The following is a 54168-nucleotide window of genomic DNA, read 5'->3' on the forward strand; positions in this document are numbered from 1 at the left end:
GCTTCTCGACTTCACGCACCGACATCTGCTTGCCGATAGCGGCATCGGCGATTTCCTCGGCATCATCGCAGCCGATCAGCGCGCGGGCATGGCCCATCGACAGGCTGCCATTCTCGACCATCGCGATAACGCCATCGGGCAGTGCCAACAGGCGCTGGAAGTTCGCGATATGGCTGCGGCTCTTGTCGACCATGCGGGCGATCTCGGCCTGAGTCATGCCCTCGAATTCGGCAAGGCGATTGTATGCGCGCGCCTCTTCGATGGGATTGAGATCCTCACGCTGGAGGTTCTCGATCAGGGCCAGCGCCATGACCTCACGCTCGGTGAGGTCGCGGACCAGTGCCGGGATCTCATGGAGCTGCGCCTTCTGCGCCGCACGCCAGCGGCGTTCACCGGCAACCAGCTGATAGCCGCCGCTGCTCATCGGGCGAACAATGATCGGCTGAATGACACCCCGGTGGGCGATCGACGCGGCCAGTTCCTCCAGCGCTTCCTCATCGAAGATGCGGCGCGGCTGATCGGGATGCGGGGTGATGTCGGAGATGGCGAGCACCGCCAGCCCTCCCCCACCGCGCAGCGGCGTTACTACGCCCTCGCCGCCCGACGGCAGCGGTTCCTCACGGCGCGTCTCGCCCAGCAGCGCGCCGAGACCGCGACCCAGCCCCTTGGGCTTCTGTTTCGCCGGGGCAGGCTTTTCGGCTTGGGGTACGCTGATGCGGACAATCGAATCGTCGCTCATGCCGCTTTCCTCTTCTCGGGCAGTCGGGTGATCAGTTCGCGCGCGAGTGCCATGTACGCGCGGCTGCCGGCGCATGCATGGTCGTAGATCAGCGCCGGCACGCCGTGACTCGGCGCTTCGGACAAGCGCACGTTGCGCGGAATGGTGGTTTCGAACACGAGCTGACCAAGGCACGAACGCACGTCTTCGGACACCTGATCGGTCAGGCGGTTCCGGCGATCGAACATGGTGAGCGCAATGCCGATGATACCGAGGTCGGGATTGAAGCGCTGTTGCACCCGCTCAACCGTCTGGAGAAGCTGGCTCAGCCCTTCCAGCGCGAAGAACTCGCACTGAAGCGGCACCAGCAGCGTATCCGCAGCGGTCAGGGCATTGAGCGTCAGCAGCCCAAGCGACGGCGGGCAATCGATCAGGCAGACGTCGTAGCCCAGGTCTCCCCGCAGCGCGCTGCGCAGGCGGTGGGCACGGTCATCGACGCTGACCAGTTCGACTTCGGCCCCCGAAAGGTCGACCGTAGCCGGCAGCAGATCAAGGCCGGGAATACGGGTGGGCATGACACAGTCGATCACCGGAACCCGGTCGACCAGAACCTCGTAGGAGGAACGGTCGCGGTCGGTCGCGGAAATGCCGATGCCGGTTGATGCATTGCCCTGCGGATCGAGGTCGATCAGCAGCGTCTTCCAGCCGGTGGCGGCGAGCGCGGTTGCGACGTTAATCGCGGTCGTGGTCTTTCCGACACCGCCCTTCTGGTTGGCAATCGCGATACGGATCACTTGGTCTTACCCTTCCTGTCGGTCAGCGTGCCGACAATGATGCCCGCTTGCGGGTCCGTCAGGGACTGTTCCACGTGGAACACATGCCGCCACTTGCGAAGGTCTGCCAATTCTTGCTGTGCGGACCGCCCTTTCGGCAACAGCCAGACCGTGTCGCTTGTGGAAAAACGAGAGGATAAAGTCAGGAGCTTGTCGAGCGGCGCAAATGCGCGTGCCGATATGACACGCGCTTCACGGGTTTCTACGAGTTCGAGGCGCTGCCCGATCACCCGCGCCTTATCGAGGCCCATCGCCAGGCGGGCTCGATCGAGCCACTCGATTCGCCGCGCGCGTGATTCGACCATCAGCACTTCGCATTCGGGACGAAGCGCCGCGATCACGAGGCCGGGGAAGCCCGCACCAGTGCCAAGGTCGATCCAAGGCGAAGATGTTCCACGTGGAACATATGGAAGCAGTTGCGCGCTGTCGACGATATGCCGCAGCCAGACCTGATCGAGACTGGCGGCCGAAACGAGGTTCTGCTGCGTGTTCTCCTCCGCCAGCATGCGGACCAGAATCTCCAGCCGGGCCTCGGCGGCCTCATCGTATTCAGGCAGCGCGCGCAGCCATGCACGGGCTTCATCTTCAGTGGAAATCACGCCGCCTCCTTGCGGGCATGGACAAGCAGCGCCGCCAGCGCCGCAGGAGTAATGCCGGGAATACGGCCAGCGGCCGCAAGTGTTTCGGGCCGGGCCTTGGTCAGTCGCTCAACCATCTCGCGTGAGAGGCCAGGGATCTCGGCATAGGCAAAATCTTCGGGCAGCGGCATCGCCTCGCTGGCACGCAGTTCGCGCAATTCACGCTCCTGACGATCCAGATAAGGCGCGTAGGCCGCGTCTTCCGCCAGCTCTTCGGATAGCGCGTCATCAGCAAGCAGCTCATCCGCGATCCAGGGCGAAAGGCCGCCAAGATCGACGCCGCCAAAGCGCAGCCACTCCCGGATCGGAAGCCGGCCAATATCGGAACGGACCGGAAGACCCGACTGCGCCAGTTCGGCTGAGGCGACCGGGACATCGAACGCCGCTTCCAACCGCGCGCGTGCATCCTGTCTGCGGGCGAACCATTCGAGGCGCGCCGGACCGACCGCACCCGCTTCCATCGCAAGCGGAGTCAGGCGGCTGCTGGCATTGTTCGCCCGCAGTCGCAGCCGATACTCCGCGCGGGCGGTGAGCATGCGGTAAGGCTCGCTCACGCCGTGCAAGGTAAGATCGTCGATCATCACCGCCATGTAGCTGTTGGCGCGATCGAGCGCGGCCGGCTCACGTTCGAGCACGGCTGCAGCAGCATGCATGCCCGCCACCAGCCCCTGCGCGGCCGCTTCCTCGTACCCCGTGGTCCCGTTGATCTGACCGGCACAATAGAGACCGGCAATCTCGCGAAGCTCCAAACTCGTGCGCAAGGCGCGCGGGTCGATGTGGTCGTATTCCACGGCATAGCCCGGCACGACCATCTCGACGCGCTCCAACCCTTCCATCGTGCGCAGCATGTCAAGCTGAACATCGGCTGGCAGCGATGTGCTCACGCCGTTGGGATAGACCAGCGGATTGTCGAGCCCTTCGGGTTCGAGGAAGATCTGATGCCCGTCGCGGTCGGCAAAGCGGTGGATCTTGTCCTCGATCGAAGGGCAATAGCGTGGCCCCTGCGCCCCGATCGCGCCCGTGAACAGGGGCGAGCGATGGAGGTTCGCGCGGATCACATCGTGCGCGCGCGGGTTGCTGCGCGTGATCGCGCAGAAGACCTGCGGCACCTCGCGGCGTTCACCCATCGCCGACATGGTCCAAGGCTCACGATCCGAAGGCTGCTCGCCAAGGCGCGCCCAATCGATCGTACGGCCATCGAGACGCGGAGGGGTCCCCGTCTTGAGACGCGCCATCGGCAGATTCGCCTCTCGCATCTGGGCCGCCAACCGCTGCGCCGAGTCTTCACCAATGCGCCCGCCGACCATCCGCTCCTCGCCCCGGAACAGAGTCCCACCAAGGAAGGTGCCGGTGCACAGCACGACCGCGCGGGCGTCGAGCCGGGTGCCGTCAGCCAGATCGATGCCGGCCACCCTGCCCTGCTCCATCACCAGCGCGGAAGCCTCGCCAGCCACCAGTGTGAGATCGCCCTGCTCTTTCAGCATGCGATGGATCGCCGCCTTGAACAGCTTGCGGTCGGCCTGGACGCGAGGCCCCTGCACGGCGCTGCCCTTCGAGCGGTTGAGCATCCGATAGTGAATCGCGGCTGCGTCAGCGGCGCGGCCGATGAGACCGTCGAAGGCATCGACCTCGCGCACGAGGTGTCCCTTGCCCAATCCGCCAATGGCGGGATTGCAGCTCATCGCGCCCACGGCGTCGAGATCGAAACTGACGAGCGCGACACGCGCACCCATGCGGGCGGCAACGGAAGCCGCTTCACAGCCGGCGTGGCCGCCGCCGATCACGATCACATCGAAGGAATGCATTCGCCGCGCATACGCGAAAGCGTGAATCGCGTCAAAGTTTGTAAAGGACATGTTCCACGTGGAACATGTGGGTCAAGAGGACAAGGGACAGGGCTCCCAACGGCGCCTCACTTCCCGATGCAAAACCGCCCGAACAAGGCGTCGAGCATATCCTCGGTAGTGGCCCGGCCGATCAGCGCATCGAATGCCACCCGGGCCAACCGCAAGGCCTCTGCCACCAGCAGCGGATCGCTTTCCCGATCCGCTGCCGCCAGTGCCCGTTCCGCCTCTGCGACCAGCGCATGCTGGCGAGCGTTGAGCGCGGCATCGCCCGGGCGCGGCATCGCCTTGCGGGCGGTCTCGACCAAGTCGGCCCGGAGCCGATCCATCCCCTCGCCCGTCACGGCGGAAACGGAGTGACGAGCCTGTGCCTTCTGTTCCACGTGGAACACATCGGCCTGTGCCGCGATCTCCCATGCACCCTCCGGGCCCTCCCCTTCCGGGCCCAGCCACAGCACGAGATCGGCCCGGTCCAGGGCATCGCGCGCACGTGAGATTCCGATTGCCTCGATCACATCGCCGGTCTCGTCGCGCAAGCCGGCGGTGTCTCCGAACAGGAAGGGCACGCCCTCGATCGAAACCGCCCGGGTCAGCACGTCGCGCGTGGTCCCCGCGAGTGGTGAGGTGATCGCCGCCTCATCCTCGACCAAGGTATTAAACAGCGTGCTCTTCCCGGCGTTGGGCGGTCCGGCCAGCACGACCCGATAGCCCTCGCGCAGCGCTTCCGCGCGCGGACGCGTGAGCCATTCGGAAAGCTCTCCACGGAGATCGACAAGCCGCTTGCGGAAGTCGGCCGGCAGGTCCGAGACATCGTCCTCGTCTCCGAAGTCCAGCACGGCCTCGACCGATGCCGATGCGGTCAGGACCCGGTCACGCCACTGCTCGACCTGCCGTGAGAATGCCCCTCCCGCCATCGCGATGGCCGAACGACGCTGCAATTCAGTCTCGGCAGAGAGCAGGTCCGCCAGCCCCTCGGCCTCGGCCAGATCGATGCGCCCATTGGCGAAAGCGCGGCGGGTGAATTCACCGGGAGTTGCGCGGCGCAACTTTGGCAGGCGGGCGAGTTCTGCTTCAATGGCGGAAACGACTGCCCTGCCCCCGTGAAGATGAAACTCGGCAAGATCCTCGCCGGTCGCTGTCGCCGGACCGGGGAACCAAAGCACCAGAGCCTGATCGAGCACCGCACCAGCGCCATCGCGCAGAACCCGATAACGCGCACGGCGCGGATCGGGGAGCGAACCGGTAAGGGCGGAAAGTGCAGACCCGGCCTCGGGCCCGCTCACGCGAACGATCGCGATGGCAGCAGGCGGCGCGCCGCTCGAGAGGGCGAAGATCGTGTCGGAAAAGCTGTGGTCGGACATGGCCTCTCGCCTAGCCCGACCGGATCAGCCCGTGAAGACTCAGTTGTCCTTCTTGGGCTTGCCCTGCGGATTGAGCACGCCGCTCAGTGCCATGGCAGCGCCGCTTTCCATGAGCTGCTGAAACAGCTTGAGCCCGAATTCGCCCATCGGGGCGACCTGCTTGCTCATTTCCTGAAGCTGATCGAAACTGCCAACCCCCTGCATCGCCTTGCTAAGGGCATCCACATAGACTTCGTTGGCCTTGGTCACGTCTGGCAGACCCAGGAAACGCCGGGCCTCTTCGGGCGAGCATTCGACCTCGACTTGGACCTTCATCACGGCCTCCTGCTTGGAATTTCTGCATCATAGCTGACACAGGGCGTTGGCAAAGTCCATCACCCGTGCCTAACTCCGAAAAACGGTTAGAAGACCCAGAAGTTCTCAAGGCCAGAGGTTCTCAGGAGACTCCCCATGACAAACACCGAAATCCCCACGCTCGATGGCGACGGCATGATCCCCGCCTACGTCGCCCGTCCCGCAGGTACACCGCGCGGGGCGATCATCGTCCAGCAGGAGATCTTCGGCGTGGACGCCGGTATTCGCCAGAAGGCCGATAGCTGGGCCGCGCGCGGCTACCTCGCCGTCGCGCCCGATACGTTCTGGCGCCAGAAGCCGGGCATCGAACTGAGCCCCTATAACGACGAGGAATTCAAGGAAGCCGTCGGTCACATGATGGCCCACGACTTCGATCTTGGCATTCGCGATCTCGAAGCCGTGATCCACTGGGTTCGCCGTCAGGAGGGCGTCCCCAAGGTCGGCCTCGTCGGATTCTGCATGGGTGGCCGCATCGCCTACATGGTCGCTACCCGCACCGACATCGACGCTTCGGTCGGCTACTACGGCGTGATGATCGACCAGATGCTCAATGAAAAGCACGCGATCGCCCGCCCGCTGATGCTGCACATTCCGACTGCCGACCACTTCGTCGATGCCGCCGCGCAGAAGGCGATCCACGAAGGACTGGACGATCATCCGCGCGTCACGCTCTGGGACTACGAAGGCCTCGACCACGGCTTTGCCGCCGAGATCGGTGCCCGCCGGGACGAAGCCGGGGCAAAGCTGGCGGACAGCCGAACCGAGGCGTTCTTTGCGGAGCATGTCGGCTAAACCACGATGACTATCGCCCCGCGCTACGCCGTGCCGCTTGTGGTCGTGATTCTCACGGCCGCTTGCTGGCTCATTCCCTTGTGGCGCTGGGCGCTGGTACTGATGGTGCCGGTCCTGCTGCTGACGTTTTGGGACTTCTTCCAGAACCGCCACGCTCTCAGACGCAACTATCCCTTCATTGCCCGCGTTCGCTGGCTATTCGAGGACATGCGCCCTTACTTGCGCGCCTATGTCGTCGAGGGCGACCGCGAAGGCCGGCCCTTCACGGTGGAAGAACGCAGCCTCGTCTACGCCCGTGCCAAGGGCGAGATCGATTCGCACCCCATGGGCACCGAACTCGATGTCTATTCGGACGAATACGAATGGCTCGGTCATTCGATCGCCCCGAACGAAAAGGCCTCCAAGAACTGGCGGGTGAAGATCGGCGGCGAGGAATGCACCCAGCCTTACGAAAGCGCGTTGCTCAACATTTCGGCCATGAGCTTCGGTTCGCTTTCCGCCAATGCGATTCAGGCGCTTAACAAGGGTGCGGCCATTGGCGGCTTCGCGCATGACACCGGCGAGGGGTCGATCAGCCCCTACCACCGCATGCATGGCGGCGACCTGATCTGGGAACTGGGCAGCGGCTATTTCGGCTGCCGCCACAAGGATGGCAGCTTCGATCCCGTTCTTTTCGCGGAACAGGCGCAGACCGATCAGGTCAAGATGGTCGAGATCAAGCTGAGTCAGGGCGCCAAGCCGGGACACGGCGGCGTGCTGCCGGGCCCCAAAGTGACTCCCGAGATTGCCGAGACCCGCAAGGTGGAAGTGGGGCAGGACTGCCTTTCCCCCGCTGCCCACTCGGCGTTCTCCACGCCGATCGAATTGCTGGAATGGGTCGCCCAGCTGCGTGAACTTTCGGGCGGCAAGCCTGCGGGCATGAAGCTTTGCGTCGGCCAGCCGCACGAGGTGATGGCATTGGTCAAAGCCATGCTGGAAACCGGGATCACGCCCGACTTCATCGTCGTCGACGGTGCCGAAGGCGGTACCGGCGCCGCGCCGCAGGAATTGACCGACAATGTCGGCATGCCGCTGCGCGAAGGGCTCGCACTCATGCGCAATGCCCTCGTCGGTGCCAATCTGAAGGACCGGATCCGTCTCGGCGCATCGGGCAAGATCCATTCCGGCGCCGGCATGGCGCGTGCCTTCGCGCTGGGTGCAGACTGGTGCAATGCCGCGCGCGGATTCATGTTCGCGCTGGGCTGCGTGCAATCGATGAAGTGCCATACCGGCGCCTGCCCCACCGGTGTCGCCACGCAATCCGAATGGCGCCAGCGCGGGCTCGTGGTCGAGGACAAGGCCGAGCGCGTCGCCCGCTTCCAGAAGGAAACGCTGAAGGCCCTGCGCGAGATCGTTGTCGCCATGGGCTACGACAGCCCCTGGGACCTCAACCAGCACGACATGTACCAGCGGATCGACAGCGCCAAGGCCGGCCCGCTCGACGAAATCTATGAATTCCTGAAACCCGGCGAACTGATCGCCGATCCTGAATCCACTCAATATGCCCGCGCCTGGCGCGTGGCCCGGGCGGAAACCTTCCGCCGCGTGTTCTGAAGGACCCGAATGCCATGACCACCGGATACCGGATGATCGCCCGCCGCCACGGCGGCCCCGAAGTAATCGAGCGGGAGGACTTCTCCGTGCCCTCCCCCGGTGCCGGCGAGATAGTGATCGAGACCGAGGCTGTCGGCCTCAACTTCATCGATACCTATTATCGCAAGGGACTCTATTCCGATCCGCTGCCGATCACACTGGGGTCCGAAAGCGTCGGCAAGGTCACCGCCATCGGAGACGGCGTTTCCGGATTCAACATTGGCGAGCGCGTCGGCACGACCAGCAGCGGCGGCGCCTATGCGACGCACCGACTGCTCAAGGCGGACAAGGCCATGCGCATCCCCGAAGGCATTGCACCGGAGATCGCGGCCGCCGTCATGCTCAAGGGTCTGACCGCCTGCTATCTGGCCGAGGATACGTTCCCAGCCGCAGCCGGCCATGTGGCGCTGGTTCATTCCGCCGCAGGCGGTGTCGGCTCACTGCTGGTGCCCTGGCTGCTCGACAAGGGCGTGACAGTGATCGCCCATTCCGGATCGCCCGAGAAGGCCGCGCAAGTTCCGGGCGAGCATTCGCTTTCGTGCGATCTCGCCGATCTGCCCGGAAAGATCCGGGAGATCACCTCGGGCGCGATGTGCCATGTTGTCTATGACGGGGTCGGTGCGGATTCGTGGGCGGCTTCCATCGCCTCGCTTCGCCGCCGGGGGCTTATGGTCACATACGGCAATGCCTCGGGGCCGGTTCCGCCCGTAGCGCCGCTGGACCTGATGCGTGGCGGTTCGCTCTATCTCACGCGGCCGACTCTGGCCGATTACGTGGCGACGCCGGAAGAACTCGCGGCGAGCGCCAAGAAGCTGTTCGACCGGATCGCCAGCGGCGTGCTGACTCCGCGCGTGGGGCAGACCTTCCGGCTTGAAGATGCGGCTGAGGCTCATCGCGCGCTGGAAAGCCGAGCCACAACAGGTTCCACAGTGCTGGTGCCCTGACCTGCCAGGATCCAGCAAAGAAAAAGGGCTCGGAGGCATAAGCTTCCGAGCCCTTTTCAATTCGTGTTCCCTGCGGATCACATCAGCGTGATGATGCCCAGCTGAGGGTCGGTCCAACCTTCGTAGATCATCTTCACCGCCACATAGAGGATGACGGCAAGGCCGATCCAGGCGATCCACCGGTAACGCTCGATGTACTTGGCAATGAAATTTGCCGCGACACCCATGAGGGCAACTGCAAAGACCAGGCCGACGATCAGAATGCCGGGATGATCGCGCGCCGCGCCGGCCACGCCGAGCACATTGTCGATCGACATCGAAATGTCCGCCACCGCCACCGAGAGCGCCGCGCCGGCGAAGCTCTTGGCCGGGGCCACGCCCGAACGTTCATCACCCTCGATCTCGGGCGAACCCGGAGAATGATGACCGCCAGCGTGAATCTCGCGGTACATCTTCCACGCGACCCACAGCAGCAGCAATCCGCCCGCAAAGACGAGTCCGACGATGCCCAGCAGCCATGTCACCATCAGGGCAAAGGCGATGCGCATCACCAGAGCGGCGAGCACGCCGATGGCGATGACCTTCTTGCGCTGGTCGGCCGGAAGCCCGGCCGCGAGTGCGCCGACGACGATGGCATTGTCCCCCGCCAGCACCACGTCGATCATCAGCACCTGAAGGAACGCCGACATTGCTGCCGGCGATCCCAGGTTCGAGAAGTCGTTGACGATATGCTGCCAGATTTCGGCCGGCCCTCCCACGGCGGAAGTGGCCACTAGCGTATCGAGGATACTCAACCCGATAGCCCCTGCTTACTGGTTCATCGTGGCGAAGAAGTCCTCGTTGGTCTTGGAGTCCTTCATCTTGTCGAGCAGGAATTCCATCGCGTCGACCGTGCCCATCTGCATGAGGATACGGCGCAGGACCCACATCTTGGTGAGCTGGTCCTTCGGAACCAGCAGCTCTTCCTTGCGGGTGCCGGACTTGCCGACGTCCAGCGCCGGGAAGATGCGCTTGTCGGCCACCTTGCGGTCAAGGACGATTTCCGAGTTACCGGTGCCCTTGAACTCTTCGAAGATGACTTCGTCCATGCGGCTGCCGGTATCGATCAGGGCCGTGGCTATGATCGAAAGCGAACCGCCTTCCTCGATGTTGCGCGCGGCGCCGAAGAAGCGCTTGGGGCGCTGCAGGGCGTTGGCGTCGACACCGCCGGTCAGCACCTTGCCCGAAGAGGGAACGACGGTGTTGTAGGCGCGGCCAAGGCGGGTGATCGAGTCCAGCAGGATCACGACGTCGCGCTTGTGCTCGACCAGGCGCTTGGCCTTCTCGATCACCATTTCGGCGACCTGCACGTGGCGCTGGGCGGGTTCGTCGAAGGTGGAGGAGATGACCTCGCCCTTCACCGAACGCTGCATGTCGGTGACTTCTTCAGGGCGCTCGTCGACGAGCAGCACGAGGAGGAAGACTTCCGGATGGTTGTCGGTGATGGCCTTGGCCATGTTCTGCAGCAACACGGTCTTACCGGTGCGCGGCGGCGCCACGATCAGAGCGCGCTGGCCCTTGCCCTGCGGCGAAATGAGATCGATCACGCGCGCCGACTTGTCCTTGACCGTGGGGTCCAAGCTGTCGAGCTTCAGGCGCTGATCGGGATAGAGCGGCGTCAGGTTGTCGAAGTTGACGCGGTGGCGCACCACGTCCGGATCGTCGAAATTGACGCTGATAAGCTTGGTGATGGCGAAGTAGCGCTCACCGTCGCGGGGCGCGCGGATCTCGCCTTCCACGGTATCGCCGGTACGCAGGCCCCACTTACGGACCTGGTTGGGCGAAACGTAGATGTCGTCGGGACCGGCAAGGTAGTTCGCCTCGGGGCTGCGCAGGAAGCCGAAGCCGTCCGGCAGCACTTCGATCGTGCCCTGACCGACGATTTCTTCGCCGTCTTCGGCCACTTCCTTGAGGATGGCGAACATCAGGTCCTGACGACGCATCGTCGAAGCGCCTTCGACGCCCAGTTCCTCTGCCATTTCGACCAGTTCGGCCGACGACTTCTTCTTAAGTTCTTTAAGGTGCATCTTGCTTGAATTCCGGATGGAAAATTTTTGGGAGAAATTTTGGAGAGTCGGCCGGCGGATCGATGGGCTTGGGGAAAGCGGATCCGGGCACGCGAAAGAACTCGCCGCCCTGAGCCGGGACACGGTTCAGATAGGGATTGGGCAGCCTGCGGTCAACGCGTGATCCACAAGCCGGACGCGGCCTGCGCCCAGCCGATGGTACAGTTCAGACTCGCTTCAGAACGGTTTGACGACCACGAGGACGACAATCACCGCCGCGGCAAGGCCCGGAATCTCGTTGAGCAGGCGGAGCTGCTTGCCGGTGAGCGTCCGCTCCCCCTTGGCCAGCTTCTTCGCGTAGCCGACCAACCAACCGTGATAACCCGAAAGACCGAGCACGAAGAGCAGCTTCACATGAAGCCAGGGCTGGCTCCATGCGTCGATCGAAAAGGCCGTGGCAATGCCGAATAGCCAGACCATGACGAGCGAAGGCGTCAGGATGATCTTGCGCAGCTTCGCCTCGCGATCGACCCAGCGCGCCGCTTCGGCCGAGCCCGGTTCTGCTTCCTGATGATAGACGAAATAGCGCGGGAGCATGAATAGCCCCGCCATCCAGAAGATCACGAAAATAACGTGTCCGGCTTTGAGCCAGAGATAGAGCATTGCCAGCGTATCCTGCATCGGCGCACGAAGTCTCGTTGGGTCCGTGCCGATCTCCTGCACGCTTGCCCGGCGGGGTTCAAGGTGATTCCGGCAGCCTTGCGGTGGGAGGAAGAAAGCCAGGGGATTCAATATCCCCTGCCCTACTCGCTTCGGATCGCCCTTCCCGGCGGCCGCGCGTGTGCCTGAACGCGGCAACCGGATGAGTCCGGGGGTGAGTGGCCGGAACCGCTCTCATGGCTCAGCGAGCGCCTGAGAGCAGATTCAGCCACGATGCTGAAGAACGGGCGGAAAAAATGGATCCCCCTGCTTACCTGCTCCAGTTGCGCACGATCGCCAGCAGCGCTTCGACGTGCTCGATCGGGGTGAACTGCCCGATGCCATGCCCGAGGTTGAACACATGCGGACGGTCCGCGAAGGCATCGAGCACGCGGCGGGTTTGACTCTCAAGCTCCGCGCCGCCCGAAAGCAGCAACAGCGGGTCGAGATTCCCCTGCACCGGCAGCCCTTCGGGCAATTCGCGCGCGGCCCAGATCGGGTCAACGGTTTCATCGATTCCGACAGCGTCCACCCCGGTCTCTCGGGCGTAAGCTGCTAATTTTTCGCCGGATCCCTTGGGGAAGCCGATAATCGGAGTCTGCGGGTGGCGTGCCTTCACCGCGGCGACGATGGCCGCGTTGGGCGCGATGACCCAGCGTTCGAATTGCGCGGGTGAAAGCGATCCGGCCCATGAATCGAAAAGCTGGACGGCTTCCGCTCCGGCTTCGATCTGGCCGCTGAGGTATTCGACAGTCACCCCCACGATAGCCTGAATGATCGCCTCGAACGCGGCCGGGTCGCGATAGGCCATTGCCCGTGTCTCATGCTGATCGCGGCTGCCTTCGCCTGCACACATGTAGGTTGCGACCGTCCACGGACTGCCGGCGAAGCCGAGCATGGTTTTGTCCGCAGCGAGTCCCGCGCGAACCTTGTGCACGGTTTCATAGATCGGAGTCAGTCGCTCGGGCACCGCGACGAGGGTTTGCAGCGCGTGATCCACAAGCCGGGGAGTCAGTTTCGGACCCTCGCCGGCAAGGAACTGAAGGTCCTGCCCCATTGCGTAAGGAACGATGAGGATGTCCGAAAAAAGGATCGCGCCATCGAATCCGAAGCGGCGGATGGGTTGGAGGGTGATCTCGGCGGCTGCGTCCGTATCGTAGACGAGCGCGAGAAAACCGCCCTTTTCCGCGCGTAACGCCCGGTATTCCGGAAGGTAGCGTCCAGCCTGGCGCATAAGCCAGACGGCGCGTTTGTTCGTGTTGGTTCCGTGCAGGGTGTCGAGAAGAAGGCCAGGCATCGAGAGTCAGGTCCAGTCCAAAAAAATAAGAGTCTTAAAAGGATGATGGAGTCTGTTGGTCCTGTGGATATCGGGGACGGCGATTCCTTGCCCGATTTGTCCCAAGATGAACAGGTTCGAGAGTCACTTGCGACTCTCCGGAGAGTCCGAGTCAAAGACTCTTTGTCCCTGTTACCCACAGGCTGTGGATCAGAGTCAGAGCCTGTCCACAAATGCCCCGGATTGAATCGGGGGAACGGGGAGGAAAACTCCGATCCGAGTTGTCACCGAGTCCGTCCCGTGGTTTATGCCGGGACATATCCACACCCCCTCTGTGAACACTCTGAAAGACCCGGAAAAAGGCCGAACATGGCGCGATTTCACCTGCACCTTCTCTCGGACTCGACCGGCGAAACGCTGGAAATGATCGCCAAGGCTGCCCTTGCGCAGTTCGACGATTCCGACGTTTTGCGCCATTTCTGGCCGATGGTTCGCTCGCAGCAGCATCTCGACCGGATCATGGGCGAGATCGCTGCCAATCCCGGCCTCGTGTTCTTCACGCTGGTCAACGAGGAAACGCGCGGGCGATTGGAAGAGCGTTGCCAGCAGCTCGGCCTGCCGGCGATTGCGGTACTCGACGGCGTTACCGACGCGCTCGAAGCCTTGCTGGGGCAGGAAGCCAAGGGCCGTCCCGGTCGTCAGCATCGGCTGGACGATGCTTATTTTGCGCGCGTCGATGCGATTCAGTTCACGATCGCGCATGACGACGGCATTGCCTGGGAGGATTGGGAAGAGGCCGATATCGTGCTGGCGGGCGTATCGCGCACCAGCAAGACGCCGACTTCGATCTACCTTGCCAATCGCGGCTACAAAGTCGCGAATATCCCCATCGTGGTGGAAAGCCCGCCGCCTTCGATCCTGTTCGGATTAAAGCGGCCGATGGTTGTCGGCCTGACGACTGCGCCGGACCGGCTGATCCAGATCCGCCGCAATCGCCTGCTTTCGCTCAGCCAGTCGCCCGATACCGACTATGTGAAGTCCGACCGGGTCGAGGGCGAATTGAAATACGCGCGGCGGATGTTTGCGGACAATTCCTGGCCGGTCATCGACGTGACGCGCCGCTCCATCGAGGAGACGGCGGCGGCCATCATCAATCTCTATAACGAGCGCAAGGCCGAAGGCACCCAAGGGCAGCCCGGCCCTCGCCCGATCTGAATTTCAGGAATCCACAGATGATCGTACTTGCGTCTCAGAGCGCCTCGCGGCGGGCGATGCTCGAAGCCGCCGCCATCCCGTTCCGCGCCAATCCCGCGCATGTTGATGAGCGGGCGATAGAGGCCGGGCTTGTCGGCGCCGCGCCGAGGGAAATCGCGCTGGCTCTCGCCAAGGCCAAGGCCCTCGCCGTTTCGGCGCAGGCGCCGGGCGAATTGGTGCTGGGCAGCGATTCCCTTGTCGAATGCGGGGGGCGGCGTTTCGACAAGCCGGCCAGCCGTGAGGCAGCCGCCGAGCATTTGCGCTTCTTTTCGGGCAAGACGATGGCCCTCCACAGCGCGGCGGCACTGGCGCGTGATGGCGAGATCGTCTGGGCGGATGACGCCGTGGCGTCACTCCATGTGATCGCGATGTCCGACGTTTTTATCGATCACTATCTCGATGCTGAATGGCCGGAAGTTGCCGGTTGCGTCGGTGTTTTCCGCATCGAGGCACGCGGCGTCCAGCTTTTCGAGTCGATCGAGGGCGACTATTTCACCATCCTGGGCATGCCCCTGCTCAAGGTTCAGGCGGCGCTGCGCCGTCTCGGAGAGATCGAGCAATGACAGGACAGCTTTACGCCGAAGTGATCGGTGACCCCATTGCCCAGTCGAAATCGCCGCTGATTCATGGGTTCTGGTTGGAAAAGCTGGGAATCGAGGCGCGCTACGACCGCTGCCTGGTCACGGTCGACGGCTTGGCCGACTATCTTTCCGCGCGTCGCGCCGATCCGGATTGGCGCGGCTGCAATGTGACGATGCCGCACAAGCTGGCGATCATGCCGCTGATGGACCGACTGGACCCGCTCGCCGCGCGGATCGGCGCGGTCAACACCGTGGTGCGCGAGGTGGACGGCACGCTTGTTGGGTATAACACCGATGCCCCGGGCTTCCTCGAACCGCTGCGCGAGCGACTGGCGGAAACGCACTTGTTCCGCATGGCGCGCGTTCTCGGCACGGGCGGCGCGGCGCGGGCGATCGTTGCCGCGCTGGCGGACAGGGGCTTCGTGATCGTGCTGGCCGGACGGGATCCGGCCAAGGCGAAGGCCATGCTCGAAGAGCTGACCACGCAGCAGGATCATCATGCGATCGATCTTGCCCACTTCGCCCATCCCACCGATTTCGCGTTCGACGATCGCGAGCGGCTCTTCGACGTGATCGTCAATGCAAGCCCGCTCGGCATGACCGGGCAGCCGCCGCTTGCGTTCGATTTCAGCCATGCCCCGCCGAACAGCATGGTCTACGATATCGTCACCAGCCCGCGCGACACCGCGTTCCTGCAAGAGGCTCGCGAGGCCGGATTTCCCACAGTGGATGGACTGGCGATGCTGATCGGTCAGGCCGATCACGCGTTTCGCCATTTCTTCGGCGCGACACCGCCGCGCGATGAGGATAGCGACGCGCAGTTGCGCGCGCGTCTGGAGGCATGACCCGGCCGAAGATCCTGGGCCTCACCGGCTCGATCGGCATGGGCAAGTCGGCCGTGGCGGCGATGCTGCGCGATCTCGGCGTGCCGGTTTTCGATGCCGACGCTGCGGTTCATGAATTGCAGGGGCCGGGCGGTGCGCTGCTGGATGAGATCGAGGCCGCGTTTCCCGGCACCACGGGTGCACAGGGTGTCGATCGCGCGAAGCTTGGGGCCGCGGTCTTCGGTAATCGGGAAGCGCTCGTCCGCCTCGAATCGATTGTTCATCCGGCCGTCGGCGCGATGCGACGAGTGTTCCTGAAGGACCATGCAAAGGCGCCGCTGGTCGTGTTCGATATTCCCTTGCTCTACGAGAAAGGCGGGCACGAAGGGCTCGACGCGGTCGCCGTTGTTTCAGCTCCGGCTGATGTCCAGCGTGAGCGCGTGCTCGCCCGCCCCGGCATGACCCCGGAAAAATTCGAACAGATTCTGTCGCTTCAGGTCCCCGACGCCGAAAAGCGCGCGCGGGCGGATTTCGTGATCGATACCGGCGTATCGCTTGCGGAGACCGGGGCCGAGGTGGAGCGTATCGTGCGCGCGTTGGGCCCGTTGTAATAATCCTGCCACAGGCCTTGCGAAGCAGCGTCGGCAGGCAGATATGAGGTTAAATGCGAGAGATCATCTTCGATACCGAAACTACGGGATTCGACCCCAAGAACGGGGACCGTATGGTCGAGATCGGCTGTATCGAGATGGTCAACCGGGTGCTGACCGGCCGCAGCTACCACGCCTATTTCAACCCCGAACGGTCCATGCCGGCGGAGGCAGAGGCCGTTCATGGCCTGTCCGACGCCTTCCTGGCCGATAAGCCGCTGTTCGCCAGCTGCGCGCAGGAATTCCTCGATTTTATCGAGGACAGTCCGATGATCGCGCATAATGCCTCATTCGACTTCAACTTCATCAACCACGAGCTAACCCTATGCAGCCATCCGATCGTCGATCGGTCGCGCATGGTCGATACGGTAGCGCTGGCGAAAGTGCGCCATCCGGGCGCCAAGCTTTCGCTCGATGCGCTGTGTTCGCGGTATGGAATTGATCGAAGTCATCGAACCAAGCACGGCGCGCTTCTAGACGCCGAGCTGCTGGCGCAAGTCTATGTGGAACTGCGCGGCGGCCGCCAGATCGGCCTCGAACTGATGGCGGAAGTGAATGAAATCGTGGTGGAAACCAAAGTCCTTGCCCGCAGGGACCGACCTTTCCGCCAGCCGCGTCCCCATGCGGCCACCGAAGCGGAACTGATGCGCCATGCAGAGTTTCTCACTTCGGTCGACGCCCCACTCTGGGGTGAATGATACCATAGCAGAGGAGTATTCGCTCATGGACATCCGCGTCTCAGGTCACCAGGTCGAAACTGGAGAGGCCCTGCAGGTTCACGCCAACGAGCGGTTGATGACGATCATCGACAAGTACTTCAATCGAGCGTTGTCCTCGCAAGTTACCTTCGGCCGGGCCCCGGCCGGTGCCTTCCGCTGCGATATCATCATGCATGTGATGCAGAACCTTGTCCTCAAGGGCACGGGCATGGCGCAGGATGCGCATATCGCGCTCGACCAGGCGTCCGAGAAGATCGACAAGCAGCTGCGCCGCTACAAGCGCCGCATCAAGGACCGGCATGAGCAGACCGCCTATGCCGTGGCGACCGAGGAGGCGGCTTACACCATCTTTGAGGAGCCAGCGGCCGAAGCCGATCACGAGCTTGATGCCGATGCCCCGGTGGTGATCGCCGAGACGCGGGTGGACGTTCCCGAGGCAACGGTATCGGATGCGGTGATGATGCTCGACTTGCGCAACACCACCGCACTGCTGTTCAAAAACGCTGGCACTGGCCGACATAATATGGTTTACCGCCGCGGCGACGGTTCGATTGGCTGGGTTGAACCGCACTGACGCCGGCCGCAGCGTCTTCCGGCGCTAGCACTTCTGATCGCATATACTTCTGATCGGAGGACGAGTAAGCAGCCCCCGGACCTTCCGGGGGTTGCGAGCGTTTAGGCATTGGCAACCTATCTGAGACCAGAACCAGAAAACGAAATGAGCAGTCTTTTCAATCTTCTGCCCGATGCTGTCACGACGGCGAGCGCGGATACCAAAGCGTCCATCCTTGGGCGCCTCGCCGGAATCTTCACGGACGTCTACGGGCTGGACCGGGAGATGGTGCTTGCGCGCGTCCTTGAACGGGAAGCGTTGGGGAGTACCGGATTCGGCCGGCGTATCGCGATTCCCCACGCCCGGCTTCCCGGGCTGAGCCGCCCGGTTGCGGCGTTCATTCGCCTCGATTCGCCGGTGGAGTTCGATTCCGCCGATGGTGTGCCGATCGATATCGTCTTCGGCCTGCTCTCACCCGAGGGTGCCGGCGCCACCCATCTTCACGCCCTTGCGGCGATCTCGCGCATGATGCGCGATGAACGCATGCATGAGGCCCTGCTCGACGCTCCCGGCGCGGAAGCGCTCTACAGCCTGCTTAGCAGCGTTATCGACCGCGATGCTGCCTGAGGCCCCTGGGGCCGGCTCTGAAAATGGGCCTGAAATCGAAAAGGCCGACAGCAGCGGTGCCGCGCTGCATTGGCGGGCGCTCGAAGGCCTCTACGCTTCGGCGCCGATCAACGGCATGTTTGCCTCGCGGCTGGAAGTTCCCGGTGAGGGGCTGGCGCGGATCACGTTCGACGTCGATCCTGCCTGCTTCCACGCGGCGGGTGCGGCGCACGGCACGATCTATTTCAAGATGCTGGACGATGCCGCCTTCTACGCGGCCAACACGCTCGTCACGGACCGGTTCCTGCTGACGACGTCGTTCAATCTGCTTCTCAGCAAGCCGATCAAGGGCGGCACCATCGTTGCCGAAGGGCGCTGGGTAAGTGGTCGCCGCCGCGTGCTGGTCGCCGAATCGCGGCTTGTGGACGAGGACGGCGACGAAGTCGGCCGTGGAACCGGCACTTTCATGCGCTCCCGCATCGCGCTTTCCGGCCTGCCCGGCTACGCCGGCACGACCTGACATGGAGGCCCGCCTTCCCGCCCATCTTGAAGCCAGTGCGCTCATCCGCGCGGCCGAAAGCGAGGGCGGGTTTGGCATGGTTATACAAAAAGGTGAACGCGACGCAGGGACGATCCTTGTCGTTCTGCTCGAAAACGGTCGGGATGGGCGTGTCTACGAACGCATGCCCCAAATGGACGGAACGCGGCTCTGGACATGCGCGAAGCGACAGGAAATGGCCGATTCGGGCGAGTTCTCGGACTACCTCGAAAGACGTAGGCGACAGGACCCGGACCTTTGGGTGATTGAACTGGACGTCGCAAGACCCGAACGGCTCATCGGTATCGGGACCTGAAATGAGTTGACTTGCATGCCCTGCAAGTTAATGGCCACCTCACACGCACAGGCGGCTCGGGCAGCAATAAGGCTTGCCCGGCTAGCACGCAGACGGGGGATCGTCGGCAGATCGTGTGAATGTAAATGCTCCAATGGGGCATAGCGTTCCCGTCTGCGTCGGATTGGTTCACCGCCTTTGATCAAGAGTTGATGCGAAGCAAAGTTCAGTTGGCCAGCGCGATTGCGCTCGCTGCTACGGTTCTAACCGCCCTATTCGGCGCACAGGGTTCGGGCGCCGCCGCTACTACGCCGATTCCGGTCGCGGCAAAATCGAACACCCCGATGGCTTACGTCTCCACGCCGGTCGTCCAGTCCCTTCCCACCGATGGGAACGCTGCGACGGACAATCAGGCTGACGATGCCGTCACCCCGGATCATTCCGCGGATGCAGACTCGCTTGCCCAGCTGGTTGCCATGCAGCCCAGCGAGGGGTCGGTTGACAGTCAGATGCGCTGCCTTGCCGGCGCGATCTATTTCGAAGCGCGCGGTGAGACGCTGGAAGGCCAGCTTGCCGTTGGCCGCGTCATCATCAATCGCAGCGAATCCGGCCGTTTCCCCGCCAGCTATTGCGGCGTGGTCTACCAGCCCGGCCAGTTCTCGTTCGTACAGGGCAGCCGGATGCCCAGCATCCGCGAAAAGTCGGACGACTGGCGCGAAGCACTGGCCATTGCCCGCATCGCCGTCCAGGAAAGCTGGAAGAGCGAGGCTCAGGGCGCGCTCTATTTCCATGCAGCGCGTGTGTCGCCCAAGTGGCGCCTGACCAAGATCGCCCAAGTGGACGATCACATCTTCTATCGTTGAGGATCAGGTGGAGCGGGCTTGTCCCGCTCCGGCGGCCCGCATCGTTCGATGCCGGTGCCTGTGCATGGAAGGGGGCGGAAACGCCCTCTTCTTGCGTATCAGTCGCGCAGTTGCACCCAGACCGGCGTATGATCGCTGGCCTTCTCGCGTCCGCGATAAGCCTTGTCCACGCCGCAGGAGATGAGCCGGTCGGCCAGCTCGGGTGAGAGCAGCGCATGGTCGATGCGGAAGCCGTGGTCGCGCTGCCAGGCACCGGCCTGATAGTCCCAGAACGTCCAGACACCGCCGCGCGGGTTGTGCGTGGCAATCGCGTCGGTCCAGCCATCGCCCAGCAGTCGGAAATAGGCATCGCGCGATTCCGGCTGCATCAGCGCATCGGCGGCCATGGCCGGCGGCGACCAGACGTCCTGATCGGTTGGAATCACGTTGTAGTCGCCGGTGACGATGGCCGGGACTTCCTCGGCCCGGATCGCGGCCATGCGGCGCCGCAGGCGTTCCATCCAGCGCAGCTTGTAGTCGAACTTGGGGCCGGGCACCGGATTGCCGTTGGGCAGGTAGATGCAGACGACGCGCAGGCCGAACACATCGGCTTCGAGATAGCGGGAGTGCTCGTCCTCAGGCTCGCCGTCGAGCCCGCGCTGGATCTCCACCGGCTTTTCGCCATCGGCCAGGATGGCGACGCCGTTGAAGCCCTTCTGGCCGTGCCAGATTCCCTGGTATCCGATCTTCTCGAATTCCGCGATCGGGAAGCCTTCGTCCTGGCTCTTGATCTCTTGCAGGCAGGCGACCGAGGGGCGCGTTTCCTCCAGCCATTCGAGCAGGCGGGGAAGGCGTGCCTTGACCCCGTTGATGTTGAACGTGGCGATTTTCTTCATACGGAGAAGCTGGATCCGCATCCGCAGCCGGCGGCGGCTTGGGGATTTTCCACCCGGAAGGCGGCGCCGCCCAGCGATTCCACGTAATCGACCACGCAGCCGTCGACGAGGTCGAGGCTTACCGAATCGACCACGAGGCGGACTCCATCGGTCTCGGCAATGGTGTCGTCGTTCTCGGCGCTGTCGGCGAGGCCGAACTTGTACTGAAAGCCCGAGCAGCCCCCACCCTCTACCGAGAGGCGAAGGATCGCGGGTTTGCCCTGCTTTTCAGCGATCGCGGCGACGCGCGCCGCGGCCGATGGGCTGAGTGTCACGGTTTGTTGGTCCATGCCTGCGATGTAAGCCTCGCGGCCCCGCGCGGCAAGGTGCGGGGCCGGATAAGGATCAGGCCATCTGGATGTAATCGCGCATCGCGGCGGCTTCGGATTCGACTTTGTCGATCCGGTATTTCACGAGATCGCCGATGGAGACGAAGCCGACCATCCGGCCGCCGTCGATCACGGGCAAATGGCGGATACGGCGGCGCGTCATCAGCGCCAGGGCGCTGAGCACCGGCGTGGACGGTTCGACGGTCACGGCGGGAGAGGTCATCACGTCGTTCACCGGTTTGTGGAGCATGTCCGGGCCGAATTCGTGCAGCCGGTAGATCACATCGCGTTCGGAGAAGATTCCAACCAGCGTTTCGCCGTCCAGGATCGGCAGGGCGCCGATGCGGCGTTCGGCCAGCAATTTGGCCGCCTCGCCTACGGTAGTGCCCACCTGGCAGGTCTGGACGGGTCCACGGCCTTCGATAATGCGCGCAATCGTCATCGTCGCTCTCTCCCCTGGTTGGCCCTCATCAACGCGGTTTGGATCGAAGAATACCATAGCGGAGCGGCGCCTGCCACTTCGTCCGATTGCCAGGGGCGTCTTTTGAGTGCCGTGCCGGGAGCATTTGCTTGCGAGGCCGCGCGCGAAAGCCCAAATGGGGCGCATGATACCGCGCTCGCCCCTTGAAGACCCGGAAAAGGCCGCCCACGCCTGGGCACGCTACCGCCGGATCATGGCCTATATGTTGACAGTGACGGTCGGCCTTGTGCTGGCCTCGATCATCCTGCTCTATCGTTCGAACGGGATGGTTTCGGTCCACTTCTACATCGCGGCCGCACTGGGGATCGGTTTCACGATGCTGCTGGCCTCGGCGCTGATGGGACTCGCCTTCCTGTCGAGCGGAACCGGACATGATGAGTCGATCGTCGATCCGTTCGAGGACGACTGGAAGGGTAAGTAGCGCCCCTCCCTCACCCTTGACGGGGCCGCAGCCGGAATTCCTCGACCGGTTGCCCGCCGATCAGATGCTGCTGGATGATCTTTTCCAGCACGTCCTCGGTGCAGGAATGGTACCAGACACCATCGGGCCAGACGACCGCGACCGGCCCCGCGAAACAGATGCGCAGGCAGTCCGCCTTGGAGCGGGCGACACCGCCGCCGTTCTCGCGCTTGGGCCCGTCGAGGCCCAGCTGCTTGAGACGCTTCTTCAGGTATTTCCATGCCGCCGCCCCCTTTTCGGGCGAGCAGCATTCGCCTTTCTGCGGTTCGGCACAGATGAAGATGTGGCGCTGGATGGTGTCGCCGCCCATCTTGGCGAGCGCTTCGGCGGCCTGATCGATATCCCGGTGCGACGCGGTCACGGGCGCAGTGCCCATTCGGCGGCGCGGGCGCGGTAATCGTCGGGCAACGGCGCCGGGCCTTCGGCGCCGACCATGACAATCACCGTGCGCGCGAAGACCACCGGCTCACCCTTCTGAGTCACGACTTGCACCAGTTGCTGACTGGTGCGGCCGAGGTGTTCAGTGGCGCCGTGGATGACCAGCGTCTCGGGATAGTGCGTTTCGCCAAGGTATTCGATGGAGATGCTGGCGACCATGGTTGAAAGACCACGGAACGCATCATCACCGCCGGCGGCGCGGTAGAATCGCACGCGCCCGTCCTCAAGCATGCCGGCTATGGCGACATTGTTGATGTGGTGGTTGAGGTCGAGGTCGCTGAAGCGGGGTTCGATCTCGCAGCGAAATGGATAACGCGCGGGATCGAGCAGCGCGGGGTCTGGTCTGGGCATGAGTCAGAGTTAGGTAGACCGCACGCTCAGGTCCAGTCCCAAGCGCATCGCGGGAGCGGGTCAGCCCTTCTTGCCGACGATTCGCGCGATCTCGGTCGCGACAAGGCGTTCGACCATCGCCGGCAGGTTCTTGTCGAGCCAGTCGGCCAGCGCCGGACGCAGCAGCTCGCGAACAAGACCTTCTAGAGAGGTTTCGCCCGAGCGGACGATCTGTGGCGGCATGCCTGGTTCGGACAGCATCGCAAGGGCGGCCAGCGATTCGCGCATCGAATCGCGGGCATCGTCATCGAGCAGCGCGGGTTCGTCGCCCAGCACATCGGCGAGTTCGGCGGCTTCGGGCAGTTCCAGCACGTCGTCATCGAACGCCGCTGCGCGCATGGCTTCACCTGCGCGGCGCTGGCGCTCGGAGCGGGCCGCCGCGCGGTTGTCACGCGCGATGACCTGCTTGATCGACTGGAGAATCTCCTCGACCGAAGGCTCACCGTTCTGACGCATTGCAACTGTCCCCGTTGGCGCCGGATGTTCCCGTTTTCCGAGCGCGCCCATCACCCATCCCCGAATCAGGGTTAAAGGATGGTTACTGTTCGTGAATCTCGCCGTCCTGAACCGGCGTGTCAACGGTCCGGGTGGACTTCGCCACAGGGGCCGGATCGTTGTCCCAGTCGAAGATCTTGCCCTTCACGCGGTCGTAATTGACCTGGGGATCGTAGAGCACGCCGCCGTCCAGATTGAGATCGCGCGCTTCGGCGCGGCCCATTGCGGCTAGTAGGGTGAAGCCGGCGACATAGGCGTTGCGCTGCGCCGTCACCAGATCGACCTGTGCGTTCAGCAGTTCCTGCTCTGCGTTCAGGATGTCGAGAATCGTGCGGTTGCCCACCGAGTTCTCCGCCCGCACGCCCTCAAGGCTCAGCGAGGCGGCATCGACGGCGGTTTTCGAAGAGACGATTAGGTCGTTCGACGCGAGCCACGCGGTGTAGGCCGAGCGGACTTGCGCGATCACGCCGCGTTCGGTGGCGATTTCCTGTTCCAGCGTGGCCGAGGCCGTGGCCTGCGCCTGTCGGCGCTGAGCGGCGGGAAGACCGCCCTGAAACAGCGGGATCGAGACTTGCGCACCGGCCGTGACCGTATGGTTGTGCTCGTAGCCGGTGATCCGCGGGTCTGCCGAGCCGAGGTAATCGGTATAGCCGCCCTGCGAAAACAGGCTGACGCGTGGCAGGCGGCCTGCACCGGCCACGTCGATATCCTTTTCCGCCGCCTTGCTGCGCTGGCGCGCGGCAATCACGTCGGGATTGGCATCGAGCGCTACCGACGTGGCCTCTTCGGGCGTGGCGGGCAGATTCGGCAATGGCGGGGGCGTTTCGAGCGCCTCAGGCGCCTTGCCGATCAGACGGATATAGGTTTCACGCGCGGCGGCGAGGTTGGCCTCGGCACTGCGCAAGTCGCCATTGGCCACGGCAAGGCGTGACTGCGACTGCGCCACGTCGGTCCGGGTCAGTTCGCCGATCTGGAAACGATCGCTGGTGGCCTGAAGATTGACCTTCAGCACCGCCACGTTCTTCTGATTCAACCCGACGATCGCCTCGGCCCGGATCACGTCCATGTAGGCGCCGACCACTTGCGAGAACAGCGAGCTTTCCGACCCGCGCAGCGAGGCCTGTCCGGCTTCGACGCGGATCTTGGCGGCGGCCACGCTGTTGCGCACCGAGCCGCCCGAATAGATCGGCACGCCCAGATCGACCCCGGCGGACAGGATCTTGGTCGGCTGGATGTCCTTGGCGGCGCCAGCGTCCACATATTTGGTGATGGAGCTGTCGGCGGCCAGATTGGGCAACCCCGCAGAGCGCGCGATCGGCACGCCCTCGTCGGTCGCGCGCTGCTGCGCGCGTGCCGCCTCAAGCGTGGGATTGGTCTGGTAAGCCAGGACCAGCGCCTCGCGCAGGGTGTCGGCCAGCGCCGGAGCGCTTGCCGTTGCCAGTGTCAGACATCCCCCCGCGAGTAGCCCGGTACGCAGCGCGAACCGGGCCATGCTCAGAAGCTCCAGCGTTTGGGAGCAGCGAATTCGGGCAGAACCGGAATCCCGATCTCGGCGAGCGGCAGCAGCGCAAGCGCGCCTGCAGCCTTGATGCCGGTTGCAAGGCGGGGAACGCCGCGCACCACAAGGCCGGTCACCGCACGGCCGCCTTCGGCGAGCGCGGCAGTGAGCGTTTCGGGCAGTTCCTCAACCGCACCGTCGATCACCAGCAGGGTGTAGTCACCCTTGGCAACGTCCTTGGCTGCAGCCGGATCGACGATCTCGAGCGAGCCCACCAGCGGACGCAGCAGCGCCGCAAGATAGCCGTTCGCATCGCCGACAAGGAGCGCCTTGTCGGTCTTGGTCGGTTCGGCTTCGGCAAGCATCTTGCCGTGCACGACGGGAGCGGCGAGTTGGCGGCCGTTATCCAGCGTAATCGCGCGGTCGATATAGGCGGCATCGCGCATACCGGCGGGCACGAAATCCTCGCGGGCAACGCCGGCCATGGCTTCGAGCACCCACGGTTCGTTCACGCCGCTGGTGCGCAGTTGGCTGACGATCATGGCTTGGCGGGCTACCGCGGCAGCGGACCGATCCTCGGTCAAGGTCATTTTGGTCCCATTCCTCATGCTGTTGCGGGCACATGAGGGAGCGACTGCGCCCCTACCCCCCGCAAAGACGGACTAGATGGCGGCCTTACTAGGCCAAGCCGCGAATGAGGCCAAGCCATTTGCAATACCTTGGTCGATCTATCGCGACGTTTGGACGATGGCACAGGCACTTGGAAAGAGCACTTGCGATTTTCGGCCGTCCAATCGCTGAAAATGCGCTTTTGCGCAAAATCCAAACCCGGTTTAAGGGGCCTACAAAATCACGTGAACCGACAGGAAAACCGGGAGCGCTCTTTCCATGGCCGAAATGGTGACGATCCGCGAAGACGACCTCATCGAGAGTGTTGCCGACGCCCTCCAGTACATCAGCTACTTCCACCCGATGGACTACATCCGCGCGCTGGGCGACGCCTATGAGGCGGAGCAAGGCCCCGCCGCCAAGGATGCCATCGCCCAGATTCTGACGAACAGCCGCATGTGCGCGGAAGGGCATCGCCCGATCTGCCAGGACACCGGCATCGTCAACGTCTTCATCGAATGGGGCCAGAACTGCCGCCTCGAATCCGAGAAGTCGCTGCAGGAAGTGGTCGATGAAGGTGTGCGCCGCGCCTACAACAATGCCGAGAACAAGCTGCGCGCCTCGGTGCTGGCGGATCCCGCCTTCACCCGCCGCAACACGAAGGACAACACGCCTTCGGTGCTCTCGGTCAGCATGGTCCCCGGCTCCAAGGTTTCGGTGGACGTCGCGGCCAAGGGCGGCGGCTCGGAAAACAAGTCGAAGTTCAAGATGATGAATCCCAGCGATTCCATCGTTGACTGGGTGATCGAGATGCTGCCGCAGATGGGCGCCGGCTGGTGCCCGCCGGGCATGCTGGGCATCGGCATCGGCGGCACCGCCGAGCATTGCGTCAAGCTCGCCAAGCAGAGCCTGATGGAGCCGATCGACATGGCCCAGCTCAAGCAGCGCGGTCCCCAGAACGATATCGAGGCGCTGCGCATCGAGATCTTCGACAAGGTGAACGCTCTCGGCATCGGTGCGCAGGGCCTTGGCGGCCTGGCCACCATCCTGGACGTCAAGATCATGGACTGGCCGTGCCATGCCGCCGGCAAGCCCGTCGCGATGATCCCGAACTGCGCCGCCACCCGCCACGCGCACTTCACGCTGGACGGTTCGGGCCCGAGCTTCCTCGAAACGCCGAACCTCGACGATTGGCCGAAGGTGGAATGGGCCCCCGATGCCGGCGCCATCCGCGTCGACCTCGACACCCTCACCCCCGAAATCGTCCAGAGCTGGAAGCAGGGCGACCGCCTGCTGCTGAACGGCAAGATGCTCACCGGCCGCGATGCCGCGCACAAGCGCATCTCCGACATGCTGGCCAAGGGCGAGGAACTGCCGGTCGATTTCAAGGGCCGCGTGATCTACTACGTTGGCCCGGTCGATCCGGTGCGTGAGGAAGTCGTCGGCCCCGCCGGCCCGACCACCGCGACCCGCATGGACAAGTTCTCGGACACGATGCTCGACCTTGGCCTGCTGGCCAGCATCGGCAAGTCGGAACGCGGCCCCGCCGCCACCGAGTCCATCGCCAAGCACAAGTCGGCCTATCTGATGGCCGTCGGCGGCGCCGCCTACCTCGTCGCCCGTGCGATCAAGGAAGCCAAGGTCGTCGGTTTTGCGGACCTCGGCATGGAGGCGATCTACGAATTCACCGTCAAGGACATGCCGGTGACTGTGGCGGTCGATTCCGAAGGCAAGAACGTCCACCAGCTTGCCCCGCTGGTGTGGAAGGAAAAGATTGCCAAGGAGCATCTGCTTCCGGCGTGATCCTTCTCGGGATCTGGAAATGACAAAGGGGCCGATCCCAAGGCGGGATCGGCCCCTTTTGTTTTGCGATTTGGAAAGATCCTCCCCCTCGGGGGAGGTGGCAGCGCGAAGCGCTGACGGAGGGGGCTTTCGGGAGCGTTGCGCCTTCCCCCTCCACCGCCCTGCGGGCGGTCCCCCTCCCCCGGTGGGGGAGGAGCTAGTGGATCAAACCGTAAAGCTTTCGCCGCAGCCGCACGAACCCTTGGCATTCGGGTTGGCGAACTCGAATCCGGCGGTGAAGTCGTCTTCCACCCAGTCCATGGTGCTGCCGATCAGATAGAGCACCGAGGCGCCGTCGATGTAGAACAGGCCGCCGGGAGTCTCGATCTTCTCGTCGAAGGGCTTTTCTTCGGCAACATAGTCCACCGAATAGGCCAGCCCCGAGCAGCCCCGACGCGGGGTGGAGAGGCGCACGCCGATGGTGCCTTCGGGTGCCTCGCCCATCAGCTTGGCGATGCGCGCTTCGGCATTGGCCGTGAGGATGACCGCCGCCGGACGCTGGCGTGTGGGCTTCGTTTCAGTAGCGGTGGTCATAGCTTCTTTTCCCAGAACAGCGCGGTGCCCGCCTGCGGGTCCAGCGCGTAATCGCCGTAGCCGAGCGAGGCGTAGAGGCCCTTGGCCGTGTCATTGCCGCTCAGCACTTCGAGTGTGATCTTGCAGGCGCCGCGCGTGCGGGCCTCTGCCTCTACCGCCAGCATCAGCGCCCGGCCCACGCCGCGTCCACGTGCCTCAGGCAGCACGGCCATGTCGTGGATGTTCACAAGCGGACGCGCGGCGAAGGTCGAGAATCCGGTGATGCAGTTGGCCAATCCGAGCGCCTCGTGACCGGCGAAGGCCAGCAGCGAGAAAGCGCCGGCGTGCGCGGCAAGGCCGGGCACCAGCCGCTCGCGCACATCGTCCGACAGCGCCTTGCCCCCACCCATCGGATCGCGCGCATAGCTGTCCAGCAGCGCGACCACGCGCGCGGCATCGGCCGCGTCGGCATAGTCGGCCAAGCGCACGGTGATGGTAGGGGCAAGCGTCGCCATCAGAGCATGCCCAGTTCGAGCTTCGCCTCGTCGGACATCTTGGCCATATCCCATGGCGGATCCCAGACGAGATTGACCTCGGCATCGCGCACACCGGGCACGGCAGACACGCGCATCTCGACTTCGCCGGGCATCGATTCGGCCACCGGGCAATGCGGCGTGGTCAGCGTCATCGTTACCGCGACCGAAGCCTCGGGCGAGACTTCGACGCCGTAGATCAGGCCAAGGTCGTAGATGTTCACCGGAATCTCGGGATCGAAGATTTCCTTCAGCGCGTCGATCACGCCGTCGTAGATCGATCCGCCGGGCTGGCTGGGATCGATGCCCTGCGGCTTTTCGGCAAGAAATCCGTCGAGATAGTCGCGCTTGCGTTCAACCGGGGGAACCGGCACGTCTTCAACGCGCGCGCGGGGAGCAGGCGTTACCGAGTCGACTTCCTCGACCGTGAATGTAGGCTTCTGGTCACTCATCCAAAAATTCTCCGGGTGCGCTCGATACCCTTCATGAGCGCCTCGATATCGCTGTCATCGCTATAGATGCCGAAGCTGGCGCGGGCCGTGGCGGGAACGCCAAGGTGGTCCATCAGCGGCTGTGCACAGTGGTGGCCGGCACGGATCGCGACGCCCTCTTCATCCAATATGGTGCCGAGGTCGTGCGGATGCACCCCGTCCATCGCGAAAGAAACGATGCCGACGGAATCCGCCGGGCCGAACAGGGTGATGTCGTTGCGCTTGCCCAGTTCGGCGCGCAGCCGGGCGGCCAGATCGCGCTCATGGCGCTCGGCACGGTCCAGGCCCTGCGCGGTCAGCCAGTCGATGGCGGCGGCAAGGCCAAGCGCCTCGACGATCATCGGCGTGCCTGCCTCGAAACGCTGCGGCGCGGGGGCATAGGTGGTCTTCTCGAAGGTGACGCGGTCGATCATCGACCCGCCGCCCTGCCATGGGGGCATGGCATCGAGCAGTGCCTTCTTCGCCCAAAGCGCGCCGATCCCGGTGGGGCCATAGAGCTTGTGCGCGGAAAAGACGTAGAAATCACAGTCCATCGCCGCCACGTCGAGGGCGATGCGCGGCGCCGCCTGGCAGCCGTCGATCAGCAGCTTAGCGCCGACCGCATGGGCCAGCTTCGCCGCATGTTCCACGTGGAGCACTGAGCCGAGTACGTTGGAAACATGCGCAAAGGCCACCAGCTTGTGCGCGGGGGTGAGGATACGCTCGGCCGCTTCAAGGTCGATCCGGCCGTCTTCGGTCACCGGGCAGACGTCGATTTCCACGCCGGTACGGTCGCGCAGCAGCTGCCACGGCACGATGTTGGAGTGATGCTCCAGCACCGAAAGCAGGATGCGATCACCCGCCTTGAGGTTCTGCACGCCCCAGGTCTGCGCGACGAGGTTGATGGCCTCGGTCGCACCGTGGGTGAAGACGATCTCATCCTCATGCCCGCCGAGGAACGCGGCCACCTTGCGGCGCGCCGCCTCGAACGCCAGCGTCATCTCGGCAGAGCGGGCGTAGACGCCGCGATGCACGGTCGCATAGTCGCGGCCCAGCGCATTGACGGTGGCGTCGATCACCGCCTGCGGCTTCTGCGCGGTCGCGCCGGTGTCTAGGTAGTGCCAGTTGCCAGCAAGTCCGGGGAACTGGTCCTTCAGGACGAGCGTATCGGTACTCACAAGATCGCCTCCAGACGGGCAATCGCGGCTTCGTTCAGCATGTCTTCGCGGGGGGCCCCGGTGAAGGCTTCTGCCACGAAAGCCTGCAGCATCAGCCGCTTGGCTTCGGGCGGCGTGAGGCCCCGGCTCATCAGGTAGAACAGGCCGTTGGCGTCGAGTTCGCCCACCGCGCAGCCATGTGCTGCCTTGACGTCATCGGCGTAGATTTCCAGTTCCGGCCGGGCATTGGCGGTTGCCGTGCGGTCCAGCAGCATGGCGCGGACCGACTGTTCGGCATCGGTGCCGTCCGCCCCGCGCTCTACGCCGATGCAGCCGAGGTAGGAGCCGACCGCATGGCCTGCCAGCACGGTGCGCACGATCTGGCTGGAGGTCGCGTCCTTTTCAGCGTGGACCACTTTGGTCACCACTTCCAGCGTCTCGCTGCCACTGGCGAGCTGCGCCGCGCCCAGCGTGAAGTCCGCGCCTTCGGCCAGCCGCACGTCCACCGCCACGCGGCCATAAGCCGGGCCGGCGGAGAGCACGCGCAGGTCGAACTTGGCGCGGGCGCCCAGCGTGATCACTAGATGGCGCGCTACGGCCGAGGCACCGTCCTCGACGATCTGCAGCGATTCCTCGGCACCGGCAGCCACCACGATCTCTTCGCGCGCGATGGGCCAGAGGCCCGCCAGCGCGTCGAAATCGGAATAGCGGAAGTCCTCATCCTTGCGGGTGGGAAGCGTGAGGGTGTCAGTCATTGGCCGCGTTCCCCAGGAAGGCACCCGGAATAGCGGCGAGCCAGCGATTGCCGTTCAGCGAATGGGCGTCGACCGAGAATCCCTGCGGATGTTCGGCAAAGTGGGCAATGGCAGAGGCGGCTTCCGCCTCGGAACCATAGACTCCGACCAGCGTGCTTTCATCCATCTCGGGATCGTCCTCGTGCCAGAGAAGGTAGACCATGCTCATGCGACGACGGCCTCGTAGCCCTCTTCCTCAAGCTGGAGTGCGAGTTCAGGGCCGCCCGACTTGACGATCCGGCCGGCGGCCAGAACGTGGACGAAGTCCGGCTTCACATAGTCCAACAGGCGCTGGTAGTGGGTGATCAGCAGCACGGCCTTGTCGGGCGCGCGCATGATCGAATTGATGCCCTCGCCGCAGATGCGCAGCGCGTCGATGTCGAGGCCGGAGTCGGTCTCGTCCAGAATCGCCAGCTTGGGATCGAGGATGCCCATCTGCACCATCTCGGCGCGCTTCTTCTCGCCGCCGGAGAAGCCAACGTTCACCGGGCGCTTCAGCATGTCCATGTCCATGCGCAGCAGGCCCGCCTTTTCGCGTGCAAGCTTCAGGAATTCGCCGCCCGAAAGCGGTTCCTCGCCCCGGCCCTTGCGCTGGGCATTGGCCGCTTCGCGCAGGAACTGGACGAAGGAGACGCCGGGAATCTCGACCGGGTACTGGAAGCCCAGGAACAGGCCGGCGGCGGCACGCTCGTGCGGTTCCAGTTCGAGCAGGTCCTGGCCCAGGAAGTCCACCGAACCGCCGGTCACTTCATAACCCGGACGGCCGCCGAGCGTGTAGCCCAGCGTCGACTTGCCCGCGCCGTTCGGACCCATGATCGCGTGAATCTCGCCCGGATTGATCGTCAGCGAGAGACCCTTGAGAATGGGCTTGTCGGCAACATTGGCCTGAAGATTATCGATCTTGAGCATGGTCATCCTTCGGCGCCCTCATCAAAGCGAGGTGCGGCAGTGGTCCCGGCCTTCCGGCGCGCAGAGCGCTTGTCGAACGGCACGTTAATCTCGGTGTTGATCTCGCGCACCACGCTGTCGATGCGGTCGAGCACTTCGTCTTCGGAGAAGCGCAGCACGCGGATGCCCACTTCGATGAGCTTGCGGTCCTGCAACTCGTTGACGTCCGGGTTGGAGTCCTCAGTGCTGAGCTGGATCACGATCCAGCGCGACGGGCACGAGAAATCGACGATCGCCGAACCGACGATGGCCTGGCGCATGAACTTCACACCGCCCAGCTTCGAGCCGGACAGTTCGGCCCACAGCGCTTTCTGCGCCTCGCTGGGATTGCGGCGCTGGTCCTTCGCGCGCTCCTTCAGCGTTTCGAGGCGCGCGCCGGTCACGTTGAAGCCGGTCTTGGCATCGACCTTCGGTGTAGCGGTCTTGCTGATCCCGAGAGTCTTGCGGGCGGCGGTCATGCGAGGATTCCTTTGAGTGTCTTGCGAGTTTGGAAGCGGGGCATCGTTATCCCACGCTTCCTTCAAGGCTGATGCCCAGCAGCTTCTGCGCTTCGACGGCGAACTCCATCGGCAGCTGCTGCAGCACTTCCTTGGCGAAGCCGTTGACGATCAGCGCCACAGCCTGCTCGGTATCGAGCCCGCGCTGCATGGCGTAGAACATCTGGTCGTCGCTGATCTTGCTGGTGGTCGCCTCGTGCTCGATCTGGGCGCTGGGGTTGCGCACTTCGATATAGGGCACGGTGTGGGCGCCGCATTCCTTGCTGAGCAGCAGCGAATCGCACTGGGTGAAGTTGCGCACGCCTTCGGCATTGGCGGCCACGCGGACGAGGCCGCGATAGGTGTTGTTCGACTTGCCGGCCGAGATGCCCTTGGAGATGATCGTCGAGCGGCTGCCCTTGCCGTTGTGGATCATCTTGGTGCCGGTATCGGCCTGCTGGTAATTGTTGGTGACCGCCACCGAGTAGAACTCGCCCACCGAATCCTCGCCATTGAGGACGCAGCTGGGGTACTTCCAGGTGATCGCCGATCCGGTTTCTACCTGAGTCCACGAGATCTTCGAACGGGCGCCCTGGCAGAGGCCGCGCTTGGTCACGAAGTTGTAGATGCCGCCCTTGCCGTTGGCATCGCCGGGATACCAGTTCTGCACGGTGGAGTACTTGATCTCGGCATCTTCCAGCGCGACCAGTTCGACCACGGCGGCGTGAAGCTGGTTCTCATCGCGCATCGGCGCGGTGCAGCCTTCGAGGTACGAGACGTAGCTGCCCTTCTCGGCGATGATCAGGGTGCGTTCGAACTGGCCGGTATTCTCCGCATTGATGCGGAAATAGGTGGAGAGCTCCATCGGGCAGCGCACGCCCTCGGGGATGTAGACGAAGGTGCCGTCGGAGAAGACCGCGCAGTTCAGGGCCGCGAAGTAGTTGTCCTGCACGGGCACGACCTTGCCGAGCCACTTCTTCACCAGTTCCGGGTATTCGCGGATCGCTTCCGAGATAGAGCGGAAGATCACGCCCGCCTGCTCCAGCTCCTTGCGGAACGTGGTGGCGACCGAAACCGAGTCGAACACCGCATCCACGGCGATCTTGCGCGAGCCTTCGACGCCGGCGAGCACTTTCTGCTCCTCCAGCGGAATGCCCAGCTTCTCGTAGACGCGCAGGATCTCGGGATCGACCTCGTCCAGGCTCGACAGCGAGGGCTTCTTCTTGGGCGCGGCCCAATAGTAGGCTTCCTGATAGTCGATCGGCGGCACCTTCAGCTTCGCCCAATCCGGCATCGGCATGTCCAGCCAGCGGCGATAAGCCTTCAGGCGCCATTCGAGCATCCACTCCGGCTCTTCTTTCTTGGCGGAGATGAAGCGGACGGTATCCTCGGACAGGCCCTTGGGGCCGTATTCCTGCTCGATATCGGAAACCCAGCCGTGCTCGTACTCCGCCACGCGGGCAGCAGCATCACGCGCGGCCTGATCGCGCATTTCCGGCGCCTCAGCGCCGATTGCGGGAGCGGTTTCTTCGGTCATTCAAACTTCCTCGACGAGCTGGGTCAGGGCCACTTGCGCCAGTGCGCCGCGCAGCGCCGCATTCACCTGCGGCCAGTGCGGGCGCACATGGCAGCCACCCTCGATCTGGCATTCGGACTTTCCGACATCGAGGCAGGCGGTGAGCGCGATGGGCCCTTCCACTGCCTCGACAATATCCGCAACCGAAATCGTTTCGGGCGAACGGGCGAGCTTCAATCCGCCGCCCACGCCGCGTGACGAGCGCAGCAGGCCGGCGGCGGTCAACTTGCTCACCAGCTTCTGCACGGTGGGTGCGGGCAGCCGGGTTTCCTCGGCCAATTGCGCGGCCGAGACTCGCCCATGCTTCGAATCACCCGCGACGAGCGGGCATCCGCCGCAATGCCGGGCGGCAGCAGACATGATGACGACGGCATAATCCGCCATGCTCGATAGGCGCATTGGTGAGGCTTTCGGGACCCGCAGCTAAAGTGGATCGTTTTCTTCCGATTTGCACCTAGTGCAGGACCACGGCCGTTTCAATGGAGTTTCGCACAGGATTTACGCGCATTAACCAGCGCACCTGTTGCAAGTCCCTCCGAATCGGAGAGAATATGCAAATTCGGATAAAAAAAGGCGGCCCCCGGCAAGCCGGGAACCGCCCTTAAGGTAATAAAGAACTCGTGCGCATCCCGCTACGAGCCCTTCGGGTCGCAACCCTCATGTAGGCAACGGGCTGGGCGATTTATTGTATAATTGCGACACGGCGTGTCGCAGATCGCACTGTCGCACACGATTCCGCCCTTGCTGCGGCCATTCCGCGACTTTTGAGCCTATGCGAAGAAGCGTTTGAGCCGCGCGGCCGACCCGTTTATGCGCGCCCACGTGATGTACGCGCTGCTCAGACCCGCCCTGTTCCGACTCGATGCCGAATCGGCACACGGTCTCGCCCTCAAGGCCCTCAAGCTGGCGGGCTCCTCGCGCGCGCCCGTTTCGCCCGCGTGCCTGGCCACGCAAGTTGCGGGAATCGCTTTCCCCAATCCGGTGGGCATGGCGGCCGGCTTCGACAAGGACGGCGAAGTGCCGGATGCCCTTCTGGGGCTCGGCTTCGGTTTCGCCGAAGTGGGTTCGATTACCCCCCTTCCCCAGTCCGGCAATCCCAAGCCCCGCCTGTTCCGGCTGGTGGAGGATCGTGCCGTCATCAACCGCATGGGCTTCAACAACCATGGCGGCGAGGCGGCGTTGGCCCGCCTGTCGGCCCGTCGGGACCGTCCGGGCGTGGTGGGCATCAATATCGGCGCCAACAAGGATTCGGTCGATCGCGTGGCCGATTATGCGACGATGGCGCGCATGATGGCGCCGCACGCGACCTATCTTGCGGTGAATATCTCCAGCCCGAATACCCCGGGCCTGCGTGCCTTGCAGGACGAATCGACGCTGACCGGGCTGCTCGACGCAGTGATCGACGCGCGTGACGCCGCTTGTGGGAGTGCGCCGCGTCCGCCGGTGTTCCTCAAGGTCGCGCCCGATCTCGAACCGGCCGACATCGATGCGATCGCTCGCATCGCCCTCGATCGCGGTCTTGGCGCGCTGATCGTTTCCAACACCACGATTTCGCGCCCCGCCCTTGCCTCGAAGCACGGCGGCGAGACTGGCGGGCTTTCGGGAGCACCGCTCAGGGACCTTGCGCTTCAGCGCCTGCGCGATTTCCGCAAGGCCACCGGCGGGGCGATTCCCCTCGTCGGCGTGGGCGGTATCGCCAGTGCGGAAGATGCCTGGGCCCGTATTCGCGCCGGGGCCAGCCTTGTGCAAGTCTATAGCGCCATGGTCTACGAAGGCCCCGGCATTGCGAGGGCGATCTGCAAGGGTCTGGAATCGCTGATGAAGCGCGACGGCTTTGCAACCCTGTCCGAAGCCGTGGGCAGCGAATAGGCTCCGAAACCGCCGGGTGACGTCATTGGCCGCGCTTGTCGCAACCCGCGCGCGCGCCTAGACATTACCTAACGACAAATCTGATATTTACGAGAGGACCAAGGTCAACATGGATCTTGTTGACTTCGACAACAGCACGAACTTCGTTTCGCTGTTTCTGAAGCGCGCCGATGACCTCGGTGAAACCCCGATGCTCTGGGCCAAGCGCGACGGCGCGTGGCAATCCGTCAGCTGGGCCGAAGCGGCGCGCCGCGTCTGCATGATGGCCTCGTCTCTGCGGCGGATGGGCCTGCGCGACGGGGACCGTGTGCTGATCGTCTCGGAAAACCGCCCCGAATGGTGCCTCTCCGATCTCGCGATCATGGCGGCGGGCTGCGTGACGGTGCCTACGTACACCACCAACACCACGCGCGATCATATCCATATTCTGGAGAACTCGGGCGCACACGCCGCCATTGTCTCTTCCGCCAAGCTCGGCAAAGCCCTCCTGCCCGCGATCGTGCAGACGGACTTGTGCCGCCATGTGATCGGCATGGAGCAGATGCCCGCGTTGCAGGGCGGCACTTTCGAGACTCACGACTGGAACAGCCTGATCCAGGGCGATCCGGTGGCCGCGCGTGCCGAAGTCGAGGCGCGCCTCACCCACTTCGGCCGCAAGGACCTTGCCTGCATCATCTACACCAGCGGCACCGGCGGCGCCCCGCGCGGGGTGCGTCAGCACCACGGTATGCTGCTGACCAATGTTGCCGGTGCGGCGCAGATCATCGTCGATGATTTCGGCTGGCAGCCGGGCGAGACGTTCCTTTCGTTCCTGCCGCTGAGCCACGCCTATGAGCATACCGGCGGCCAGTTCCTGCCGATTGGTCTCGGCGGACAGATCTATTACTCCGAGGGCCTAGACAAGCTGGCTGCGAATATCGAGGAAGTGCGCCCGACCGTGATGGTCGTGGTGCCGCGCCTCTTCGAAGTGCTGCGCACGCGCATCATGAAGCAGATCGAAAAGCAGGGCGCGATCGCTTCGCGGCTGATGGAACAGGCCATCGGCCTTGGCGAGCGGCAGCAGGCCGGACGCTGGCGGCTGGGAGACAAGGCGCTCAACCTCGTGCTCGAACACACGCTGCGGCCCAAGGTGCGCGCCAAGTTCGGCGGCCGCATCAAGGCGCTCGTTTCGGGTGGGGCGCCGCTCAATCCCGAGATCGGCGTGTTCTTCGATTCGATGGGCCTGACGCTGCTCCAGGGCTACGGACAGACCGAGGCCGGGCCGATCATCAGCTGCAACCGCCCCGCTGCCGGCATTCGCCATGACACCGTGGGCCCGCCGATGCGCGACGTTGAGGTGAAGATCGCCGCCGATGGCGAGATCCTCGTGCGCGGCGAACTCGTCATGCAGGGTTACTGGCAGAACGATGCCGCGACCCGCGCGGTGCTGATCGATTCCGGATCGGGGCTGTGGCTCCATACCGGCGATATCGGCCATATCGACGATCGCGGCCGCATCCGCATCACCGACCGCAAGAAGGACATGATCGTCAACGACAAGGGCGACAACGTCTCTCCGCAAAAGGTGGAATCGATGCTGACGCTCCAGCCCGAGATCGCGCAGGCCATGGTCTGGGGCGATCGCAGGCCCTACATCGTCGGCCTCATCGTTCCCGATGCCGACTGGGCGCTCGATTGGGCCAAGGCCAATGACGAGAAGTTCGATTTCAAGGCGCTCCAGCGCCTTCCGGCCTTCCGCACAGCGATCCGCAGCGCCATCGACCAGGTCAACACCGACCTCTCGGTGATCGAGAAGGTCCGCCAGTTCACGTTCGCCGACGAACCCTTCTCGATCGAGAACGAGGAAATGACGCCCAGCCTGAAGATCCGTCGACACAAGCTGAAGGAACGCTACGCCGACCGGCTGGACGTTCTCTACCGGAACTGAAGGTAAGGACTGTGACCGGGCGGGCTTAGGCTAACCCGGTTGCGGTTGCCGATCAGGATTCAGGCAGAGACCGATCGGTGCGCGCCTGAATCCGACGGGCCCGCGCGCGGCCGCCTGCTGCGACAAGAACACTGGTGCTCAGCAGAATCCCGGAAACCAGTATGCCCACGGCCACGAGTCCCGGCGGGCTGAAATCCGTGCGGGCTTCCAGCTTGAACCAATTGCCGATGCGCACGGCGGCGCGGGCGGTCTGGCGATCTTTGGAAAGGCGCATGGACAACTCCCTATCGATTAGGCCGTTAACCGCTCCAGCCAGGCCTGAGCTTGCTTCGGCTCTCCCACAGCATCGGCCTTGACCGGCCCGCGCGCGGCGAGAAATTCCTGATGGAGTGTGAAAGCATCCATATCGAGCTGATCGCGCAAGTCGTCGATGACTTCGGCGAGTTCGATAAGGTGGTCCACCGTCGGCGCGACTTTTGCGCGCGCCGCCCGGTCCTTGTTGTGGTCGAACAGACCCCACGTTCCCGCCGCCGTCACGCGAAGAGCTTCGATCAATGCCGCACGGTACTCGATTTCGAGGTCGCTGCGGCGGGTGTCCATACGTTCTAGACGGTCTGCTCTGGCCATAGGCTGTCCTAGGCTCCCACGCCTCGCCGTCAACCGGTCACCACAGCACACCGTGCGGATCGGGGGTTATCGCAGGCGGCGGCGCCTCGCCGATCGACTGGAGGAGGTCGATCTCGATCGTGCGGCACATCGCGTTGAGCGGCAGGTCGTGCACGGTATTGGCGAAGGGATCGACCAGATCGTCACCGATGGCCAGCACCGACAGGAACATCAGACCGGCAAGCGTGGAGCCGAGCGGCGTGGCGAACCCCAGCGGTTCGACCAGCGTGATGGGCAGAAGCACGCAGAAGATATGCGTGAAGAGCGTCGGGAAGAACCGGTACTGGTTGGGCAGCGGCGTGTTCTTGAGCCGCTCCATGCCGCCTTGCGCATTGGCGATATCGACGAGCACGCGCTCCATCTGCGCTTGCTGGATAGTGTCGATCCAGCCGGCGCGGCGGGCTTCGTCGATGCGGCGGCCGGTGCCGTCGAGAATGCCGTTGGCCACGTTTACGCGCGCCAATGCAAGGTCGGCCTCGCCCTGCGGAAGCAGGCGGATCACTTCGCCGTCGGGCGTCTGGCGGCGCAACTGGCAGCGCAGCGCGTTGACGTAGGCGATCTGGCGCAGAACGATCCGGCGCTTCATCTCGGCCGCGTCGGGATCGGGCATGAAGTTGCGAGCCGCGCGTGAGAGGTTGCGGCTGGCATTGATCATCAAGCCCCACAGGCCCCGTCCCTCCCACCAGCGCTGATAGGCCGAATTGCTCCGGAAACCGAGAAACAGCGCGAGCGCGGAGCCGAACAGAGTGATCGGCAATTCGGGGGCGTGAAACGGGAACATGAACCACGCGACAGTCACGATCACGTCCCAGACGAACAGGACCGTAAGCGGTTTCCAGATTTCGCGGACAAGCTGGACGGGATGCAGCGAGGGAGTGACGATCATGGTGCTGCGGACGCCTCCGGGGTCTGGCCCGGGTGATCGGCCACCGCGTGCGAGAGCGAGACCGAGGTGCCCGTGGCGGGCTTCAAGGAAAACCACTCCGCCCGGTCGATGGCAATCAGGAATCCCAGCACGCCCAAACCGAAGAACAACAACAGCATGTTCGAGCGCATCGCCTGACGAAGGCGCTCGCGGTCTTTGGCGGAGGTGTGAGTGGCGTGGGGGCGCATCGGGAAGTCTCCTTGCGATCAGGGGGAGACTTCAAACTGGGGGCTGCCCGTTAACGGCGTACGGTCTGTTCGTGATAAAGTTTTGCTGCAATGCAGCATGACGACTCTGTATCGCAAGGCCGACTCAAAAAGGCAGGGCGGTCTTGGCCAGAATCAGCGCGAGCGCGCAGCCGCTCACCACCGCCATGCGCAGCCATTCGGCCTGCGGGATGGCGGCAGCGTTTTGCGTAAGGGTCAGTACACGAGCCATGCCCCGCAGATTGCGCTTCGAGGCGTTGCGAATCCGTTAAACGATCCGCGACGGCATCTGCTGGCTGGAGCAGTGGAAGGAACCACCACCGGCCAGCACGGCATCGGCCATGACGCCCACGGTATCGCGATCGGGGAACAGTTCGGCGATGGCGGCAATGCCGTCCGCGTCGTGCTGCGTGCCGTAGATCGGCACGACCACCAGCTTGGAGGTGATCGCGAAGTTCATGTAGCTGGCCGGCTCGATCCGGCTGTCAGACTCAACCCGGCCCGGTGAGGGCACTTCGCGCACGGTCACGCCCATCGCCTCGGCCCGCGCCTTGGCATCTGCGTAGATCGCGGCGTTGGGATCGTTCGGGCCGGTCGCGCGCGGCAGGGCCAGCACATTCGGCGCCACGAAGCGCGCAAGGTTGTCGACATGGCCGTCGGTATGGTCGTTGATCAGGCCGTCGCCCAGCCACAGCACGCGGTCGTAGCCGAGATCGCGTTTCAGGCGCATTTCCAGATCACTGCGCGTCAGGTGCGGGTTGCGGTTGGGGTTGAGCAGGCACTGTTCGGTGGTCGCGACCAGCCCGGTGCCGTCGCCGTCCAGCGCGCCGCCTTCCAGAATCCAGTCCGAGGTTTCCACCTCCAGCCCGGCATCGCGCGCCAGTTCGGCGCCGATTTCCTGGTCCCCATCCATCAGGTATTTGCCGCCCCAGCCGTTGAAGGCGAAGCGCATCGCCTTGAGCGCGCCAGCACCGTCGGCCACCACCAATGGACCGGTATCGCGCAGCCAGACGTCGCCATAGCGGCGCACTTCCAGCTTCACCTTCGACGAGACGAGCGAGGCCGCGCGCGCACGATTGGCCTCGTCCCGCACGATCAGGCGCACTTCCTGCCCCGATTCGGCCACGGCCGAGGCGAACTCGGCCATCTGCACCTGTGCGGCTTCCAGAAAGCCCGGCCATTCCACCGGGTCATGCGGGAAGCCGATCCAGATCCAGTCCTGCGGATGCCATTCGGGGGGAAGGGCGAAAGTCACTTGTGGCAGCCTCCTTGAGCCGCGGCGCAAGCCTTGTCGCGGATCGCGCGGAATTCGTCGGTTTCGTGCCAGTTCGGCCAGAAGTCCGAATCGGCGAGCGTGCGGCCGAGCCGATAGTAGAGCCCCGCCGTCTGGGCAATGCCGTCCCAGTTCCAGCTTTCCGAGTATTCGTCCTTGGGCCCGTGATAGCGGTTCGAGTTGTAATCCTCGCTCGCCGCGTCGCCTGCCGCCTTGCCGCCGTCCACCCAGTCGGTGCTGGCAGCCAGATCGAACATCGGCACGCCGCGCTTCGCCATCGAGAAGTGGTCGGAACGGTAGTAGTAGCCGCGCTCGGTATGTTCCTCGGGCACTTCGGTCAGGCCCTCGTCCGCCAGTTCATCGCGGAAGATCGAGGTGAGGGCGGACTTGTCGCCACCCGTCATCGCATAGGATCGCGTGCGGCTACCCGGCAGCAGCGCATCCATGTTGACGCCGCCCACGGTGTGGTCGAGCGGGTAGATCGGGTTGGCAGCGTAGTATTCCGAACCGAGCAGGCCCGACTCCTCCAAGGTCACCGCCACGAAGACCTGACTGCGCGCGGCGGGGCCGGCCTTGGCATTGGCCTCAGCAATCGCGGCCAGCGCGGCGACGCCGGTGGCATTGTCCACCGCGCCATTGCAGATGCCGTCGCCGGTCTTGTCCGGCGTGCAGTGGCCAAGGTGGTCCCAGTGGGCCGAATAGAGCACGTATTCATCCGGACGCACCTTGCCCGGCAACACGCCGACGACGTTGTGCGAGGTGGAGCGGCGGATCGCATTGTCGAAGCCCAGGTTGACCTTCAGGCCCAGCGGCACCGGCTTGAAGCCCTTCTGCTTGGCAGCGGCCGACAGCGCGGCAAGGTCCTTGCCCGAAGCCTTCAGGATCGATTCGGCGACCGACTTCTGAATCCAGCCGTTGGCGGCGGTCTGGTCCATGTCGTCGTTGGGAGTCGCCACGCGGTACTGCGCGCCGGTCCAGCTGGAATTGACGACGTTCCAGCCATAGGCGGCGGGGAAGGTGTCATGCACGATCAGCGCGGCGGTCGCGCCCTGACGTGCGGCTTCCTCGAACTTGTAGGTCCAGCGGCCGTAATAGGTCATACGGCGCCCCTTGAAGGGGCCTTCCTCGGTGGCGGCGTCATAGTCGGCATCGTTGACGAGGATGACCGCGGTCTTCCCGTGCATGTCGATCCCGGCATAGTCGTTCCAGCCCAGTTCCGGCGCATTGATGCCGTAGCCGACGAAGACCAGTTCGCTGTCCTTCACCTGCGTCTTGGGCGTCACGCGGTAGCTGGCGGCTACATAGTCGTCGCCGAACTTGAACGAGAGCGGGGTCTTCGCCCCGGTCACCGTCAGCGCGGAATGGTTGCTGCCGGTGATCTCCACGGTCGGCACGTCCTGCAGCCACTGGCCCTTGTTGCCGGGCTGGAGGCCTGCCTTCTTGAAGGAAGCGATGATGGTGTCGAGCACCTTGGGTTCCGCGCTCGTGCTGGGCGCGCGGCCTTCGAAATCGTCGGAGGACAGCGTCTTCACCAGCGTCTTCATGTTGTCGACCGACAGCTGCGGTGCCGGTTCGGTGGTCATCGCCGGGGGCGGCAGGGCCTTGCCCTTGGGCAGCTGGGGGGCGGCGATGGCGGCCGTGCCGAGGCACAGGGCAACAGAGGCAAGCAGGGCAGCGGTGCGTTTCATTGTCTGGGCGATCCTGTTTGGGGCTCCGGTTCTCCGGGCCTCCGGTACTTTTGGATGACCGGCGTCGTGCCAGAGGCAGGCGGCGGGCACAAGGCGGAGCCGACGCACGGCATCTTCGACACTCCTCCAAAGTACCTTCCTTCGTCATTGCGAGCGCAGCGAAGCAATCCAGGAGCGGTTTGTGCGGCACTGGATTGCTTCGCTGCGCTCGCAATGACGAGAAACGAGTGATCGGCATGCGCGGATCGGCACGACCCACGTCCTTCAAAACAACCGACACGCTTGCCCTCACGCTCCCGCTTGGGCAGGAACCCCGGCATGGATGCCGAACTGCAAGCCGACTGGACCGGCGCGATCGAACGTGCGCGTGCCCACGCCCCCTACCTCGCCTCGCTGCTGGACCGGCATCCGGACCTCGCCGCGCTGCTGGCACAAGGCAAGGGCGAGGAAGCGCTGGCGTTCGCTCGCAATGTCGGCAGCGGCATCGACGATGTCGGAATCGCCCTGCGCCGCGAGAAGCAGGCATTGGCTCTCGCCCTCGGCATCGGCGACCTTGCCGGGGCCTTTCCGTTGCTCCGCGTCACCGGCGAGCTTTCCGCACTGGCCGACCGTGCGCTCGATGGCGCTATTGCTGAGGGTATCCGCCGCCGCGTGCCCGATGCGGAACCCGCAGGCTTCCTCGCCCTCGCGCTCGGCAAACATGGTGCGGGCGAACTCAACTACAGTTCGGACATCGATCCGATCCTGCTGTTCGATCCCGAACTGCTCCCCCGCCGGGAGCGGGACGAGCCGGGCGAGGCCGCCCAGCGCGTGGCCCGCGCGGTGGTGGAAACGCTCGGCAAAGTCACCGATCACGGTTACGTCTTCCGCATCGATTTACGCCTGCGCCCGGCGTCCGAAGTCAGCCCGCTGGCGATTTCGATCAACGGGGCGCTGACTCATTATGAATCGTCCGCGCTGGCGTGGGAACGCGCCGCCTTCATCCGCGCCCGCGCCTGTTCGGGCGACATTGCCGCAGGCGAGGCCTTCCTCGCCGCAATCCGCCCCTTCGTCTGGCGCAAGAGCCTGGACTTCGGCGCGATCGCTGAGATCGGCCGCCTCACCGCACAGATCCGCGCCAATACGCGCGGCAGCGCCACGGTCGGCCCCGGCTTCGACCTGAAGAAAGGACGCGGCGGCATTCGTGAGGTGGAGTTTTACGCCCAGACCCACCAGCTGATCCACGGCGGACGCAACCCCGCGCTGCGCCTGCGCGGCACCCGCGCCACGCTGGACGCACTGGCCGAAGCCGGGTTGGTGCCGGCCGAGGATGCGCGCCTGCTGGGTGAAAGCTATGATCGCCTGCGCACCATCGAACACCGCCTGCAGATGCTGCAGGACCAGCAGACCCACGCCCTGCCGATGCGCCCCGAAGCGCTGGAGGCCGTGGCCCGGCTCGACGGCCTTCCCGATGGCGAAACCCTGCTCAGCGAACTGCGCGAGATCACCGATGCCGTGGGCGAACGCTATGACGCGCTGGTCATGGCCAACACCCCGCTCGGTCCGACTACGCAAGTCGCCATGCCCGCGCAGGACGACTTGCGTGACGAACTGGCCGGCCTTGGCCTTGCCGATGCCGAGACGATGGCCCACCGCGTCGAAGGCTGGCTCTCCGGCGGGATGCGGGCGCTGCGTTCGGACGCGGCCCGCGCCGCCTTTGCCAGCGTACGCGCCGATCTGTTCGCCGCACTGGCCGCCGCGCCGGAGCCGGAGCGCGCCTTCGCCCGCTTCGAAAAGCTGCTGAACAACCTGCCCTCCGCCATCAACCTGTTCCGCCTGCTGGAAGCCCGTCCCGCGCTGCTGGAACGGCTCGCGCGGATCCTCAGCCTTGCGCCCACTCTGGCCGACGCGCTTGCCCGGCGTGCCGATCTGCTGGACCCGCTGATCGATGCCAGTGCCTTCGACCTGCCCGGATCGGTGGTGGAGCTGGTCGCCGAATTCACCCAGTTCGAGCCGGGTGCCGACTACGAACAGAAGCTGGGCACCGTCCGCCGCAAGGTGGGCGATCGCCGCTTCGCCCTTGGCGTGCAACTGATCGAGGGCGCCAACGATCCGTTGGACATCGGCCACGCCCTCGCCCGGATTGCCGAGGCGGCGCTGGTGGTGCTGACCGATGCCGCACTGGAGGAATTCCGCGCCGTCCACGGCATGGTGCCGGGCAGCGAACTGGTCGTGCTCGGCCTTGGCCGCATGGGCGGCGGCGTGCTCACCCATGCTTCCGACCTCGATCTGATCTACCTGTTCACCGGCGATTTCGCGGGCGAATCGGATGGCCGGCGGCCGCTGGGGGCAACGCTCTATTACAACCGCGTCTCGCAGCGGGTGACCGCCGCACTGTCGGTGCCGACGGCCGAAGGCGCGCTCTACGAAGTCGACACACGCCTGCGTCCCTCGGGCGAACAGGGCCCGCCCGCCGCCAGCCTCGACAGCTTCGCGCGCTATCAGCAGGAGCAGGCTTGGACTTGGGAGCACATGGCGCTCTGCCGCGCCCGTCCGCTCTACGGCTCGGCCGAGGCGCGCGCAGACCTCGGCGAGGTGATTCACGGCGTGCTCGCCGCCCCCCGCGATGGGGACAAGCTTCGCGCGGACGTGTTGGAAATGCGCGCCAAGATGGCCGGGCACAAACCCGCCAAGGGCCCGCTGGACGTGAAGCTGATGCGTGGCGGACTGGTGGACCTCGAATTCCTTGTCCACTTCACCCAGTTGCGCAGCGGGCTCGGCCTCGATCCCGATCTGGGCGCGGCGCTGCAAATGCTGGTAGCGGACGGACTGCTGCCGGCCACGCTGGTGGAATCGCATGACGTCATGACGCGTCTGCTGGTGGCCGGCCGCCTCTTTGCGCCCGATACCCAGGTGCCTGGCAAGCCCTCCTGCATGGCGCTGCAGCGCGCCTGCGGCTATGGCGCATGGCAAGATCTTGAATCCGCCCTCGCCCGGGCCCGCGCGCATGTCGCCGCGAGCTGGAGCGAGACTTTCGGCGAAACACTGGAGATGAACCCATGAGCAGCACCATTTCCGGGCGCCCCGCCGCCGGCGACCCGTTCCCCGATATCGCGCTGGAAACGCCCGAGGGCGGCAGCGTGAAGGCTTCGGATTTTGCGGGCCGGAAGCTGGTCGTGTATTTCTATCCCAAGGACAACACCCCCGGCTGCACCACCGAGAATCTCGATTTCTCGGCCCTGAAGGCTGAGTTCGATGCGGCCGGCGTCGCCCTGCTGGGCGTCAGCAAGGATTCGGCGAAGAAGCACCAGAACTTCATCGCCAAGCATGACCTGAAGGCCCCGCTCGCCAGCGATGCCGAGGAAGGCGGGCTGTCCGAGGTGCTCGGCATCTGGACCGAAAAGCAGAACTATGGCCGCACCTACATGGGCATGGTCCGCACCACCTACCTGATCGGCCCCGACGGCAAGATCGCCCGCGTGTGGGACAAGGTGAAGGTCAAGGACCACGCCGCGCAGGTGCTGGAGGCCGCAAAGGCACTCTGATCATGCAGTCCGTTGCCGCAGCCATCCGCGAGGTGCTGCTCGAATCCGATCCCCGTGCCAAAGTCATGGTCACACGCAAGGTGGCGCGCGACTGGCGACAGGGACGGCTCGCTTATGCCTTCGATGTCGAAATGCCCGAGAAACCGGGCCGCCCGGCAGAGCCCGAACTGCTGCCGCCTAATCGCATGCCCAAGCGCGGCAAGGGCGGTTCGGAGCGCGGCCGATTGGCGCTCTGGCATGCGCTGGCGCACATCGAATTCGTCGCCATCGACCTCGCGCTCGACATGGCGGGGCGATTCGGTGGGCAAATGAACCCGGGATTCGTCAGCGATTTCCTCTCGGTCGCTGCCGACGAAGCGCTGCACTTCGCGTTGCTGGATCGGCACTTGCGCACGCAGGGGAGCCATTACGGCGCCCTCCCTGCGCACAGCGGGCTGTGGGATGCCGCGCATGAGACTCGACATGATGTCGCTGCGCGCCTGGCGGTTGTGCCGATGGTGCTGGAAGCGCGCGGTCTGGACGTGACGCCGGCTACTTTGGAGCGAGTGCGTAGCCTTGGCGACGAGCGGGGCGCGCGCATTCTCGAAAGAATCCTTGACGATGAAATTCGCCATGTCCGTTTCGGCTCAACACATTTCGCCGCATGCGCCGAAGCGATGAACGGTGAACCGGCGGAACTTTGGAAAACCCTGGTTTCCCGCCATTTTCGTGGGGCTGTTAAGCCACCGTTCAACGACTCAGCGCGCCTCGCTGCCGGTTTATCGCGGGATTTCTACCTTGGGGTTGTCTGTTAGGAACTGATCGGCATAACTCCACTTCGCGAGACGGCGGGGGGTTCCGACCATCTCAAAACTTAGGGTTCGCGGCACGCCGAAGGCGTGCCCGTCGATAACGACAACGTCGTGTCCTTGCGGATTGCGGCGGATAACAAGGTATTGCGAGTGGTCGTAACCAAACTCATTGCCAAGTTCCGCACGGTGACGGCTACTGTCGCCATCGCGGGTCTTTCGATGGCAGCTCACCCCGCCCTGGCCAACAGCGCCGCAGCCGCCGCCGACATCTCGGCCCCGCTGCGCGCCGCTCAGGCCGCCAATCAATCCGCCAGCGGCGGTGAGGACGAACAGTTCCGCACCCTCTTCAGCTCCTGGCAGAATTACGAGGAAACCGGCCTCGCCGCGGCCAAGGCCAAGCCGGCGATCCCCGGTACCGCCCGCCTTTCCGGCGTCAACATCCCCTCGCGCACCCCGCTTGAAGGCCTTCGCCTGACCAGCAGCTTCGGTATGCGCGAACACCCGATTCTCGGCGGTCGCCGCGCACACAAGGGCATCGACCTTGCCGCGCCCGTCGGCACCCCGATCTACGCAACCGCTGACGGTGTCGTCGGCAAGGCATCCTGGTTCGGTGGCTACGGCCTGTTCGTCGAACTGGAGCACGGCGGCGATCTCGAAACCCGCTATGGCCACATGTCGCGTCTCAACGTTGCCGAGGGCCAGATGGTCCACAAGGGCGACGTGATCGGCTACGTCGGCACCACCGGCAACTCGACCGGTCCGCACCTCCACTATGAAGTGCGCATCGACGGTGAGGCCGTGAACCCGCTCCCCTACCTGCAGGGCGATCAGGTCGCGGTGGCTGACAAGAACTGACACGAGTTTCAAACCGGTCAGGAACCGCGGCAAAGACGGTCCGGCCACGATGGTTTGGAGAGGAGGGAAGAGGCGGCTTTAGAGCCGCCTTTTCTTTTGCCGGCTCGCTCCATGAGGATTGGGGTTCGACTTGAAGCGGACGGGCGTTAGTTTGCGCCTATGACCTCGCCGTATCATCCTCCGGTCAAACGCTCGGTCGAGATCGCCGGGCACAAGACCTCGATCAGCCTCGAACCGGTGTTCTGGGACATGCTCAAGGCCGCCGCCGTGGACGCGGGCGTGCCGGTCAACGCGCTTGTCGCGCGGATCGATGCGGAACGGCTGGAGGCGGACGTGCCGCCCGGTCTCGCCGGGGCCATCCGGGTCTGGCTGGCGACCACTCGAAAGGCTTGATCGCTATCTTTTTCCCGGCTTGCCAGCCCTGCGCCGCGCGCTAGGCTATCGGCACTTCAGCCCCGGTTCAGCGCGAAAGGTTCCAACAGCGCCTATGTCGTTCGCGCGTATCGCCGCATTGGTCCTGACATTCCTGGCGCTGTTCGGCTGGTCCGCCTCGCCGGCTGTGGCGCAGTCGATCCTGCGCGACGCCGAGACAGAGGCGCTGCTCAAGGACATGGCGCGGCCGCTGATCGTGGCTGCCGGGCTCGATCCCACGCATGTCGACATCGTTCTGGTGAACGACTCCTCGGTCAATGCCTTCGTCGTTGGCGGGCAGGCGGTCTACGTGAACTCCGGCCTCATCAACGAGGCTGATACCGCCGCGCAAGTGCAGGGCGTGATCGCGCACGAGCTTGGCCACGTCACGGGCGGCCACGCCGTTCTGAATCAGGGCGAGAAGTCTGCCACCAGCATTTCGCTGCTCTCGCTGCTGCTCGGCGCGGCGGCGGCGGCGGCCGGCGGCGGCGAGGCGGCGATGGGTGTGATCATGGCGGGCCAGCAGGCGGCCATGGGCAATTTCCTCGCTTATACCCGTGCGCAGGAAGCTACGGCCGACGCGGCGGGCGCGAAGTTTCTCTCGGAGGCCGGGATCAGCGGGCGCGGTTCGCTGGAATTCTTCCAGAAGCTTCAGAACCTTGAATTCCGCTACGGCTATCGCCCGCAGGACGGGGACGAGTTCTACTCCACCCACCCGTTGACCGGCGACCGTATCCAGACCCTTCAGGACACTTACGAAAAGGACCCGGCTTGGTCGAAGCCGGACGATCCCCAGATCCAGGCCCGTTTCGTGCGCATGAAGGCCAAGCTGTTCGGCTATCTGGCCGAGCCGCGCGATGTTTTCCGCGTCTACCCGCAAACCGACAATTCGGTGCCCGCGCACTATGCCCGCGCCTATGCGTGGCACCGTCAGTCGGAGATGGACCGCGCCACCGCCGAGACCGACGCACTGCTGATGGTGGATCCCAATGATCCCTATTTCCTGGAACTCAAGGGCCAGATCCTGCTCGAATCGGGCCAGCCGAACGATGCGCTCGTACCCTTGCGCAAGGCGACCGAACTGACCGCCTACCAGCCGTTGATTGCTACACTGTTCGGCCACGCGCTGATCGCGACCGAAGACCCGCAGCATTTCAAGGAAGCCGAGACAGTGCTCAGGAACGCCGCCGCGCGGGACCGGGAGAATCCCTTTACCTGGTACCAGCTCGGAACGATCTACGCGGCCAATGGCGACATACCGCGCGCAAGGCTCGCCAGCGCCGAGCAGCAATCACTGTCCAACCAGATGGATGCCGCGCTGATGAATGCGCAGGCTGCCGAAGCGGGCCTGCCGAGTGGCTCGCCTGACTGGCTGCGGGCACAGGACATCGAAATGGAAGCGCGCGCGGCGCTGGAACGCAACAAGAAGCGCCGCTAGAGCGAAGCTTCGAGACGAATACGGGAACGACGAAAACCATGGGACTTGGCACGAAGATCGCAGCGACGGCCGTGGGCCTCGCCCTTGTTGGCACCGGCGTCTGGTTTGGCGGGCCGGTGCTCGCTGGCCGCGTGATTCACAACTATCTCGTCACCAACCCCGAAGTGCTCAACGAGGCGATGGACGCGCTTCAGGCCAAGCAGGCCAAGGCGCAACTCGCGGGCGTGCGGCAGAGTGTGGAGACGCCCTTCCCCGGCGCCGTGCTCGGCAATCCCAATGGCGCCATCACGCTTGTCGAATTCACCGACTATGCCTGCGGCTATTGCCGCCGCAGCTTGCCCGATGTGGCGCAGCTTATTGCCAAGCACCCGGACTTGCGCATCGTCGTGCGCGAACTGCCGATCATCAGTCCGCACAGCCCCGAAGCCGCGCGCATGGCGCTCGCTGCCGCCGAACAGGGCAAATTCGCGCCGTTCCGCGAAGCCATGTTCGCGTCCGGGCAAGTCGATCCGCAAGCCATCGATGTGGCGGCGAAAGCGGCCGGGCTCGACATGGAACGTGCCCACAAGGTTGCCGCCAGCCCGGTCGTCGAACAGGAACTCCAGCGCAATATGGACGTCGCTGGAAGGCTTGGCTTCAGCGGCACGCCCAGCTGGGTCGCGGGTGACCGCCTGATCTCGGGCGCGGTCGGCTTCGATCAGCTATCGCAGGCAGTTGCGGACGCACGTGGGGGATAGCGGGAGGGAGCACGGCTCCCTGTCCCTTCCCCTCATGAGCGCTTTTGCCGGGCCGATGTCTTTGTTCCGGAGTAGAAAATCGGCCGCACCTCCACTACCGTTACCCGCTGGACCTCAGATCGGGGCCCCGGGTTTCCGCTTCGCGCGGTTTTCGTCTAGATAGCCATCATGCGCGTTCTGCCGATCCAGCCGATCCCCTTCTTCGCCGACAAGGACAAGGCCTTCTGGCGCCTCCAGTTTGCGGGCTGGGGCGGCGCGATGCTACTGCGCACGATGTCGGCGATCGCCAACGACCAGCCGTTGTCGAACCTTGTGCTGGTGCTGATCGCGACGATCACCGGGTTCTCGATCTCGCTGGTGCTTTCGGTTGTCTACCGCGTGCTGATCACCAAGCGGCCGCTGGTGACCTGGGGCATGACCGCGCTGATCCTGCCGATCGCGGTGGCGCTCCATGCCTTCATCGACGCCTGGGTGATCTCGCTCTACCGGGCCGACAGCGACACCAGCTTCACCCAGCTGTTCATCGGCGTGTTCTACTATGACGCGACGCTGCTGGGCGCATGGTCGGCGCTCTATTACGCGATCAACTTCTACCTTCAGGTGGAAGAGCAGAACGACCAGCTGATCCGGCTGGAGAACCAGGCAACGCAGGCGCAGCTGGCCATGCTGCGCTATCAGCTCAATCCGCACTTTCTGTTCAACACGCTGAACTCGATCTCGACTCTGGTGCTGCTCAAGCAGACCGAGCCGGCCAATGCCATGCTCAGCCGCCTCTCCTCGTTCCTGCGCTACACGCTGATCAACAAGCCCTCGGCACGGGTCACGGTGGCGACCGAGGTGGAGACGCTCAAGCTCTATCTCGACATCGAGCGGATGCGTTTCGAGGAACGGCTGCGCACCACATTCACTATCGATCCGGCGACGGAGACCTGCCTGCTGCCCTCGCTCCTGCTTCAGCCGCTGGTGGAAAATGCCATCAAATATGCGGTCAGCCAGCAGGAGGCCGGGGCCGATATTGCCATCGCCACGCAACTCGTCGGGCCGATGCTTCGCATCACCGTCTCGGACACCGGACCGGGCTTGCAAAGTCCGACTACCGACAACAGGTTGTCGGGCATGACCTACGATGGAGGGGAGCCGGTATCCACCGGTGTCGGCCTTTCGAACATCCGCGACCGCCTCAGCCAGGCCTACGGCGAGCAGCACCGTTTCGAAACGGTGGAGCCCGTTGAAGGCGGCTTTGCCGTGCTGATCGAGCTGCCCGCGGACCATCAGCCCACTCCCGAGGACATGGAAGAACTTCAGCGGCAACCCGTTCCCGTCGGACGATGAAACAAATTTGGCCCCCGCGCGTTTGCCGGGCCGGAGTACGTGACACATGACCATTCGCACTATCCTCGTCGATGACGAGAAACTGGCGATCCAGGGCCTCCAGCTTCGACTGGAAAAATATCCTGACGTCGAAATCATCGATACTTGTTCCAACGGGCGCGAGGCGATCCGGAAGATCAAGACAGAGAAGCCCGATCTGGTCTTCCTCGACATCCAGATGCCCGGGTTCGACGGGTTCTCGGTGGTCAAGGGCGTGATGGAAATCGAACCGCCGCTGTTCGTGTTCGTCACCGCCTATCAGGAGCACGCTGTGCGTGCGTTCGAGGCCAATGCCGTCAATTACCTGATGAAGCCGGTGGACGAGGCCAAGCTGGACGATACGCTGGCCCGCGTGCGCCAGCGCATTTCCGAAAAGCGTTCGGCGGACGAGGCGGAAAAGCTCAAGACGGTGCTGGCCGAAGTCGCGCCCGACGCAGTGGACGCGATGCCGGAAGAGAGCGATCCCAACGCGGATCGCTACGAAAAGCTCATCAACATCAAGGATCGCGGTCAGATCTTCCGGATCGACGTCGATTCGATCGAACATATCGAGGCCGCCGGCGACTATATGTGCATCCGCACCGCCGACAACTCGCTGATCCTGCGCGAGACGATGAAGGATCTTGAGCGCCGGCTCGATCCGCGCGTGTTCCAGCGCGTGCACCGCTCGACCATCGTCAACCTCAATCAGGTTCGCCAGGTCAAGCCGCATACCAACGGCGAATGCTTCCTCGTGCTCGATTCGGGCGCCCAGGTGAAGGTGAGTCGCTCTTACCGCGACGTGATCGCGCGCTTCGTGCACTGATGCGGGTTCCGCTCAGGCCAACAGCCTGGGCCTGAGCGGATCACACTATTCCCGGACAATCAGAGCGCGCTCAGTCCCTCGGCACTACCGAAAACCGCGCGGCGCGTTCCGCCAGCCGGTCGACCGCTGCCGCATGAATCGCGCTCGACGTGCAGAGCACCCCGAAAGCGCGCGGATCGTGCTTGTTGTAATTGAGCGGCTTGCCGAAAGCGTCGGTCACTTCCGCGCCGGCTTCGCGCGCGATCAAACCCGCAGCGGCGATGTCCCATTCGTAGCCCCAGCGCAGCGTGGCCAGAATGTCGGCGTCATTGGCGGCAACCATGGCCATGCGCAGCGCGATCGAGTTGGGCTGGTCCACCAGCACCAGATCGGCATCCTCGGCAGCGAGCTTCTTGGCCGGAACGCGCGCGCCCGGCAGCGCCTCTCGGTGGCTGGCCTGAAGGCGCCGGCCATTGCGCCATGATCCCTTGCCTGCCTCGGCATGCCAGAATTCGCCGCCCTCTTCCCGCTTGCGGGCGGGCGCGAAGAGATAGCCCAGCAGCGGACGGCGGGTATTGACGAGCGCGACCGAAATCGCCCAGCCGGGCCGCCCGGCGATAAAATCGCGCGTCCCGTCGATGGGATCGACCAGCCAGACCAATTCGTGGGCCTTGCGATGGTGCGAGTCGGCAGTTTCCTCGGAGAGCCAGCCGGCCGAAGGCAGCAGCGCGGAAAGTTCGCGGCGGAGGAAAGCGTCGACTTCGAGGTCCAGCGTGCAGACCGGGCTGCCGGGAACTTTTTCCCAATGTTCAAGGGCATGGCCGTCTCCCGGCCATCCGGCCAAGGCAATCCGTCCTGCCTCGCGGACGATAGCTTCGAGTCTGTCGCGGTCGATCATGCGCGGGCCTTGGGGCGTTGTCTGGTCGGAAACGGCGGGCGACCCGCACGCCGGTGCGCGTCTTGTGCACGCCATTGCGCGAGGGAACGGGACTTTTCAAGCGCGCAGGGATGTGCTTATGCGGCCGGGATCAAGTTCGGGGCCTCCCTCCGCGCTTTTGGACCACATCCTTTCCTCGGACACTCCAGCAGAAAGCGATTTCAGCGATGAACATTCACGAATACCAGGCGAAGGAACTGCTTGCGAAGTACGGCGTCGGCATTCCCGCCGGCATCCCCGCCCTCACTGTCGAGGAAGCGGTTGCCGCCGCAAAGCAGCTCCCCGGACCGCTCTATGTCGTGAAGGCCCAGATCCACGCCGGCGGGCGCGGCAAGGGCAAGTTCAAGGAACTCGCTGCCGACGCCAAGGGCGGCGTGCGTCTCGCCAAGTCGGTTGAGGAAGTAGAAGCTTTCGCCAAGGAAATGCTCGGCAACACGCTCGTCACCGTGCAGACCGGTGAAGCTGGCAAGCAGGTGAACCGCCTCTACGTGACCGACGGCGTCGACATTGCCGCCGAATACTACCTTTCGATGGTCGTGGACCGCGCTTCCAGCCGCGTCGCCATGATCGTGTCGACCGAAGGTGGCATGGACATCGAGGATGTTGCCCACAACACCCCCGAGAAGATCACCACCGTAACCATCGACACCGCTGCCGGCTTCCAGCCGCACCACGGCCGTGCCGTTGCTTTCGCTCTGAACCTTTCGGGCGACCTCAACAAGCAGGCGCAGAAGATCTCGAAGCAGCTCTATGAGGCCTTCGTGGCGCTCGACTGCGACATGCTCGAAATCAACCCGCTCGTCGAAACCAAGGACGGCCAGCTG

The 54168-nt window shown here is 64.3% G+C and carries 63 protein-coding genes (2 of these 63 cut by a window edge); 27 read left to right on the forward strand and 36 right to left on the reverse strand.

The annotated features are described in order from the left end of the window. The 6 genes from AC1VVK_RS09695 to AC1VVK_RS09720 form a co-directional block, all read right to left on the reverse strand. Positions 1–739 carry the 5' portion of a ParB/RepB/Spo0J family partition protein gene (locus AC1VVK_RS09695; RefSeq protein ID WP_132387606.1) on the reverse strand. Its footprint begins 233 nt before the window's first position, so only the first 739 of its 972 coding nucleotides appear in the window; it begins with the start codon at positions 737–739; the stop codon falls past the left edge of the window. After that, positions 736–1512, reverse strand: a complete 777-nt coding sequence (locus AC1VVK_RS09700) for a ParA family protein (RefSeq protein WP_132387608.1) — start codon at positions 1510–1512, stop codon at positions 736–738. Before AC1VVK_RS09700 ends, AC1VVK_RS09695 begins: the two co-directional genes overlap by 4 nt. Next, positions 1509–2150, reverse strand: coding sequence for a 16S rRNA (guanine(527)-N(7))-methyltransferase RsmG (gene rsmG, locus AC1VVK_RS09705; protein WP_482902813.1), 642 nt, complete (start codon positions 2148–2150; stop codon positions 1509–1511). The genes AC1VVK_RS09700 and rsmG overlap by 4 nt, the downstream gene beginning before the upstream one ends. Beyond that, positions 2147–3994 carry a tRNA uridine-5-carboxymethylaminomethyl(34) synthesis enzyme MnmG gene (gene mnmG / locus AC1VVK_RS09710; RefSeq protein ID WP_482902814.1) on the reverse strand — a complete coding sequence of 616 codons (1848 nt, stop codon included), beginning with the start codon at positions 3992–3994 and terminating at the stop codon, positions 2147–2149. Before mnmG ends, rsmG begins: the two co-directional genes overlap by 4 nt. 107 nt (positions 3995–4101) lie before the next feature. After that, complete coding sequence (gene mnmE / locus AC1VVK_RS09715) at positions 4102–5394, reverse strand: tRNA uridine-5-carboxymethylaminomethyl(34) synthesis GTPase MnmE (protein WP_482902815.1); 1293 nt, start codon at positions 5392–5394, stop codon at positions 4102–4104. A 39-nt stretch (positions 5395–5433) separates the two neighbouring features. Beyond that, the gene (locus tag AC1VVK_RS09720) at positions 5434–5709 is read right to left on the reverse strand and encodes a DUF6489 family protein (protein WP_132387616.1); all 276 of its coding nucleotides are present in this window, start codon (positions 5707–5709) and stop codon (positions 5434–5436) included. Between the two features lie 135 nt (positions 5710–5844). Between AC1VVK_RS09720 and AC1VVK_RS09725 the strand changes: the two genes are divergently transcribed. From AC1VVK_RS09725 to AC1VVK_RS09735, 3 genes are read left to right on the forward strand one after another with little or no spacing between them, the layout of a single operon-like run. Next, positions 5845–6540 (forward strand): dienelactone hydrolase family protein, encoded by a 696-nt coding sequence (locus AC1VVK_RS09725; RefSeq protein ID WP_482902816.1) that lies wholly within the window; start codon positions 5845–5847, stop codon positions 6538–6540. 6 nt (positions 6541–6546) lie between these two features. Then, the gene (locus AC1VVK_RS09730) at positions 6547–8133 is read left to right on the forward strand and encodes an FMN-binding glutamate synthase family protein (RefSeq protein WP_482902817.1); all 1587 of its coding nucleotides are present in this window, start codon (positions 6547–6549) and stop codon (positions 8131–8133) included. Between the two features lie 14 nt (positions 8134–8147). Further along, positions 8148–9116: a quinone oxidoreductase family protein gene (locus tag AC1VVK_RS09735; RefSeq protein ID WP_482902818.1), complete on the forward strand. Its 969-nt coding sequence runs from the start codon at positions 8148–8150 to the stop codon at positions 9114–9116. A 77-nt stretch (positions 9117–9193) separates the two neighbouring features. Here AC1VVK_RS09735 and AC1VVK_RS09740 read toward each other — a convergent pair whose 3' ends face one another. From AC1VVK_RS09740 to hemE, 4 genes are all read right to left on the reverse strand, one after another. Continuing rightward, positions 9194–9910 (reverse strand): TerC family protein, encoded by a 717-nt coding sequence (locus tag AC1VVK_RS09740; protein ID WP_482902819.1) that lies wholly within the window; start codon positions 9908–9910, stop codon positions 9194–9196. 15 nt (positions 9911–9925) lie between these two features. Further along, positions 9926–11182 (reverse strand): transcription termination factor Rho, encoded by a 1257-nt coding sequence (gene rho, locus AC1VVK_RS09745; protein WP_132387624.1) that lies wholly within the window; start codon positions 11180–11182, stop codon positions 9926–9928. A gap of 216 nt (positions 11183–11398) precedes the next feature. After that, positions 11399–11842 (reverse strand): CopD family protein, encoded by a 444-nt coding sequence (locus AC1VVK_RS09750; RefSeq protein ID WP_482902820.1) that lies wholly within the window; start codon positions 11840–11842, stop codon positions 11399–11401. Positions 11843–12131: 289 nt separating this feature from the next. Beyond that, entirely contained in the window at positions 12132–13157 is a 1026-nt protein-coding gene (gene hemE / locus AC1VVK_RS09755) for a uroporphyrinogen decarboxylase (protein ID WP_482902821.1), read from the reverse strand. Between the two features lie 348 nt (positions 13158–13505). On the opposite strand from hemE, the gene AC1VVK_RS09760 reads away from it, so the two are divergent. The 10 genes from AC1VVK_RS09760 (at position 13506) to AC1VVK_RS09805 (ending at position 20019) form a co-directional block, all read left to right on the forward strand. Then, positions 13506–14351, forward strand: a complete 846-nt coding sequence (locus tag AC1VVK_RS09760) for a pyruvate, water dikinase regulatory protein (RefSeq protein WP_132387630.1) — start codon at positions 13506–13508, stop codon at positions 14349–14351. Between the two features lie 17 nt (positions 14352–14368). Beyond that, the gene (locus AC1VVK_RS09765; RefSeq protein ID WP_482902822.1) at positions 14369–14953 is read left to right on the forward strand and encodes a Maf family protein; all 585 of its coding nucleotides are present in this window, start codon (positions 14369–14371) and stop codon (positions 14951–14953) included. After that, entirely contained in the window at positions 14950–15816 is an 867-nt protein-coding gene (aroE, locus tag AC1VVK_RS09770) for a shikimate dehydrogenase (RefSeq protein ID WP_482902823.1), read from the forward strand. Before AC1VVK_RS09765 ends, aroE begins: the two co-directional genes overlap by 4 nt. Beyond that, positions 15813–16406, forward strand: coding sequence for a dephospho-CoA kinase (gene coaE / locus AC1VVK_RS09775; protein ID WP_482902824.1), 594 nt, complete (start codon positions 15813–15815; stop codon positions 16404–16406). The genes aroE and coaE overlap by 4 nt, the downstream gene beginning before the upstream one ends. Positions 16407–16459: 53 nt before the next feature. Further along, a complete protein-coding gene (gene dnaQ / locus AC1VVK_RS09780) occupies positions 16460–17143 on the forward strand; it encodes a DNA polymerase III subunit epsilon (RefSeq protein WP_482902825.1) in 684 nt (227 codons plus the stop codon). Between the two features lie 25 nt (positions 17144–17168). Further along, positions 17169–17738 (forward strand): ribosome hibernation-promoting factor, HPF/YfiA family, encoded by a 570-nt coding sequence (hpf, locus tag AC1VVK_RS09785; RefSeq protein ID WP_132387640.1) that lies wholly within the window; start codon positions 17169–17171, stop codon positions 17736–17738. A 144-nt stretch (positions 17739–17882) separates the two neighbouring features. Then, entirely contained in the window at positions 17883–18344 is a 462-nt protein-coding gene (locus AC1VVK_RS09790) for a PTS sugar transporter subunit IIA (protein WP_132388533.1), read from the forward strand. Continuing rightward, positions 18334–18843, forward strand: a complete 510-nt coding sequence (locus tag AC1VVK_RS09795) for a PaaI family thioesterase (RefSeq protein ID WP_482902826.1) — start codon at positions 18334–18336, stop codon at positions 18841–18843. Before AC1VVK_RS09790 ends, AC1VVK_RS09795 begins: the two co-directional genes overlap by 11 nt. Position 18844: 1 nt before the next feature. After that, the gene (locus tag AC1VVK_RS09800; protein ID WP_482902827.1) at positions 18845–19177 is read left to right on the forward strand and encodes a DUF1491 family protein; all 333 of its coding nucleotides are present in this window, start codon (positions 18845–18847) and stop codon (positions 19175–19177) included. 191 nt (positions 19178–19368) lie between these two features. Then, a complete protein-coding gene (locus AC1VVK_RS09805) occupies positions 19369–20019 on the forward strand; it encodes a cell wall hydrolase (RefSeq protein ID WP_482902828.1) in 651 nt (216 codons plus the stop codon). 98 nt (positions 20020–20117) lie between these two features. Here the strand turns inward: AC1VVK_RS09805 and xth are convergent, their stop codons facing one another. From xth to AC1VVK_RS09820, 3 genes are read right to left on the reverse strand one after another with little or no spacing between them, the layout of a single operon-like run. Then, positions 20118–20894, reverse strand: coding sequence for an exodeoxyribonuclease III (xth, locus tag AC1VVK_RS09810; protein ID WP_482902829.1), 777 nt, complete (start codon positions 20892–20894; stop codon positions 20118–20120). Next, positions 20891–21223 (reverse strand): iron-sulfur cluster insertion protein ErpA, encoded by a 333-nt coding sequence (gene erpA, locus AC1VVK_RS09815; RefSeq protein WP_132387649.1) that lies wholly within the window; start codon positions 21221–21223, stop codon positions 20891–20893. The genes xth and erpA overlap by 4 nt, the downstream gene beginning before the upstream one ends. 55 nt (positions 21224–21278) lie before the next feature. After that, a complete protein-coding gene (locus tag AC1VVK_RS09820) occupies positions 21279–21704 on the reverse strand; it encodes a CBS domain-containing protein (protein WP_132387651.1) in 426 nt (141 codons plus the stop codon). Positions 21705–21867: 163 nt separating this feature from the next. Between AC1VVK_RS09820 and AC1VVK_RS09825 the strand changes: the two genes are divergently transcribed. Beyond that, positions 21868–22164 carry a hypothetical protein gene (locus AC1VVK_RS09825; protein ID WP_132388535.1) on the forward strand — a complete coding sequence of 99 codons (297 nt, stop codon included), beginning with the start codon at positions 21868–21870 and terminating at the stop codon, positions 22162–22164. Between the two features lie 10 nt (positions 22165–22174). On the opposite strand, the gene AC1VVK_RS09830 is transcribed toward AC1VVK_RS09825, so the two are convergent. The 5 genes from AC1VVK_RS09830 to AC1VVK_RS09850 form a co-directional block, all read right to left on the reverse strand. Beyond that, complete coding sequence (locus AC1VVK_RS09830; RefSeq protein WP_482902830.1) at positions 22175–22579, reverse strand: (2Fe-2S) ferredoxin domain-containing protein; 405 nt, start codon at positions 22577–22579, stop codon at positions 22175–22177. After that, the gene (locus tag AC1VVK_RS09835; protein ID WP_482902831.1) at positions 22561–22992 is read right to left on the reverse strand and encodes an acyl-CoA thioesterase; all 432 of its coding nucleotides are present in this window, start codon (positions 22990–22992) and stop codon (positions 22561–22563) included. Before AC1VVK_RS09835 ends, AC1VVK_RS09830 begins: the two co-directional genes overlap by 19 nt. Before the next feature lie 60 nt (positions 22993–23052). Next, on the reverse strand, positions 23053–23487 hold the full coding sequence (locus AC1VVK_RS09840) for a DUF2497 domain-containing protein (protein WP_132387657.1): 435 nt from the start codon (positions 23485–23487) through the stop codon (positions 23053–23055). Between the two features lie 82 nt (positions 23488–23569). After that, positions 23570–25018, reverse strand: a complete 1449-nt coding sequence (locus AC1VVK_RS09845; RefSeq protein ID WP_482902832.1) for a TolC family outer membrane protein — start codon at positions 25016–25018, stop codon at positions 23570–23572. A 2-nt stretch (positions 25019–25020) separates the two neighbouring features. After that, entirely contained in the window at positions 25021–25614 is a 594-nt protein-coding gene (locus AC1VVK_RS09850) for a protein-L-isoaspartate O-methyltransferase family protein (protein WP_482902833.1), read from the reverse strand. Between the two features lie 298 nt (positions 25615–25912). Between AC1VVK_RS09850 and AC1VVK_RS09855 the strand changes: the two genes are divergently transcribed. Further along, a complete protein-coding gene (locus tag AC1VVK_RS09855; protein WP_132387663.1) occupies positions 25913–27436 on the forward strand; it encodes a fumarate hydratase in 1524 nt (507 codons plus the stop codon). Between the two features lie 204 nt (positions 27437–27640). Here the strand turns inward: AC1VVK_RS09855 and AC1VVK_RS09860 are convergent, their stop codons facing one another. The 10 genes from AC1VVK_RS09860 to AC1VVK_RS09905 are packed head-to-tail and all read right to left on the reverse strand — an operon-like array spanning position 27641 to position 34341. After that, on the reverse strand, positions 27641–28009 hold the full coding sequence (locus AC1VVK_RS09860) for a HesB/IscA family protein (protein ID WP_482902834.1): 369 nt from the start codon (positions 28007–28009) through the stop codon (positions 27641–27643). Continuing rightward, positions 28006–28503 (reverse strand): GNAT family N-acetyltransferase, encoded by a 498-nt coding sequence (locus tag AC1VVK_RS09865; RefSeq protein WP_482902835.1) that lies wholly within the window; start codon positions 28501–28503, stop codon positions 28006–28008. Before AC1VVK_RS09865 ends, AC1VVK_RS09860 begins: the two co-directional genes overlap by 4 nt. Continuing rightward, complete coding sequence (locus AC1VVK_RS09870) at positions 28503–28973, reverse strand: SUF system Fe-S cluster assembly protein (protein ID WP_482902836.1); 471 nt, start codon at positions 28971–28973, stop codon at positions 28503–28505. Before AC1VVK_RS09870 ends, AC1VVK_RS09865 begins: the two co-directional genes overlap by 1 nt. Then, positions 28970–30169: an aminotransferase class V-fold PLP-dependent enzyme gene (locus AC1VVK_RS09875; RefSeq protein ID WP_482902837.1), complete on the reverse strand. Its 1200-nt coding sequence runs from the start codon at positions 30167–30169 to the stop codon at positions 28970–28972. The genes AC1VVK_RS09870 and AC1VVK_RS09875 overlap by 4 nt, the downstream gene beginning before the upstream one ends. After that, positions 30166–30903: a SufD family Fe-S cluster assembly protein gene (locus AC1VVK_RS09880; protein ID WP_482902838.1), complete on the reverse strand. Its 738-nt coding sequence runs from the start codon at positions 30901–30903 to the stop codon at positions 30166–30168. Before AC1VVK_RS09880 ends, AC1VVK_RS09875 begins: the two co-directional genes overlap by 4 nt. Continuing rightward, positions 30896–31111 (reverse strand): hypothetical protein, encoded by a 216-nt coding sequence (locus AC1VVK_RS09885; protein WP_482902839.1) that lies wholly within the window; start codon positions 31109–31111, stop codon positions 30896–30898. The genes AC1VVK_RS09880 and AC1VVK_RS09885 overlap by 8 nt, the downstream gene beginning before the upstream one ends. Next, complete coding sequence (gene sufC / locus AC1VVK_RS09890; RefSeq protein ID WP_465138618.1) at positions 31108–31851, reverse strand: Fe-S cluster assembly ATPase SufC; 744 nt, start codon at positions 31849–31851, stop codon at positions 31108–31110. The genes AC1VVK_RS09885 and sufC overlap by 4 nt, the downstream gene beginning before the upstream one ends. A gap of 2 nt (positions 31852–31853) precedes the next feature. Then, positions 31854–32348 carry an endonuclease domain-containing protein gene (locus AC1VVK_RS09895; RefSeq protein ID WP_482902840.1) on the reverse strand — a complete coding sequence of 165 codons (495 nt, stop codon included), beginning with the start codon at positions 32346–32348 and terminating at the stop codon, positions 31854–31856. 46 nt (positions 32349–32394) lie between these two features. Then, positions 32395–33903, reverse strand: a complete 1509-nt coding sequence (gene sufB / locus AC1VVK_RS09900; RefSeq protein ID WP_482902841.1) for a Fe-S cluster assembly protein SufB — start codon at positions 33901–33903, stop codon at positions 32395–32397. Further along, the gene (locus tag AC1VVK_RS09905; RefSeq protein WP_132387680.1) at positions 33904–34341 is read right to left on the reverse strand and encodes an SUF system Fe-S cluster assembly regulator; all 438 of its coding nucleotides are present in this window, start codon (positions 34339–34341) and stop codon (positions 33904–33906) included. Between the two features lie 411 nt (positions 34342–34752). On the opposite strand from AC1VVK_RS09905, the gene AC1VVK_RS09910 reads away from it, so the two are divergent. Together AC1VVK_RS09910 and AC1VVK_RS09915 are read left to right on the forward strand one after the other, a co-directional pair. Continuing rightward, positions 34753–35811 (forward strand): quinone-dependent dihydroorotate dehydrogenase, encoded by a 1059-nt coding sequence (locus AC1VVK_RS09910; protein WP_482905147.1) that lies wholly within the window; start codon positions 34753–34755, stop codon positions 35809–35811. A gap of 109 nt (positions 35812–35920) precedes the next feature. After that, positions 35921–37738: an AMP-dependent synthetase/ligase gene (locus AC1VVK_RS09915; RefSeq protein ID WP_482902842.1), complete on the forward strand. Its 1818-nt coding sequence runs from the start codon at positions 35921–35923 to the stop codon at positions 37736–37738. Between the two features lie 52 nt (positions 37739–37790). Here the strand turns inward: AC1VVK_RS09915 and AC1VVK_RS09920 are convergent, their stop codons facing one another. From AC1VVK_RS09920 to AC1VVK_RS09950, 7 genes are all read right to left on the reverse strand, one after another. Beyond that, positions 37791–38012 (reverse strand): hypothetical protein, encoded by a 222-nt coding sequence (locus AC1VVK_RS09920; protein WP_132387686.1) that lies wholly within the window; start codon positions 38010–38012, stop codon positions 37791–37793. 17 nt (positions 38013–38029) lie between these two features. Beyond that, positions 38030–38365, reverse strand: a complete 336-nt coding sequence (locus AC1VVK_RS09925) for a hypothetical protein (protein ID WP_482902843.1) — start codon at positions 38363–38365, stop codon at positions 38030–38032. Positions 38366–38402: 37 nt separating this feature from the next. Beyond that, positions 38403–39290, reverse strand: a complete 888-nt coding sequence (locus AC1VVK_RS09930; RefSeq protein WP_482902844.1) for a bestrophin family protein — start codon at positions 39288–39290, stop codon at positions 38403–38405. Continuing rightward, positions 39287–39517 (reverse strand): hypothetical protein, encoded by a 231-nt coding sequence (locus tag AC1VVK_RS09935; RefSeq protein WP_482902845.1) that lies wholly within the window; start codon positions 39515–39517, stop codon positions 39287–39289. Before AC1VVK_RS09935 ends, AC1VVK_RS09930 begins: the two co-directional genes overlap by 4 nt. A gap of 124 nt (positions 39518–39641) precedes the next feature. Further along, positions 39642–39767, reverse strand: a complete 126-nt coding sequence (locus tag AC1VVK_RS09940) for a hypothetical protein (protein WP_482902846.1) — start codon at positions 39765–39767, stop codon at positions 39642–39644. Between the two features lie 36 nt (positions 39768–39803). Further along, on the reverse strand, positions 39804–40790 hold the full coding sequence (locus tag AC1VVK_RS09945) for an agmatine deiminase family protein (RefSeq protein ID WP_482902847.1): 987 nt from the start codon (positions 40788–40790) through the stop codon (positions 39804–39806). After that, entirely contained in the window at positions 40787–42496 is a 1710-nt protein-coding gene (locus tag AC1VVK_RS09950; RefSeq protein WP_482902848.1) for a M28 family metallopeptidase, read from the reverse strand. The genes AC1VVK_RS09945 and AC1VVK_RS09950 overlap by 4 nt, the downstream gene beginning before the upstream one ends. A 318-nt stretch (positions 42497–42814) precedes the next feature. On the opposite strand from AC1VVK_RS09950, the gene glnE reads away from it, so the two are divergent. The 9 genes from glnE (at position 42815) to AC1VVK_RS09995 (ending at position 52428) form a co-directional block, all read left to right on the forward strand. Further along, complete coding sequence (glnE, locus tag AC1VVK_RS09955) at positions 42815–45538, forward strand: bifunctional [glutamate--ammonia ligase]-adenylyl-L-tyrosine phosphorylase/[glutamate--ammonia-ligase] adenylyltransferase (protein ID WP_482902849.1); 2724 nt, start codon at positions 42815–42817, stop codon at positions 45536–45538. Then, a complete protein-coding gene (locus tag AC1VVK_RS09960) occupies positions 45535–46020 on the forward strand; it encodes a peroxiredoxin (protein WP_482902850.1) in 486 nt (161 codons plus the stop codon). Before glnE ends, AC1VVK_RS09960 begins: the two co-directional genes overlap by 4 nt. A 2-nt stretch (positions 46021–46022) precedes the next feature. Further along, positions 46023–46814, forward strand: coding sequence for a ferritin-like domain-containing protein (locus AC1VVK_RS09965; RefSeq protein ID WP_482902851.1), 792 nt, complete (start codon positions 46023–46025; stop codon positions 46812–46814). A 147-nt stretch (positions 46815–46961) separates the two neighbouring features. Further along, positions 46962–47666, forward strand: coding sequence for a M23 family metallopeptidase (locus tag AC1VVK_RS09970; RefSeq protein WP_243652558.1), 705 nt, complete (start codon positions 46962–46964; stop codon positions 47664–47666). Between the two features lie 159 nt (positions 47667–47825). Beyond that, the gene (locus tag AC1VVK_RS09975; protein WP_132387700.1) at positions 47826–48059 is read left to right on the forward strand and encodes a ribbon-helix-helix domain-containing protein; all 234 of its coding nucleotides are present in this window, start codon (positions 47826–47828) and stop codon (positions 48057–48059) included. A gap of 94 nt (positions 48060–48153) precedes the next feature. Continuing rightward, positions 48154–49515: a M48 family metalloprotease gene (locus tag AC1VVK_RS09980; protein ID WP_482902852.1), complete on the forward strand. Its 1362-nt coding sequence runs from the start codon at positions 48154–48156 to the stop codon at positions 49513–49515. 38 nt (positions 49516–49553) lie between these two features. Next, the gene (locus tag AC1VVK_RS09985; protein WP_482902853.1) at positions 49554–50252 is read left to right on the forward strand and encodes a DsbA family protein; all 699 of its coding nucleotides are present in this window, start codon (positions 49554–49556) and stop codon (positions 50250–50252) included. Positions 50253–50420: 168 nt separating this feature from the next. After that, entirely contained in the window at positions 50421–51584 is a 1164-nt protein-coding gene (locus tag AC1VVK_RS09990; protein ID WP_132387706.1) for a sensor histidine kinase, read from the forward strand. A 46-nt stretch (positions 51585–51630) separates the two neighbouring features. Continuing rightward, positions 51631–52428, forward strand: coding sequence for a LytR/AlgR family response regulator transcription factor (locus tag AC1VVK_RS09995; RefSeq protein ID WP_132387708.1), 798 nt, complete (start codon positions 51631–51633; stop codon positions 52426–52428). Positions 52429–52498: 70 nt separating this feature from the next. Here the strand turns inward: AC1VVK_RS09995 and AC1VVK_RS10000 are convergent, their stop codons facing one another. Then, positions 52499–53305 carry a 3'(2'),5'-bisphosphate nucleotidase CysQ gene (locus AC1VVK_RS10000; RefSeq protein ID WP_132387710.1) on the reverse strand — a complete coding sequence of 269 codons (807 nt, stop codon included), beginning with the start codon at positions 53303–53305 and terminating at the stop codon, positions 52499–52501. Between the two features lie 206 nt (positions 53306–53511). On the opposite strand from AC1VVK_RS10000, the gene sucC reads away from it, so the two are divergent. Next, positions 53512–54168 carry the 5' portion of an ADP-forming succinate--CoA ligase subunit beta gene (gene sucC, locus AC1VVK_RS10005; protein WP_132387712.1) on the forward strand. The gene runs 543 nt beyond the window's last position, so 657 of the gene's 1200 nt are visible here — the first part of the coding sequence; its start codon is at positions 53512–53514; the stop codon falls past the right edge of the window.

It is taken from the genome of Novosphingobium sp. BL-S-32, assembly GCF_056857055.1.

What these genes read in the sequence shown, in the direction of transcription:
- mnmG (WP_482902814.1), bottom strand. Translation starts at nt 3,994, where the DNA reads ATGCATTCCTTCGATGTGATCGTGATCGGCGGCGGCCACGCCGGCTGT.
- mnmE (WP_482902815.1), bottom strand. Translation starts at nt 5,394, where the DNA reads ATGTCCGACCACAGCTTTTCCGACACGATCTTCGCCCTCTCGAGCGGC.
- AC1VVK_RS09720 (WP_132387616.1), bottom strand. Translation starts at nt 5,709, where the DNA reads ATGAAGGTCCAAGTCGAGGTCGAATGCTCGCCCGAAGAGGCCCGGCGT.
- AC1VVK_RS09725 (WP_482902816.1), top strand. Translation starts at nt 5,845, where the DNA reads ATGACAAACACCGAAATCCCCACGCTCGATGGCGACGGCATGATCCCC.
- AC1VVK_RS09730 (WP_482902817.1), top strand. Translation starts at nt 6,547, where the DNA reads ATGACTATCGCCCCGCGCTACGCCGTGCCGCTTGTGGTCGTGATTCTC.
- AC1VVK_RS09735 (WP_482902818.1), top strand. Translation starts at nt 8,148, where the DNA reads ATGACCACCGGATACCGGATGATCGCCCGCCGCCACGGCGGCCCCGAA.
- rho (WP_132387624.1), bottom strand. Translation starts at nt 11,182, where the DNA reads ATGCACCTTAAAGAACTTAAGAAGAAGTCGTCGGCCGAACTGGTCGAA.
- AC1VVK_RS09750 (WP_482902820.1), bottom strand. Translation starts at nt 11,842, where the DNA reads ATGCAGGATACGCTGGCAATGCTCTATCTCTGGCTCAAAGCCGGACAC.
- hemE (WP_482902821.1), bottom strand. Translation starts at nt 13,157, where the DNA reads ATGCCTGGCCTTCTTCTCGACACCCTGCACGGAACCAACACGAACAAA.
- AC1VVK_RS09760 (WP_132387630.1), top strand. Translation starts at nt 13,506, where the DNA reads ATGGCGCGATTTCACCTGCACCTTCTCTCGGACTCGACCGGCGAAACG.
- AC1VVK_RS09765 (WP_482902822.1), top strand. Translation starts at nt 14,369, where the DNA reads ATGATCGTACTTGCGTCTCAGAGCGCCTCGCGGCGGGCGATGCTCGAA.
- aroE (WP_482902823.1), top strand. Translation starts at nt 14,950, where the DNA reads ATGACAGGACAGCTTTACGCCGAAGTGATCGGTGACCCCATTGCCCAG.
- coaE (WP_482902824.1), top strand. Translation starts at nt 15,813, where the DNA reads ATGACCCGGCCGAAGATCCTGGGCCTCACCGGCTCGATCGGCATGGGC.
- dnaQ (WP_482902825.1), top strand. Translation starts at nt 16,460, where the DNA reads ATGCGAGAGATCATCTTCGATACCGAAACTACGGGATTCGACCCCAAG.
- hpf (WP_132387640.1), top strand. Translation starts at nt 17,169, where the DNA reads ATGGACATCCGCGTCTCAGGTCACCAGGTCGAAACTGGAGAGGCCCTG.
- AC1VVK_RS09790 (WP_132388533.1), top strand. Translation starts at nt 17,883, where the DNA reads ATGAGCAGTCTTTTCAATCTTCTGCCCGATGCTGTCACGACGGCGAGC.
- AC1VVK_RS09795 (WP_482902826.1), top strand. Translation starts at nt 18,334, where the DNA reads ATGCTGCCTGAGGCCCCTGGGGCCGGCTCTGAAAATGGGCCTGAAATC.
- AC1VVK_RS09800 (WP_482902827.1), top strand. Translation starts at nt 18,845, where the DNA reads ATGGAGGCCCGCCTTCCCGCCCATCTTGAAGCCAGTGCGCTCATCCGC.
- AC1VVK_RS09805 (WP_482902828.1), top strand. Translation starts at nt 19,369, where the DNA reads ATGCGAAGCAAAGTTCAGTTGGCCAGCGCGATTGCGCTCGCTGCTACG.
- xth (WP_482902829.1), bottom strand. Translation starts at nt 20,894, where the DNA reads ATGAAGAAAATCGCCACGTTCAACATCAACGGGGTCAAGGCACGCCTT.
- erpA (WP_132387649.1), bottom strand. Translation starts at nt 21,223, where the DNA reads ATGGACCAACAAACCGTGACACTCAGCCCATCGGCCGCGGCGCGCGTC.
- AC1VVK_RS09820 (WP_132387651.1), bottom strand. Translation starts at nt 21,704, where the DNA reads ATGACGATTGCGCGCATTATCGAAGGCCGTGGACCCGTCCAGACCTGC.
- AC1VVK_RS09825 (WP_132388535.1), top strand. Translation starts at nt 21,868, where the DNA reads ATGATACCGCGCTCGCCCCTTGAAGACCCGGAAAAGGCCGCCCACGCC.
- AC1VVK_RS09830 (WP_482902830.1), bottom strand. Translation starts at nt 22,579, where the DNA reads ATGGGCACTGCGCCCGTGACCGCGTCGCACCGGGATATCGATCAGGCC.
- AC1VVK_RS09835 (WP_482902831.1), bottom strand. Translation starts at nt 22,992, where the DNA reads ATGCCCAGACCAGACCCCGCGCTGCTCGATCCCGCGCGTTATCCATTT.
- AC1VVK_RS09840 (WP_132387657.1), bottom strand. Translation starts at nt 23,487, where the DNA reads ATGCGTCAGAACGGTGAGCCTTCGGTCGAGGAGATTCTCCAGTCGATC.
- AC1VVK_RS09845 (WP_482902832.1), bottom strand. Translation starts at nt 25,018, where the DNA reads ATGGCCCGGTTCGCGCTGCGTACCGGGCTACTCGCGGGGGGATGTCTG.
- AC1VVK_RS09850 (WP_482902833.1), bottom strand. Translation starts at nt 25,614, where the DNA reads ATGACCTTGACCGAGGATCGGTCCGCTGCCGCGGTAGCCCGCCAAGCC.
- AC1VVK_RS09855 (WP_132387663.1), top strand. Translation starts at nt 25,913, where the DNA reads ATGGCCGAAATGGTGACGATCCGCGAAGACGACCTCATCGAGAGTGTT.
- AC1VVK_RS09860 (WP_482902834.1), bottom strand. Translation starts at nt 28,009, where the DNA reads ATGACCACCGCTACTGAAACGAAGCCCACACGCCAGCGTCCGGCGGCG.
- AC1VVK_RS09865 (WP_482902835.1), bottom strand. Translation starts at nt 28,503, where the DNA reads ATGGCGACGCTTGCCCCTACCATCACCGTGCGCTTGGCCGACTATGCC.
- AC1VVK_RS09870 (WP_482902836.1), bottom strand. Translation starts at nt 28,973, where the DNA reads ATGAGTGACCAGAAGCCTACATTCACGGTCGAGGAAGTCGACTCGGTA.
- AC1VVK_RS09880 (WP_482902838.1), bottom strand. Translation starts at nt 30,903, where the DNA reads ATGACTGACACCCTCACGCTTCCCACCCGCAAGGATGAGGACTTCCGC.
- AC1VVK_RS09885 (WP_482902839.1), bottom strand. Translation starts at nt 31,111, where the DNA reads ATGAGCATGGTCTACCTTCTCTGGCACGAGGACGATCCCGAGATGGAT.
- sufC (WP_465138618.1), bottom strand. Translation starts at nt 31,851, where the DNA reads ATGCTCAAGATCGATAATCTTCAGGCCAATGTTGCCGACAAGCCCATT.
- AC1VVK_RS09895 (WP_482902840.1), bottom strand. Translation starts at nt 32,348, where the DNA reads ATGACCGCCGCCCGCAAGACTCTCGGGATCAGCAAGACCGCTACACCG.
- sufB (WP_482902841.1), bottom strand. Translation starts at nt 33,903, where the DNA reads ATGACCGAAGAAACCGCTCCCGCAATCGGCGCTGAGGCGCCGGAAATG.
- AC1VVK_RS09905 (WP_132387680.1), bottom strand. Translation starts at nt 34,341, where the DNA reads ATGCGCCTATCGAGCATGGCGGATTATGCCGTCGTCATCATGTCTGCT.
- AC1VVK_RS09910 (WP_482905147.1), top strand. Translation starts at nt 34,753, where the DNA reads ATGCGCGCCCACGTGATGTACGCGCTGCTCAGACCCGCCCTGTTCCGA.
- AC1VVK_RS09915 (WP_482902842.1), top strand. Translation starts at nt 35,921, where the DNA reads ATGGATCTTGTTGACTTCGACAACAGCACGAACTTCGTTTCGCTGTTT.
- AC1VVK_RS09920 (WP_132387686.1), bottom strand. Translation starts at nt 38,012, where the DNA reads ATGCGCCTTTCCAAAGATCGCCAGACCGCCCGCGCCGCCGTGCGCATC.
- AC1VVK_RS09925 (WP_482902843.1), bottom strand. Translation starts at nt 38,365, where the DNA reads ATGGCCAGAGCAGACCGTCTAGAACGTATGGACACCCGCCGCAGCGAC.
- AC1VVK_RS09930 (WP_482902844.1), bottom strand. Translation starts at nt 39,290, where the DNA reads ATGATCGTCACTCCCTCGCTGCATCCCGTCCAGCTTGTCCGCGAAATC.
- AC1VVK_RS09935 (WP_482902845.1), bottom strand. Translation starts at nt 39,517, where the DNA reads ATGCGCCCCCACGCCACTCACACCTCCGCCAAAGACCGCGAGCGCCTT.
- AC1VVK_RS09940 (WP_482902846.1), bottom strand. Translation starts at nt 39,767, where the DNA reads ATGGCTCGTGTACTGACCCTTACGCAAAACGCTGCCGCCATCCCGCAG.
- AC1VVK_RS09950 (WP_482902848.1), bottom strand. Translation starts at nt 42,496, where the DNA reads ATGAAACGCACCGCTGCCCTGCTTGCCTCTGTTGCCCTGTGCCTCGGC.
- glnE (WP_482902849.1), top strand. Translation starts at nt 42,815, where the DNA reads ATGGATGCCGAACTGCAAGCCGACTGGACCGGCGCGATCGAACGTGCG.
- AC1VVK_RS09960 (WP_482902850.1), top strand. Translation starts at nt 45,535, where the DNA reads ATGAGCAGCACCATTTCCGGGCGCCCCGCCGCCGGCGACCCGTTCCCC.
- AC1VVK_RS09965 (WP_482902851.1), top strand. Translation starts at nt 46,023, where the DNA reads ATGCAGTCCGTTGCCGCAGCCATCCGCGAGGTGCTGCTCGAATCCGAT.
- AC1VVK_RS09975 (WP_132387700.1), top strand. Translation starts at nt 47,826, where the DNA reads ATGACCTCGCCGTATCATCCTCCGGTCAAACGCTCGGTCGAGATCGCC.
- AC1VVK_RS09980 (WP_482902852.1), top strand. Translation starts at nt 48,154, where the DNA reads ATGTCGTTCGCGCGTATCGCCGCATTGGTCCTGACATTCCTGGCGCTG.
- AC1VVK_RS09985 (WP_482902853.1), top strand. Translation starts at nt 49,554, where the DNA reads ATGGGACTTGGCACGAAGATCGCAGCGACGGCCGTGGGCCTCGCCCTT.
- AC1VVK_RS09990 (WP_132387706.1), top strand. Translation starts at nt 50,421, where the DNA reads ATGCGCGTTCTGCCGATCCAGCCGATCCCCTTCTTCGCCGACAAGGAC.
- AC1VVK_RS09995 (WP_132387708.1), top strand. Translation starts at nt 51,631, where the DNA reads ATGACCATTCGCACTATCCTCGTCGATGACGAGAAACTGGCGATCCAG.
- AC1VVK_RS10000 (WP_132387710.1), bottom strand. Translation starts at nt 53,305, where the DNA reads ATGATCGACCGCGACAGACTCGAAGCTATCGTCCGCGAGGCAGGACGG.